The sequence below is a fragment of the Campylobacter sp. JMF_08 NE1 genome (genome assembly GCF_027737875.1).
In the GTDB taxonomy this organism is placed as follows: domain Bacteria; phylum Campylobacterota; class Campylobacteria; order Campylobacterales; family Campylobacteraceae; genus Campylobacter_B.
In genome coordinates, this window is the sequence record NZ_JAOVUC010000001.1 from 286,389 (window position 1) to 344,059 (window position 57,671).

Consider the following 57,671-nt stretch of genomic DNA (forward strand, 5'->3'; position numbering starts at 1 on the left):
AGTGTGCTGGGATTTTATCTGCTTGTGTTTTTATCGCCGTATTCGACGCTTGGCAGGTTTTTCGATGAAAATTTTGGTGTGCGATTTGTCTTTAATTTCAGCGGTTTGGTAATCGCAAGCTGTATTTACTCTCTACCATTTATGTTTTCGCCCATGCTTAGCGGTTTTCGTTCGCTTCCAGCCTCGCTTCGCCACGCTTCGTGGTCGCTAGGAAAGGGGTTTTTTGCTACGCTTTTTAGGGTGCTACTACCGGCGATGAAACCGTCCTTGATAAGCGCTGTGGTGATATGCTTCGCGCACACTATGGGAGAGTTTGGCGTGGTGCTGATGATAGGAGGCTCTGTGAGCGAGCAGACCAAGGTAGCTTCGATTGCGATTTATGAGGCGACTGAAATTTTAGATTTTACCAGCGCGCATTTATACTCGGCGATTATGCTGATTTTTAGCTTTTTGGTGCTTTTGGCTATGCATTTTTTGGGTGAAAGGTCAAATAAAATAAGACTTTAATCACTTTTTTGCTAAAATGGCGCGAAAAATTTAAATTTTTGGCATAAAAATGGAAGATAAAAGAGTAATAACCAAACGATTTTTTATAGCTTTGATTCTTGGAATTTTGGCTATTTTTGCGCTTGTTTTTTGCATTTTTGGCTTTGTGGGCTCAAATATCCAAGCCGAGCTTTCTACCAAATTAAGCGTAGCAAAAAACGCTGTAAAAGACCGCAACGCCGAGCTTTTTAGCGAACTTCAAATTTTATCTGAAAACCTCAAAACCTACCAGGGTTTAAAAACCGAAAACGAGTATGCAAGAAGAACCTTGTATTTCCGTCTTATCGAGCATACGGCCTCGCAAAAGCAAAATTTCGACGCGATTTTTTATGTCAGGGCCGTGGGCAATCAAGACGAGGTTATAGCTTCGTATTTCAACGATTCGGCTATGGCAAATTTGGGCGAGATTAGGCTTGATAATTTTATCTCAAAAATCAAAGACAACCGCTATATATCGCGCTTCATGCAGATTAATGGCGCAAATAGATATTTTTTGATCCAAAGGGTCGAGGCAAATACATTTTTGATAGCCTTTGCAAACACAACCTCGCTAAATGACAAATTTACCGGCCTTGGCGAAATTTTGATTTTTAATAAAGAGGGCGAAATTTTTAATATCACAAACGATATTTTCGTGCTTTATACAAATAGATTTGATTTTGAAGGCGAGAAAAAACTCAAAATTTTAAAAAGCCTTGGCGAGCGCAAATTTGTCTATTTTGAGAAATTTGACGATTCGAACAATTTCATAATGATAAGCAAAAATTTAAAAGAATATCTAAGCCTAAAAAACCTTTTGGTTTTGCTAGCGCTTGGCTTTTTGTTTTTGTATTTGCTAATCACTTTGACAAATTACAAATTTTTAAAACGCCGAATTTTCGAGCCTTTGCACCTGCTTCACAGCTCGGTTTCAGGTGGCGTTTATAAGGCCACGGCGACTAAGATCGAAACCATGGGCGCGCTAGATCAAATTTTAGAAATCGCGCAAAAACTCGATGAAAGCGTGCAGTATTCTGGCAGGGCTAGCAAGGTGGATTTTACATTTATCGACGCGCTGAAAAAAAGCTCGCTAATGATTTTTAGCGTCGAAAACACAAATGGTATGATAAACAACGCTAGCCTTAGAGCCAAGGAGCTTTACGGCGATGATATCGTGGGCAAAAATATCTTTACACTAGAAGCGACTTCGCTGTATGAAAACGCCCGCCAAAGCCAAATTTCACTTTACACCAAAGAAAATTATGTTATCCATACGCACGATACCCCAAACGGCAAAAAGGATATGTATATCAAAAAGACCTTTGTGCGCAATGGCGAGGATATTTTGGTGCTTTATGTCTTGCTAGATGCTTCAAAATACCGCAAATTTTACACCGATACCAAAGAAAAGTATAAATATCTAAATGACGCTCCAATCGTAACCGTAGTCATCAAAGGTGGCGAAATAATCGATGTCAGCGCTAGTTCGCGTGAAATTTGGGGATATGAAAATACTCAAATTTTAGAGGGCAAGACATATTTTTGGAGCCTATTTCAAAAAAGCGACGCCGATTCTTTGCAAAACGAGCTAAGAAACCTTATGAGCGATACTAGGCAAAATAATGAAGTTACTAAGCGGGTTTATCCGATTTTGCATAGAAATTCGATTAGGGCGTTTTATGAGATTACGATTTGTCTGTATAAAAAAGAGCGCAAAGTCGTTATGTATTTTACCAACATACACGATAAGCTCATGGAAATCAACAAACTCAAATCAGATATGAAAAGCAACGAAGAGCTTTTAAAAACCAGATCGTATAGCCCATGCACGATTGATTTGCTAGCCAAAAAAATCATGCTTAGCAAAGAGTATATGGAGATTTTAGGTAGTAAGGAAGCTAGCGTCGATACAGAGATGAGTATAGGCGATTTCGTAGCGAAAATTTACTATGTGGATTTGAAGAAATTTAACGACGAACTTAACAAATGCAAGCTAGGCATAAGCGATGAGATTTCATGCGAAATCAGAATCAAGCTAAACGACGAGCTAAGCGATAACGACGAGCTAAAATACGCGTGGATTAGCCTGCAAGGATATGCTAGCAAAAAAGAAAAAAGAAGTGGCGGTGCCGAAGAAATCGTCGCTACTATCGAGGATATCACCGCTAAAAAAGACATTGAAGCTGAGTTAAATTTAAATTCAAATGTATTTTTAAGGTCGTTAGAGGCGATTGTCATCACAGATGATATTGGTAGGATTATCCGCGCAAATAGGGCATTTTATACGATTATGCAATTTAGTGAAACAGATGTCGTGGGCGAGGTGCCAGAGTATTTCAGAGTAGATCACGACGGCGGTATAATGGGCGAAATCAAGGAAAAGCTTGATAAAGAGAGCCTAAGCTATACAGATGAAATTTACTGCGTCAAGAAAAACGGCGATGATTTCCCTGCGCTGTTTTCGGCTATCGCGATAAAAGATGAATTTGGCGTGGTAAGCAACTATATCTTAATGTTTAACGAAATTTCTGAGATTAAGAAAAAAGAGAGCGAGCTTGTCAAAATCGCTCATCATGACGCGCTCACAGGCTTGCCAAATAGAATCTACATTATAAACGCAGCGGGCGAGTATCTAAGCGCGGCAAAGGAACAAAACAGGCTTGCGGCTGTGCTATTTATAGATTTTGACGGATTTAAGGCGATTAATGATAATTTCGGTCATGATGTGGGGGATTTGTTTTTGCAAGAGGTCAGCAAGACTATGAATAACCTACTTCGCAAGGGCGATATTTTAGCTAGACTTGGCGGAGATGAGTTTGGCGCGATTATAGGGGATTTGAAAGACGAAAAAGCAGCACACGCGCTATTAGAGCGACTTTTAGGAATTGCGAATAAAAAATTTAATCTTGATGGCAACGAGGTAAGCGCGAGCGTGAGCGTGGGTGCGGCGTTTTACGACGGAAGCGAAGAAATCGATTTCAACGAGCTTTTAAGCAGGGCAGACCGCGCAATGTACCGCGCTAAAACGAGCGGAAAAAATAGATATTGTATCTTTGATAAAGAGAATTTCGACGATTTGCAAATCAGCGAGGAAAGGCTGAAAAAATCTATCGAAAACAACGAATTTTTCATGCTTTATCAGCCTATCATTGACGATAAAGACAAAATTTACGGCTACGAACTTTTGCTTCGTTGGCGACGCGAAAATTTGGGCGTTTTGTTGCCTAGCGACTTTTTATTTGATATCAGAGAGCCGAAACTTGAAATTTTAATCTCTAAATTTTCATTTACGCAAATGTTGAAATTTAACAAAGAGACAAATTCTCTCTGCTCGATAAATATCAGCCTAGAAGTGCTAAAAAGCGATGAATTTTACTATTTCGCTTCGCGCGCGATAGAAAAATACGCGCCAAAGACCGAGCTATTTATGTTTGAAATCACCGATTTTAACGACAGAACCGCAGCTGATTTTAAACTCATTAGACAAAGATACGCTGATTTTGGCATTAAATTTGCTCTAAATAATGCAAATCACCAAAATTCAAAATACCTAAAAGGTATGCCTTTTGATATCATTAAAATCGATATGAGGCTCTGCCTAGATGTCGCCAAAAAGCGTGAAGGTATAAAAAATTTGCTAGATTTGGTGAAATACTTGCGCGGCGAGCTGAAATTTGAAAAACTAGGCGCACAGGGTATCGAAAACGCGCTCTCACGCCGTTTGCTTAAAAATTTCAAATTTAATTTTATGCAAGGAAATTTCCTCGGAAAGGCCGTCGATAGGAAGGAAATCACCGCTATCATCGCCAAGCTAAAAGAGGCCAAGGGCGCTAAACCAATCACAAAAGATGAGTTTGAAAACTTTTTGATTGCTCTGGATTACAAAAATATCGCGCTTGAATTTTTAGAAAACGCAGAACACGGCGATATCACCGATCTTCGCTTTGAGGTTTTCCAAGAAGAAATCAAAGAGATCAAAACCAGAATCGAAAAATCCACAAGCCATAAATTTATGCTAAATACAGAAATTAATAAGCAAATTTTGGATATTCTTGCGCTTGAATTTGAAGATTTACAAAGCTTCATTACAAAATACAAAGCGCGAGTAGATAAGTTTATACTAAATTTGGAGGAATCATGATAAATAGCGTCAGTGCGGACTTTGATCACGAAATACCAAATGGTTCGCGCCTATATTTTGGCACAAGCGCAAAACTAAAAAGAGAACTCGAAAATAAAGCTAGCAAAATTTTAGAAAATCACGGATTTAGCGAAATTCTCACGCCGTATTTTTCGTATCATCAGCATTTAAGCGTGGCTGGGGCGAAGCTTTTGAAATTTTCCGATCCTAGCAACCACGAAATCGCACTCCGTGCCGATAGCACGGTCGATGTCGTGCGAATCGTGCGTCGAAGACTAAAAGATGAAAGTCTAAAAAGACTTTTTTATATCCAGCCTACATTTAAATACCCTAGCGAGGAATTTTACCAAATCGGCGCAGAGTTAATAGATGAGAGCAACCTAGCCTTGGCGATAAAAATCGCAATACAAATTTTTAGAGAATTTAGCTTAGAACCTGTTTTGCAACTAAGCAATATCGAAATTCCAAAGCGAATTTGCGAAATATTAAATTTACCAATTAGCGTTTTTGAAAAGGGCGAGATCGAGACGATTTTGGCTCAAAACTGCGACTGGCTAGGCAAAACAGCGCGCGCGACAAATTTGGGCGATGTGGAAAATTTACGAAAAATCGTGCCAGAGGAGATTAAGCCTTGTTTAGATGAAATTTTAAATTTAGGCGTAGAGTATAAAAATATCAGAGTTTCACTTTTGTATTATTCAAAAATGCGCTATTACAAGGCGCTATTTTTTAGATTTTTAGACGAAAATAGCGTGCTTTGCAATGGCGGAAATTATGAGATTGACGGATTGAAGTCGAGTGGTTTTGCACTTTTGGTTGATGCATTGATAGAAAAATTAATGATAAAGGATTAAACATGAGTAAGGTTGATGTAATCGTAGGCGCTCAATGGGGCGATGAGGGAAAAGGTAAAATCGTAGATATGATTAGTGCTAATTACGATTTCGTATGCAGGAGCTGCGGCGGGCACAACGCTGGTCATACAATCATCGTAAATGGCGAAAAATACGCACTTCACTTAGTCCCAAGCGGTGTTTTGCACAAAAATATCATAAATATCATCGGAAATGGCGTGGTCATTAACCCTGATGTTTTAATCACTGAAATGGCGCAATTTGGGGATTTGAAGGGTAGATTTTTTATCAGCGAAAAGGCGTTTTTAAATTTAGAGTATCACTCGCTAATCGACCAAGCTAAGGAAAAATTAAAAGGCGATAAGGCTATTGGCACCACAGGCAAGGGTATCGGACCTGCGTATGCGGATAAAATTTCGCGCACAGGACACCGCATAATCGAGCTTTTAGAGCCAGAGAAATTAACTGAGGCTTTGGTTAGGGATTTTGCGAGCAGAGCGCAACTTTTCGAGAGTTTAAATATCAAAATTCCTGATAAAATGGAAATTTACGAGGAAATCAAACGCTACAAATCTGTGCTAGAACCATATATCGCAAACACAACTAATATGATTTGGAAGGCACTTGATTATGATAAAAAAGTCCTTGTAGAGGGCGCACAAGGAAGCTTGCTAGATATCGATCACGGCACATATCCGTATGTAACTAGCTCTTCGACTATCGCAGCTGGGGCTTGCACAGGTCTTGGACTAGCGCCAAAAGATGTTGGCGAGGTCATCGGAATCGTTAAAGCCTATACTACGCGCGTAGGAAACGGCGCTTTCCCAACAGAGGCCAAAGATGAGTATGGCGACAGGCTTTGCGAAATTGGGCGTGAGTTTGGCACTACGACAGGTAGAAGACGCAGATGTGGGTGGTTTGACGGCGTAGCGGCGAAATACACATCTAGAATCAACGGAATTGATAAATTTGCCCTTATGAAACTCGATGTTTTAGACGGATTTGAGAGTATTAAAATTTGCAAAGCATACAAAATAAATGGCGAAGTGATTGATTATTTCCCAATCGAGCTTGGCGTGGTAGAGCCTGTATATGAGGAAATGCCGGGCTGGGATAGCGTAAAAGGAATTAAAAAATTCGAAGATTTGCCACAAAATGCGCAAAATTATATTAGAAAAATCGAGGAACTAACAGGCACAAAGGTAGGATTTATCTCTACTAGCCCTGAGCGAACAGATACAATTATATTATAAGAAAGGCGGATAATGCGAATACAACTAGCACATGTTCCATACATAGCGCAAAAAATTGCGATAGATATATTAAATTCTGGCATGGTTACACTTAGCTCTGGCGTCGAGCCCATAGCCAAGGTAGCCTCAGAAATCATCAAAACTGATTTGCAAAAAGAAAAAGCCATAGACGAGCGCGCAAATGAGCTAATGGACGAGAGAATCGATGAATTTGACGAAATGAATGTAAATAAAAAAGATATGTTTTGGCTCATCAAGCGCAAACTCGCCGCACAAGAGAATTTCGAGCTGATTTTCGAGGATAGATACTCAAATATCTCGCATGAAATTTTAGAGACAATTTGGAAGAAAAATTTAGTAGATTATCAAGTGAGCGAAAATCGCATTAAAACTATCATTTACAACTCAATCGAGGGGTATTTGAAAATTTACAAAAAAATCGAAGAAGATGTCTATGAACTCATGCAAGGACATGGCAAAAAGCTAATCCCAGGCACTGAGGAATACGAGCTTGTGTTTGCGCAAACTTACGAAAAAGAGCTTAAAAAAAGAGGTATGCTGTGAAAGCGTATGTTTATTTAGAAAACGGCGTGTTTTTGGAGGCAAAGGCGTTTGGCAAGGGCGGAAGTGCCTTTGGCGAGCTTGTATTTAACACCTCTATTACAGGGTATGAAGAAATCATCTCAGATCCTAGCTATGCTGGGCAGTTTATAGTATTCACTATGCCAGAAATCGGCATTGTAGGCACGAACAGCGACGATGAGGAGAGTGGCAAAATCCACGCTAGCGGAATTTTTATCCGCGAGTTTAACAACACTCCTTCAAATTTCAGATCCGAGCAAAATTTGGAAGAGTATTTTATCAAAAACGGCAAATTTGGCGTATATGATATAGATACGAGGTATCTTACAAAAATGCTTCGCGATGAGGGAAATTTGCGGGTTTTTGTCTCGACTGAAATCAGCGACAAGGAAACCTTGAAAAAAGCTCTTCAAGACTCAGCTAGGATTGAAGAGGTCAATTATGTCAGCATTGTAAGCACCAAAACTCCATATATCCACGAAAAAGGTCATTGGGACGCGAGCAAAGGCGCTTATAGCACGCCGAAAAAAAATGGCAAAAAAATCGCTGTAATGGATTATGGTGTGAAGCGAAATATCCTAAATGAGCTTTGCGATTTGGGCCTTAGCGTGGAGGTTTTCCCATATAATACTAAGGCAAAAACGCTGATTGATAAATTTAACTCTGGCGAAATTCACGGCGTATTTTTATCAAATGGCCCTGGCGAGCCAAAAATGCTAAAAGACGAAATCGCGCAAATCAAAGAGATAATCGAGGCTAGGATTCCGATTTTTGGCATTTGCCTTGGTCATCAGCTTCTCTCAAACGCTATGGGCTATGAGACATACAAACTCAAATTTGGCCAGCACGGCGCAAATCACCCTGTGCAAAATTTGTTTAACAAATCTATCGAAATCACAGCGCAAAACCACAACTACAATGTGCCAGAATCCATAGCTGAGATTTGCGATATCACGCACAGAAATCTATTTGACGGCACGATTGAGGGCGTGAGATACAAAAACTACCCTGTTTTTTCAGTCCAACACCACCCAGAAGCGAGTGCCGGACCAAACGAAAGCAAATACATTTTCAAAGAATTTTTAGAAATTTTATGATTAGTTTTTTTGCTATCATACCCGCCACGCTAATGCTGAGCTTGACGCACTGCATTGGCATGTGCGGGGGCTTTGTGATAGCTTATAATGCAAAACTAGCTAGCCTTAGCAGGGCTAGGGCGTTTTTTTTCTCGCTTGTTTATCAAATTTGTAGAATTTGCGCTTATATCATGCTTGGCGCGCTTGGTGGGGCATTTGGCTCGGTCATAGTTTTTGGCGATAAAACAGCTGGTTTTATGCAGTTTTGCGCGGGAATTTTGCTAATTATTTTTGGGATTGCCCTACTAAAACGGGGCGCACTTTTAAAATTTATCGAAAATCAAAAAATTTATAATCTTTTTTTAGCCAAACCTATGAAATTTGCCCTTGGCAGGGAGGATATTTTGGGGTTTTGTCTGCTTGGGTTTTTAAACGGACTTTTGCCGTGCGGGCTAGTATATACCTACCTAGCCATGGCGATAATGAGCCACGATGCCATGCAGGGCGCGCTTGTAATGGCGGTTTTTGGATTATCTACCTTGCCTGCACTATTAGCTTTTGGTGGCGTGGCGAATTTCATCAGCGCAAAATTTTCGCGCGCTATGCTTTTTATCTCTTCATTTATCATAATTATTTTTGGAATTTATTGGGCTTATTGTGGATTTATTCTCACAAGATAAATTTTTTAAGTCTTATATAAGTTAAATTTTGAAAAAATGGCAAATTACATTTTAAGGGGCGTTTTATGAGTGATATTTTAAAAAATTTAAGCATATTGTTGGTCGAAGATGAGAGTAAGATGAGAAACTCTCTAAGAAATACTTTTGAAGGAATTTTTAAAAATGTCTATGAGGCCAAAGACGGCGTAGAGGGACTTAAAAAATTTAAAAAATACAATCCAAATTTGGTCCTTACAGATATTTTGATGCCTATCGAAGACGGGCTTGAAATGACACGCCAAATCAAACAAATCTCCCCAGATACCCCAGTTGTCGTGCTTAGCGGATTTAGCGAGAAGGCTCAGCTTCTAGGCGCAATCGAGGCAGGTGTAGCCAAATATTTCATAAAACCGGTTGATATGGAAGAATTTAAAGAAGCGATAAAGAGCCTAATGAGCGCGAAACTTAGCGTTAGTAGCGTGGTAGAAATTTCAGGCGGATATAGCTTTGATCCGCTAAAAAGGGTCTTAACTCACGGTGAAGAGGAAATTTCACTTACGAAAAAAGAGCTAGCCTTTATTTCGCTTTTGGTCTCGCGAATCGATACTTTGGTTTTGCACGAAGAGATTAAACGATATGTCTGGGCGAACGACAACTCAGTCTCAGATGTGGCAATCAGAACTTTTATCAAACGAATTCGAGATAAAATCGGCGCAGATGTTATCAAAAATATCCCAAGTTTGGGCTATAAAATCGAATCTAAAAAAGAGTAAAATTTTAGTTGATAAAAATGTCACAAGTTTAAAACTTTTGCAAACAAAAAGTTAATAAAAAGTCAAATTTAAGCTTTTTAAAACTTATTAACTCTTATAATCCTCCATAAAGTTTCTCGACTTTTAACCAAATTTTAAAAGGAGGGTTTTATGAATCCTGAACAGGCATTACGCAGTGGCAAGATGCTAAGCTACGATTATACAGTGGCGAAATTGTTTTTGTATTCTACTCTTGCATTTGGTATCATCGGTATGCTTATAGGCACGCTTATAGCATTTCAGCTAGCATATCCAGATCTTAACTACTTGCTTGGAGAGTATGGTACATTTGGCAGACTTAGACCATTACACACAAATGGTGTCATTTATGGTTTTATGCTATCTGGAATTTGGGCTACATGGTATTATGTAGGACAGAGAGTTTTAAAAGCATCGATGAGCGAATCAAAATTTTTGATGTGCGTGGGTAAATTGCACTTTGTGATTTATATCCTAATCATCTTACTCGCTGTGGTTTCACTTTTGGCTGGTGTTACGACATCAAAAGAGTATTCTGAGTTAGAGTGGCCTATCGATATTTTGGTTGTTGTCGTGTGGGTTTTATGGGGAATTAGCATTTTTGGTCTAATCGGTATCAGACGCGAAAAAACGCTTTATATCTCTGTTTGGTATTATATCGCTACCTTCCTCGGCGTTGCTATGCTATATTTGTTTAACAACATGGAAATTCCAACTAGATTGCTTACTGGCATGGGTAGCTGGATACACTCTGTATCAATGTATGCTGGCACAAACGACGCTATGGTTCAATGGTGGTTCGGTCACAACGCCGTTGCGTTCGTATTTACCGTAGCGATTATCGCTGAAATTTATTATTTCTTACCAAAAGAGAGTGGTCAGCCGATTTTCTCATACAAACTATCTTTGTTCTCATTTTGGGGATTGATGTTTATTTACCTATGGGCTGGCGGTCACCACCTTATCCATGGACCAGTTCCTGATTGGGTTCAGACAATGGGTTCGGTTTTCTCTGTCGTTTTGATTTTGCCATCTTGGGGAACAGGTATTAATATGCTCCTTACAATGAGAGGCGAGTGGAATCAGCTAAGAGAGAGCCCGCTAATCAAATTTATGATTTTGGCTTCCACTTTCTATCTATTCTCTACTTTGGAAGGTCCAATCCTTTCTGTCAAATCAGTAAATGCCCTAGCGCACTTTACAGATTGGATTCCAGGACATGTCCATGACGGCACACTTGGCTGGGTTGGATTTATGACAATTGCGGCTATGTATCATATGGTTCCAAGAATGTTCAAAAAAGAGCTTTATTCAAAATCTTTAATGACAGCTCAGTTTTGGATCCAAACAACAGGCGTTGTGCTATTTTTCAGCTCAATGTGGATTGCTGGTATCACACAAGGTATGATGTGGAGAGCAACTGATGATTATGGTAACTTGCTATACTCATTTATAGATACAGTTAGCGCGCTAGTTCCTTATTACTGGATTAGAGCTATTGGTGGTTTATTATACTTCATAGGTTTGTGTATGTTTGTATATAATATCTTGATGTCTATTCGCGCAGGCAGAAGCTTAGACCAAGAGCCTAGAAGCGCTTCACCTATGGCTGCGTAAGGAGAGAAAGATGTTTAGTTGGTTAGAAAAAAATCCGTTCTTTTTTGCGGTTGGTGTTTTTGTAGTCATCGCTTATGCTGGTATCGTTACGATTTTGCCAGATTTTGCTAATAGCGCTCGTCCAATCGAGGGCAAACAACCATATACTGTTTTGCAACTCGCTGGTCGCCATGTCTATATCCAAGAGAGCTGTAATGCCTGCCACTCACAACTTATCCGTCCGTTTAAATCAGAAACTGACAGATATGGTGATTATTCAAAAAGTGGTGAATTTGCTTATGATAGACCATTTTTGTGGGGTTCTAAAAGAACTGGCCCGGATCTTGCTAGGGTCGGACGCAACAGAACCACAGGCTGGCACGAAACTCACATGAAAGATCCAAAAGTCCTAGTCGGCAAATCAATCATGCCTGCATACAAATCTATGTTTAAGAAAAACGCAGATATGCAAACAGCCTATGCTGAGGCTTTGACGATTAAAAAAGCCTTCAATGTCCCTTATGATACAGCTGGCGCACCAAAGCTCGAAGCTGATCCTAGTAAGGACGCTATGTCAAATTTCGAAAGTTATAAAGCTGAAATGATGGCAGAGGCTGAGGCAATCGTTAATGATATGCGCGACGAAGATGTCAAAGCGGCATTTAAAAACGGCGAAATACGCGAAATCGTTGCGTTAATAGCATATTTAAATAGCTTAAAATAGGGGGTTTGCGATGAGCATTGATTTCATAAGGCAGCTACAAGCTTACGGCTTTATCGCCTTTGTAGTGCTAGCTTGCATTGGAGTTTATGGATACTGGTTTCATTTGAAGCACTCTGAAAAAACAGGGCGCAGAAACTACGAAAAGTATGCAAATTTGGCGCTTGATGATGAGCTTGGCAGTGAAATCATAGAGTCTCGCACACCTACGAAAGAAGAAAAAGGAAAATGATATGAAATGGCTAAATTTAAGCGATAATGTTAATGTTGCGGCGCTGATAGCGTCGTTTATACTTGTCGCAGTTACGGCTTTTATCGTTAAAAAATATGCTGGTCAAAGTAAAAGCTTAAACGAAACCACTGAGACAACTGGCGAAGATTTTGACGGAATTGCCGAGCTAAAAAATGGCTTGCCAAAAGGCTGGGCTATATGTTTTGTTTTGATGTTTGTCTATGCGTTAGTGTATTTTTTCATCGCTTATCCGTTAAATTCTTACTCACAAATCGGCGAGTATAACGATGAGGTAAAAGAACACAACGCTAAATTTGAAAAAACTTATGCAAATGCTGATAGCACTACGCTAAAAGCTATGGGCGAATCGGTGTATTTGGTGCAATGCTCACAATGCCACGGACTTGACGGAGATGGAATCGATGGCGAGTCTGCTGACCTTACTAAATGGGGCAAAGAAGCTGGCATAATTGACGCTATCAACAAAGGCTCAAAAGGCCTAAACTATCCACTTGGCGAAATGCCAGCAGGTATGGTTAGCCCTGATGACGCAAAAGCAGTAGCTGCATTTATGGCAAAAGAAATTTCTAGCTTAAAAGCTACAAAAAATGAAAATTTGGTTGAAAAAGGTAGAGAGCTATGGCCTACTTGCGCTGCTTGCCATGGTGATGACGGCAAGGGTATGGACGGAAGTTCGCCAGATCTTAGCAAATATGGCTCGGCTGAATTTAGCGTCGATGTGCTAAATCGTGGCAAAAAAGGCTTTATTGGCACAATGCCAGCCTTTGATGACGGGCGTTTAAACGATGTGCAAAAACGCGCCGTTGGCGAGTATATCAACTCTATCAAATAAAGGGGCGATTATGGAAAATGTAAAAAGATCGGTTTTTGCGCTAAATGGCGTAACTGGAATGCTAATCGCAACTGCGCTTTTGCTATCAATTCTTGCATGCCTTACCTGCCTTGGCATTAAGACACAGCAAGCCGTCATGGATAAGCCTTATGAGCTAAAAGACATTAGCTCTGTAAGTGAAAAAAGCTCAGTCGATACGCAAAAAAAAGTATTTGTGATAAAGGATAAGTGATGAGTGATGCATTGATTGAAAAATTGATTTTACTTGGTTGTATCGCTTTGGCTGTGGCAACTGCTGCCTCTGTTTTGACTAGAAATATCCTATTTATCGGTTAATGAGAGCAATTTTTGCGATTTTTTGCCTGTGCATTTTAGCGCAGGCAAAATTTGTTTTAAACGAGGGCGAGATTATCACGCCTATGCTTGCAGAAAAAATCGAAATTTTAGGCGCTGAAACGCAGGATAAAACCGGCGTAGGCGTCTATGTGCTAGCCACGAAGAGCCTTGGAGGTGAGAGCTTAGAAAATTACGCCCTAAATTTCGCTTCGAATTTAAGCTCGCCTTATGCACTTTTAGTGTTTGCTGAGGCTGAGCACAAAGTCGAAATTTACGGCTCGCCTGAGGCGTTAGCGCTTTTTGATAGAGAGCAAATTTTAAGCGTGGGAAGTGGCGGGCGCATAATCCCAATCATCGCTTCGCAAAAAACAGATCTAAACCAAACTCAAAAAATCGGCGTTTATAACGCTGCGCTTTTAAATGGATATGCCGAGATTTGCGACCAAATCGCCGCTTCAAAGGGGGTTGGGTTGGAGAATTCTATTGGCAATACAAACAACAATTTCATAAATTTCTTGCGCTATATTTTTTACGCGACGCTGATTTTCGCGCTAGGCTCATATCTATACAAAAAAGGCAGAAAAAATGGCGCAAAATAAAAAAACTCTCTGGCCCTATGGTATCGCATTTAGCATAGTAGCAATCATCGCAGCGTGCGTAGCTACGATAATTTTCTCGCTAGATTACCCGGTGCATAGCGATAATTTTTACTTCGATAAATACCAAAAAGTCGATGAGAATTACAATGAGATCCAGCTAAAACAGCAAAATTTCGAAAAAAAATATGAGGTAAATTTTGAAATTTCAAATCCGCAAAATACAGAAAAATTTACCCTAAATTTGCCGATAAAAGCGAAAAATAATGCCAAATTTGATAAAATCTCAGCCGAAATTTTACTTACTAGACCAGATAGCACGACTTATGATAAAAGGCTTAATACGCAGTTTTTAGATGGTGCGTTACGAAGCGAAAATTTTAGTATCGAAAAGCTTGGCAGGTGGCAGGTAATGGCGAAAATTTCAGATTCCATAGACACAGGATTTTACAAATTTGAATTCAACGCAACCAAAACAACTTCGGGTATTTACGACTTACAGATCCTTGAAGGAGGCTGTAAATAGGGCAGAGGGCGGAATAGTTTTCGCCGAGAGTTTAAGCGAATTTTACAAAAAGGCGGTTTTTGTAAATGGCTTTGATGAGTGCGGGCAGATCGAGCGCACACTTTTTATGCAAGAGGCCGTCAAAAATACCAAAAATGCAAATGAAAAACTCCGTTTCCCAAGCGAATTTTTTGAATTTATGCAACACAAAGATTATCTGTTTAAATTTTTCAAAGAGCTTGCTAGCGAAAAGGTAAGCCTGCAAACTCTCGATTTTAGCGATACTTACGCGCAATACAGCGAACATTTTGAAATCTTAAAAGAGCTTTTGCAAAATTATCAAAATTTTTTGCAAAACGCTAAAAGCTACGATGAAATCACGCTTCCGCAAATTTATGAATTAAACGAAAATTATCTCAAAAGATTTGATAGCATTGAGATTGATATCGACGGAAATCCGAGTAAATTTGAGTTTGAAATTTTAAAGCGAGCTTCGCAGGTTACGCAAATTTATCTAAATTTTAAGGCAAGTAAATTTAATCAAAAAACGCTTCGTAGTATTAGCGAGCTTTGTGGGCTTAGTTTTGAGAGTGGATTTAGCTACAAGCTAAATTTAAGCGAGAATAAAATTTTAGAGCCTTACACCGCGCCAATCCCGCAAAATAGCGAAATTGTGCTAAAAGGATTTGAGCTTAGAGCTTTGCAGGCTTGCTATATTTTTGAGAAAATTTCAAAATTTATTAGTCTTGGAATTAATCCAGAAAAAATCGCAGTAATCTTGCCTGATGAGAAATTTGCTAAAACCATTAGAGCTTTGGACGAAAAAATTAACAAAAACGCTCCAATGCTGAATTTCGCTATGGGCGAAAGTGTCAGAGATAGCCTATTTGGTGTGAGTTTGGCTAAAATTTCAGAGTGCATTAAAGAAAACATAAGACCAAATTTTAACCCACAATATCTAAATTTAGGCAAAGACATTTCGCGGGATTTGCCAAATGAGTATGATTTGTTTTTTAAAGAGGCTGGGATTAGTGAAGAAATTTTTGATAAATTTAGAGAAAATTTCAACAAAAGCGTAGAATTTGAGGTTTTTGATGCTTGTATAAATGAGCTTTTGCGCGCAGTCAAAACTAAAAACGATGCCCTAGCAAACAAGCTAAAATCGCCAAAATTTTTAATCAAAATTCTAAACGAAAAATTTGGCGAAAACCTTACGCTATCAAATTTGATTGATCTTTTCCTTGGCGAGCTAAAAAATGTCAAACTCGATGATATTAACGGCGGAAAGGTTACCGTAATGGGGCTTTTGGAGAGTCGTGGTGCAAACTTTGAGGCTGTGATAATCCCTGATTTCAACGATGATTTTGTGCCAAAGCGAAGTGAGGGCGAGATGTTTTTAAACAGCACTCTTCGGGCCAAGGCTGGGCTAATTAGCCACAAAGACAGGGAGGATTTGCAGAGGTTTTATTACTCTTGTTTGATTTTTGGCGCGAAAAAAGTAGCGATTTGCTACCACGACACAGCGGAAAAATCGCCGTCTAGGTTTTTGAAAAATTTTAACACGCAAGAAGATATGGACGAGTTTAGCATGCAAGATTATTTGCGCATTTTTAATGGCAAAATCTATGAAAAGCCAGAATTTAGCGATTTTACGCCAAATATGAAGCACGATTTTTTTGCCCAGCCTGTTTCGCACGCTAGATTTGATACATTTAGCACATGCAAAAGAAAGTATTATTACTCATATATTTTAAATATCAAAGAGGGGCTGAAATTTGGCGAGGATAACGCTTCTATGGGAAATATTTTACATGAGGCGTTTGAGGAGTATTACGCTAAATACCCTAAATTTGACTACGCAAAATTTGAGGAAATTTACCTTAAAAAGGCTATGAAAAAAAATGCCGATTTTTATAGCATTTATTATGATTTATGCAGGGTTAAATTTTTGGCTAAAATCATAGCCGAACATGAACAAAAGTGGAATTTTGCGCAAAGTGAGGCGAATTTCGACGGCGTTAAATTTAACGAATTTGCCACAATTAGCGGAAAAATCGATCGCATAGACACAAACGAAAGTGGCGATAGATTTATTATTGATTACAAAAGAGGCGAGTACAACGCCAAATCAATGCAGCTAAAATTCTACAAAGCCCTTTTGGGCGATGATGAAATGGAGGCTGCGTATCTCTCGCTAAGGGATAAAAAATTCGCTTTCGATGAAAACGAAAAAGATGATGCCACAAAAAGCGCATTTGAAATTTTATCTGAAAAATTTGAAGAAATCAGAGCGCTTTGCGAAAGCAAAATCAGCTTTGAGCGCGCGAGCAAAAGCGGTGCATGCAAATATTGCGCGTATAAGATAATTTGTAAAGGCGAAATCAATGATTAAGATGAAGACAAATGAAGGCAAGGACGCAAGATATCTAGCGCTTGAAGCTAGTGCGGGTAGCGGAAAGACATTTTCTTTGGCGGTTAGGTTCGTAGGGCTCGTGCTTTTGGGCGAGAATATAAATGAAATTTTGGCCTTGACCTTTACTAAAAAAGCGGCCGCTGAGATGAAGGTGCGCATAATCGATACATTTTCACTGCTTCACACTCCACAAAAAGAGGCTGAGCTTGACGCACTTTGTGGGCTTTTGAGTAAGGAAAAAGAGGAAATTTTGCGCCTTAGAGATGAGCATTTGGCGAAATTTATGGATTGCGCTTTGAATATTTCGACCTTTGATGCGTTTTTTGGCAAAATACTGCGCGCGTTTGCCCTAAATGCGGGGATTAATCCAAATTTTCAAAACGACGATAATATACTAAAAGCCCAAAATGACGCCTTTATCAAAGAAGCTTTCAAAAACGATGAATTATCGGGCAAAATGTATGAATACATAAACGATACAAATTTAAACAAACAAGCGTTTTTTGAGGGCATTAGCGAGCTGTGGAAAAATGGAATAAGCGCAGACATTAGCGAAAGCAAGGCCCCGAATTTAGACGAAATCAATGAAATTTTAGCCCGTATGCACGGAATTTTAGTGCGCAATAAAGCGAGCGATAAACAACTAAACTTTATGTTGCAAACTAACAATATTAGCGAATTAAGTGGCAGGTCGTGGTTTGATAGACCAAGTTTAGATTACAGAACTTTTGCTAAGGCTTTTTCGCCTGATTTAGATGATGAATTTGCAAATTTAAAACGCGCAATGCTTGAATATGCGATAAAATTTGAAAATTACCAAATTTCATCTTTGGCAAAATTTCTAAATTTCTACTCACAAAACAAAAAAGAACTTAGCAAAAAAAGCGCTAAGATGACATTTTCTGATGTTAGCGTGGGCGTGCATGAGCTGTTTTGCAAAACTGGCGAGATTGGAGAGCACAATGATTTGCTCTATTTCAGGCTCGATTCGAAAATCAAACACCTTTTAATCGACGAGTTTCAAGACACCAGCGTTTTGCAGTATGAAATCATGCTTCCTTTGATCGATGAAATCGTCGCAGGGCTCGGTCAAAGTGGGCTAGGAAGCCTTTTTTATGTGGGCGATAAAAAGCAAAGTATCTATAAATTTCGCGGGGCAAAAAAGGAGCTTTTCGATTCGCTTAAAGATAGGCATAATCAAATAGTTTTGGAAAGCATGCCAAAAAATTATCGCAGTTTAAAGCTTTTGGTTCGATTCGTAAATGCGATTTTTGGGGATTTGGTGGCAAATGAAGAAACGGGCGAAAAATACGATTACAAACCGCAAGAAGCAAATAAATTTAATGAGAGCAAATTTAGTGCAGAGGTTTTGGATAAAATTTTAAAATTCCCAAAAGAAAATAAAAATTTATCGTTTTTCATGCCAGATGACGACGATTTTGGCTATATTTGCGCTAAGACATACGAAGATGTTTGCGAGGGCGCTGTAAGCGAGGCTATACGCTTGATTAAAGAGCATAGCGTAAGCCCTAGCGACATAGTGATTTTGTGCTGGACGAATAAAGATGTAGCAAAGATACAAGAGCTTTTGTCGCTAAAAAATATTCCATCTTCGACTGGCGCTACGAAAAAACTAATTGCTACGCCCCAAGTTAAGGCGATTAGCGAGTATGCGAAGTATCTAATTAGCAAAGATGAAATTCACGCTTTCAATATAAAATCGCTTTTAAATTTAAGCGACAAGCCAGATTTTAGCCCAGTTTCGCTAAGTGATGAGCCTGTGAGCGTAGCTAAGACAATCGCTGAAAATTTGGGGCTAAATTTTGGCGATGAAAATTTGCTCATATTTTTTGAAATTTTGCAAAAGTATGATAGCTTCGCGCAGTATCTTTTCGCAGATGATAACAGCGACGCCTATGCCAAGGAGCTTAGCGGGGTCAAGATTATGACCGTGCATAAGTCAAAGGGGTTAGAATTTGCGCATGTGATTTTGTGCGATTTACTTAGCAAAGGAGGCGGCGAGAGGGATAAATTTATGCTAGGTTACGATGGGCAGTGGCGCATAAAATACCGCATGACAAATAGAGAAATTTACGATGCAGAGTATGCAAAATTTAAAAAAGATAGCGAAAATTTAGAGCGAGCTGAGGTTTTTAACAAGCTATATGTGGGCTTTACAAGAGCCGAAAAATCGCTGATAATCGTAAAAAAAGGCGGTGATTTAAATGGAAACAATCCTAGCTATTTTACGCCTTATACTTCAAATAAAGTGGATAAGAAATTTTTAGAAATCGAGGATTTTGAGTATGGCTACATCATACCAAGTAGCGTTACGCCAGTGCTAGTGCAAAAACCAAAAAAGATAAATCTACAACCAGTCGTGAAACAAAATATCACAGAGTATGAAAGAGCCAGCGATAGGGCTGTCGTGGCGGAATTTAGCAAGGTTTATAAGGGCGAGGCGTTGCACTACACGCTTGAAATGCTCGATGATTTTGAGATTTCTAGCTTGGAGAGTGCGCTAAATTTGGCAAAAAATCGCTATGCAAAATATTTGGATTCGAGCGATTTTGATGAGATTAGGCAAAAGGTCGAAAGCTTGTGCGCTAATGATGAGTTTTTATCATACATATCAGGGTGCGAAATTTACAAAGAAATTTCGATAAAACGGGAAAATGGCGGAGTTTCTAGGGTGGATTTGATGTGCGTTAGAGATGATGAGGTTTTGCTTTTTGACTACAAAAGCTCCCCATATTTTTTAGAAAAAAACAAAAAACAGATTAAATCATACAAAAAAGATTTAATCCTATCAAGTAATAATCCAAATTTAAGTGTTCGCACATTTATCGTGGTTTTAGAAAATTCTGTAAAAATCGAAGAGGTAAAAGAATAAATTTAACTCCCAAAATGGGAGTTAAATTTTAGTATAGCACTACATGGACATTTCGTGGTCCATGCACGCCAAGAACTGTGATAAGCTCGATATCTGCGGTGCGAGATGGTCCCATGATAAAGTTGATATTTGTAGGCAACTCATCTTTTGTAACCTCTGCTAAGGCTTTATCTAAGCTTTCTACAAGGGCATTTTTTCTAAGCAAAATAATGCAGTTTGTCGGAAGCAAGCTAAGAAGTCTTGGTTGTGCTTTTGAGCTAACTACGCAGCATACGCCAAAGTTTGAAACGCCAAGTTTTGCTTGAATAATCGAAGTATCCGCATCAAAAAGCGCTTCTCTTATCTCATTTACTGGTTTGTCAAACGGCAATTTTTCTGCTTGCAATTTGTCTGTTTTGATTGGCAAATCTGAACCAAACATAACTGTTTTTGCGCCGACTGTTTTGACAATCTCTTCTACTAGCGCTTGAAGTCCTTTTTCGTCTGTCTCATGAACAACGGCTTTATTGTTTGTCAAATTTGTCTTAAAGTTTTCATATTTATCGCCTTCGTTTTCGACAAATTTAGTTATATCTAGTGGTTCGATTTCTGTTCTTTTAGCTACTCTGTTTGACCTAATTTTAGCTAAAATTGTCTCTTTGCTACTCATAGATTACTCCTTCGATTTTTTGGATATCTGCGTGTAGATTTCCTTTTAAGACAGGTGCTGAGCGATGTCTTGTCCATAGTTTTACCACAGGGATTGAATCTGCCTTTTTAACTACGAAATTTGAGAATTTAGAAGCTATGGAAATTCCAGTTCTCCACATAAATCCATTTGTAGCAACTGTTCTAAATCCAGCAAATCCCATTGCTTCGATTTTGCTGTGTTCTAGCAAATCAGAGCCTTTTGCTTTTTTCTTACCTTCACCGACTTTATTGCTTCTTAGCTTTCTGATTGTCTCTGCTAACGGAATTTTAACAGGGCAAACTTCGCTACATCTACCACAAAGTGAGCAGAAATTAAGAATATCTGCATTTTTTTCCATACCAAAAAGTTGTGGGCTGATTACTTCGCCGATTGGTCCTGGATATACTGCATGATATGTGTGACCGCCGATTTTATCATAAACAGGGCAGTAGTTCATACAAGCACCGCATCTAACGCATCTTAGAGCTTCGAAGTATTCTTCATTTGTTAGCATATCGGTTCTACCGTTATCTAGTAAGACAACATGGACTTCTTTTGGACCATCTAACTCGCCTTCTTTTCTAGGGCCTGTGATGATGTTGTTATAGCAAGTAATAGGCGCACCTACGGCTGATGGAGTAACAGGCGAGTGAGCGCTTACTACATCTTCAAATGTCTCTAAAACTTTTTCTATACCGCAGATTACGATATGCACATCAGGGGCTGTGGTACACATTCTACCGTTACCTTCGTTTTCTAGCAACCAAATGGCTCCTGCCTTGCTAATACCAAAATTTGCGCCTGAAATTCCGATTTTCATCGTTCTAAATTCGTTTCTTAGGTGGTTTCTAGCGATTGCATTTAGTTTTTCAGGTTCGCTCTCTAATGGCGCACCTAAGCGCTCTTGGAAAATTTTACCGACTTCATTGCGGTTTTTGTGAATCGCAGGGACGACGATATGAACAGGCGGATCTTGGATTAATTGGATAATCAACTCACCAAGGTCGGTTTCTTGGGCTTTGATGCCTCTTTCTTCTAAATAGTGGTTTAGGTGAATTTCTTCACTAGCCATTGTTTTTTGTTTTAGAACTTTATCTCCGTTGTGAGATTTTATAATTCGATAAATTATCTCGTTTGCTTCCTCGCCATTTACTGCCCAATGCACTTTCATGCCGTTTTTTGTAGCATTTGCTTCAAATTCGAGTAGTCTTTCATCAAGTGTCGCAAGAGAGTTATTTTTAACGGTTCTTGCTCTGCTTCTTAACTCATCAAAATTTTTAAATTTTGTAGTGCTAAGTCTGTTTCTGTTACCTTGAAGAGTGTGCATTGCAGAGTCAAGGTTTGCTCTTAGTTGTTTGTCAGCAAGCTTTTGATTTACTAAATTTTCATGATTCATCATAGCGCTGCTCCTTCAATTCTTTTGATTATGAAATCATATAGATGAATACCTTTTACTCTTGAACCATTTTTTTTCATAGTTCCTGCGATATTCATCAAACAGCCGCCATCACCTGAAACGATATAATCAGCTCCGCTTTCTTCTATGAATTTAATCTTTTGTTGAACCATAGCGTTAGAAATTTCAGGCTCTTTTACAGCGAAAGTTCCGCCAAATCCGCAACACTCCTCTTCTCTTTCAAGCTCGATCAATTCTACATTTTTGAATTGGGCTAGTAAATTTTTAGCGTTTTGGATTGATTTTTGGACGCGTAAAGCGTGGCAGTTCGAGTGCCAAGTGATTTTTACTTTTTCGCCTTTGTCTTCGTATTTGACATGCAAAACCTTGTCCAAATACTCGCACAAATCATAAACCCTAGAACTAAATTCTTTGACTTTTCCTTCGTATTCTGTGCCTTTGAAAAGCTCGACATAATCGTGCTTCATCATACCAGCACACGAACCAGATGGAACGATAACAGGATAATTTTCGCTAAAAAGATTGATATTGTGTAGGGCTATTTTTTTAGTGTCTTCGAAATAACCTGTATTGTAGCTTGGTTGGCCACAGCAAGTTTGATCTTTTTTGAAAATAACCTCTACACCCTCTCTTCTTAAAAGCTTAACTGCATTTAAAGCAGTATCGGTAAAAACCGCGTTGCCAAGACAGGTTGCAAAAAAATAAACTTTATTCACCTTTATTCTCCTTTCTCGAATAAATTTAAATTTAAACTAGTTATTTTATCACGCTTTTGGAATATTTTGTATTAAATTTGGATTAAAATAACATTAAATTATAATTAAAATGAAATGTAATTTTTTTATTACAACATTTTTTAAGTTTAAAAAAAGAAAAATTTGAAAATTCTAAAATTTAAGTGCAAAAATAAGATAAAAAAATAGTGAAATTCTATCCGCAAAGATAGAATTTCACTCATAAAATTTATAGCAATATCACACCGATTATAACGGCTATTATTGCATAAAATACTGCTGGGGCTATATTGTAAGTAAGACATCTAGCCTCACCCTTACCTAGCAAGCCCACGGTTGCGCAAACAGCAACGATATTGTTGATACAAACCATGTTACCGATAGCACCACCAACATTTTGGAGTGCAACAATAACTTCGGTTTTTAAGCCAACAAGCGTAGCTGTTTCGTATTGAAGACCTGAGAAGAGCATATTTGATACTGTGTTTGAACCAGAGAAAAATGCTCCAAGAATACCAACTAGTGGCGCAACAGCAACATAAGCTTGACCTGAAATATCAGCAAAGAATTTCGCCATAAGTTTAATCATAGAGTAGTTAGTTCCATCAACTGTTGTGCCGACATTTAACATGATTTGAACCAAAGCCAAACCAGCTGCTAGTGGAATTGCCGCTGCTGCAACTTGTTTGAAAGTTTTGCTCCAAGCCTCTTTTACATCATTGCCACTCATTCTGTGCAAGAATATAGTAAGGATAGCAACCAAAATAAATGGAATAATACCTGGTAAATAGCCGTAGTTGAAGCTATATGCAGTGCCAGGGACACCAAACATCAAGTTATCAGGAGCAGTAAATAGATTTATTTTCCAGCTTTGTAGAATTGGTTTTAATCCGATTGCAGGAATACGAGTAACAACTAGTATAAATGAAATAAGGATGTATGGTAACCAAGCCATAAACAATGGCATCTCTTTTTTGCTACTCTCTTCTTGTTTAGGTGCATTTTCAGAAGCCTGAGTTGAACCTATCCAAAATTCTTGCCATTGTGCGCGAGGAACGAAATCCCAGTTCTCTTTTGGAGTCATAAATCCAGCTTTTGCAGATGCGATAAGGATACCAAGAGATATAAGACCAGCAAGAAGTGATGGTAACTCAATACCCAAGAATTTTGCGCCTATCAAATAAGGAACGATGAAGCTAACTGAGGCAAGCATAGCAAACGGCAATGCAGGAAGAGCGTCTTTGAAGCTTCTGTTTTTACCGAATAGTTTTACCATTATCATAACAACGATAAAAGGAATAAAAATAGCGCCTACTGAGTGGATGATAGCAGTATTTGTGCTAACGGTAGTTATATACGGTTCTATATTTCCACCGCTTCCTTCTACAAGACTTTGAACGGTAGTTTTAACACCAAATGTTGGAGTTCCAACCGCACCGTAGCTAACAGGTGAGCTGTTTAGCACAAGACATGCAAGAGCTGCACTAAGAGCTGGGAAACCAAGACCAACAAGAAGTGGAGCAGCCAAAGCAGCAGGTGTTCCAAAACCAGCCGCACCCTCAATAAATGCACCAAACGCCCAACCGATAATCAATACTTGAACACGGCGGTCGGTTGAAATTTTGGTAAAGCCGTTGTTGATTGAGTTCATAGCGCCTGAGTATTTCATGGTGTTTAAGATCAAAATAGCACCAAAAATGATGACTAAGATATCAAACGCCTTCATAAAGCCCAAAAGCACATACGCCAAAACGCTGGTGCCATCGGCATTTACACTAAACGCAGACAGAGCTATACCAATCGCTAAAAACATGGCAACACTAAGCGAGAGCTTAGAACTAAGTTTAAACCCTATCATCATAACCAAAATGACGACAATAGGTAAAAAGGCCAGCAAGGTATGCATCGTTAGATCTCCTTTGCAAGATAAATTTAGATTATCTTTTGATAATTCTCAAATCGAAAGTCTATACAAAAATAAATAAATAATAAATAAAAAAGAATACTTTAATTATTTTTTAAAAAAATTTTAAAGAAAATGTATTTAAGGTATCAAAATTACGCCAAATTTTGCCCTAAAAAACTTAAATTCTTTAAATTTTACTTAAATTCAGTTTTTTATAAGGTTATTTCTGTAAAATCCCATTTTTCAAAATTTTTAAGAAGGCGGAAATCATGACAGAAATTACAAAGCCTAGCGAAGTCAAACGCGACTGGGTTGTTATTGATGCAACCAACAAAAGATTCGGTAGAATGCTAACCGAAGTCGCAGTTTTATTGCGCGGCAAACACAAACCATGCTACACACCAAATGTTGATTGTGGCGATTATGTCATTATCGTAAATGCTTCAAAAGCAGTTTTTACAGGTGCAAACAAAGGCGAGGATAAGCTATATCACAGCTATTCAGGGTATTTTGGAAGTCTAAAAAGCGTTAAATTTGAGGATATGTTGAAAAACAATCCTGCTAAATTATACAAACTTGCAGTTCGCGGTATGCTTCCTAAAACAAAACTAGGTAAAGCAATGATTAAAAAGCTTTTCGTTTATGAGGGTAGCGAGCACCCACATACAGCGCAAACAACAAGTAAAGGAAAATAATTATGGCAACAATTTACGCAACAGGCAAAAGAAAAACAGCCGTAGCTAAGGTATGGTTAAAACCAGGTAGCGGTAAAATGGTTGTAAATGGTATGGACCTAAATACTTGGCTTGGCGGTCACGAAGCTATTAAATTAAAGGTTATTCAACCGCTTTTAGTTACCAAACAAGAGACATCTATGGATATCACTGCTCAAACACTAGGCGGTGGCTATTCAGCTCAGGCAGAGGCATTGCGCCACGGTATTTCACGCGCACTAGCAGCTATGGATAAGGATTTCAGAGCAGCTCTAAAACCAAAAGGTCTTTTAACTCGCGATTCTCGCTCGGTAGAAAGAAAGAAATTTGGTCGCAGAAAAGCGCGCAGAAGCCCACAATTCTCAAAAAGATAATAGGGTTTTGGTTGTTATTTTTCAAGGTTTTTTTAAACTTAATTGGAAAATTTTAAAAAATTTTAAAAAAAGATTTACTATAATTAAAAGTTTTAAATTCATTTCGAAAGGATGTTTAATGAAAAAAGTTTTACTTGCACTAAGCTTGTGTGCATCAAGTGCACTACTTGCAACAGATGCGGATTATCACTGGGAGATTACTCCTACAATCGGTGGCATGACTCACGAAGGTAACATGGATTTGGATTCAAATTTCATGGCAGGTCTTCGCCTAGCTAAAAACCTTCAAGATTCATTTATCGATCAAATCGAGTTAGGTTTTGACTATTCTCGCGATATCGGTTTAGAGGACCTTGCTCACAGAAATGGTGGCAAAGAGCCAAACGCTAAATACTACCACATCAATTTGGTAAAAGATTTAGTAAATTTCACTGACAACTTCAAACTATATGGCTTAACTGGTGTTGGTTATATGGATTATAGCAAAGATGTATATAATGACGGCGACCAAGACAGCGGTTTCTGGCAATATGGTCTAGGTATGAAATACTACATCACAAGAAACTTCGCTACAAAACTTGAAGCAAGAGACGCTATCAGATTCGAAGACGGCAACCATGTTCTATTCTACACACTTGGCTTCGCTGTTGATTTCGGTAAAAGATTTGCAGACGCTGCAACTGGCTGCGTAGATTCAGACAATGACGGCGTATGCGATGATATGGACAGATGCCCAGGCACAGCTGCTGGTGTAGTTGTAGATGAATACGGCTGCGAAAAAGTAATCAGACTAAACCTAGGCGTAAATTTCGCTACTGATAGCTCAAAAATTTCAGATGAATACATGAGTGAAATCAAAAATGTAAGCGACTACCTAAATGAGCACTCAGATTACAGCGTAATCCTAGAAGGCCACACAGATAGCACTGGTTCAGATGCTTACAATCAAAAACTATCTGAGAGAAGAGCAGCTGCTGTTGCTGGCGCATTGCAAAACTTCGGCGTTGATGCTGCTAGAATTTCTAGCGTAGGCTATGGCGAGTCTCAACCAATCGCTACAAACGCTACAAAAGAAGGCCGCGCTCAAAACAGACGCGTTGATGCTAAATTTAGAAAATAATCTTTCTAAAAATTTTAAGCGGGGCTTAGGCTCCGCTTTTTTTATTACAAAAATGCAGAAATTTAACACTACAATTTTATTTGATTTAGACGGGACTTTGATAGATTCGACCTCTGCGATTTTGGAGGGTTTTGCTTATGCTTTTTCTAAAATGGGTGAGGCTTGCCCAGATGATGAAGCGATCAAAAAACTAATCGGCTATCCGCTAGATGAAATTTTCGCTGGACTTGGCGTAGTGGGCGATACGAGCGAATATGTAAGGCTCTATAAAGAAAAATATGTCAAAATTTATCTAGATCAAACCACACTTTTGCAGAGTGCTTACGAAGCTGTGGAATTTGGTGCTAAATTTGCAAATTTAGGCGTGGTTACCACAAAAACATCGAAATTCTCTAAACTCTTGCTAGACAAACTTGGCGTTGGCGAGTTTTTTAGCGTGATAATCGGCAGAGAAGATGTAGAGCATGTCAAACCGCATGCGGAACCTATCATAAATGCGATGAAGGGATTAGGCTTGCCTGTGGATAAAAGCGTTTTTATGGTGGGCGATACGAAGCTAGACGCACTAGCTGCAAGCAACGCCGGAGCGCGTAGTGTGGGTGTAATGTGTGGGTATGGCGATGAGGCGCAGCTTAGAAAGCACTGCGAGTTTGTCTGCGAAAACGCTTACGCGGCAGTGAGTTTAATCAAACAAAATTTATAATTCCCCTTGGGCTATCGTCTAATGGCAGGACAACGAACTCTGGATTCGTGAATATAGGTTCGACCCCTATTAGCCCATCCAAATTTTACTTCCACAAATTTTCTAAAATTTTTATGAAATTCCTTTCAAAGCCCCCATTTTAGCATACTTTAAGATTTTTTTAAGGGGGGGGGGGGGGTATAATGACGAAATTTATCTGAGTTTGAAATTTGGATAAAATTTTTTCGAAAGGATTTTTATGAAATCAAATTTGGCTAAAATTTTCTTAGCAACTTCTTTGGCTTGCGCTTGCAGCTTCGCAGACGAGGGCGCATTTATCGGTATTGGTGGCGGATACAACTTCGCTGGCGATGTAGATGTTTCTGGCGTAGGCTCACTAGATAGCGTCAAACAAGGCGTCATCAGCGTCAAGGGTGGTTATGATTTCGGCGATTTTAGAGCTTATTCACAATACAACTACAACACAAAATATTCAGAGGAAGTCTATATGGATAACACCCTTCTAGCCAAAGGCGAGCTTAGCGGACACGAGTTATTAGTAGGCGCGGACTATACACCAGCGCTTAGCTCAAACCTAAAACTAGCCGTTGGCCCATATATGGGTCTTTCGCTGCTAAAAGTCAGCCTAAGCGATGGCGAGTTTAGCGATAGCCAAACTCAAAAAGGCTTCATCATCGGCGGCCATGTGGGACTTATCATAGATAGCGAGATTGGTCAGTTCGAAGCAGGTATCAAGGCTGATAAATCATGGCACAACGGCACTAATGATTGGCCAGATTTCGACAAATCTACATTTGGTGGATACGCTGGATACAACTACAAATTTAACTAAAACTTCTTGTAACCTTGAAATTTGGCGAATTTGCGTTCGCCAAATTTTGCTAAATTTTATATTTTCGCAAACACTGCCTCGAATTTGTTTGATTTGTCATTGCGAGTGCGCACCGCGCGCGTGGCAATTTAAGAAATTTCTGCACCTTTAATTTGTCATTGCGAGCCAAAAAAAGCGTCAAGACGCTTTTTGCACGGCGTGGCAATCTACGACTTTGAAATTCCTTGCGCTAAATTTGCTGTCATTGCGAGAAAACGAAGTTTTCGAAGCAATCCAGTAAAATTCAGAGTAAAATTCAACCTAAATTTTGCATTGAACGATTTTTTGAATTTAACCTGCGCCGTGAAATTTCTTGTAAGGGGGAGGGCGCGCTTTTTGCGAGACGCTACCCTCCCCCTTACCAACCCCCACCCCTGTAAAACGCTAGAAGTGGCTAAATTTAAAAAGCGTTGCTTTTTAAATTTAGCTAGTTTTATTTTTACGGAAATGCTTCGCATTTCTTTGCAAAGATAGATTGAGTAAATTTTTGCCTTAAATTTCGCCAAATTTTATTTGATTTTTTCCTTGCCTTTGTATGTGGCGATGACCTTTGTGGTGCCGTCTTTTTTGATTGCGATGACATCGTAAATCTCAGGCTCGGCGCCCACTTCCATACCAGGGCTTTCTAATGGCATGGCAGGAACTGCGATACCGATAATATCGCTTGGTTTTTGATTTAGGATTATGCGGATTTCGCCTGCTGGGACATGGCCTTCGACGACATAGCCATCAATCAGCGCAGTGTGGCAGCTAGCAAGCTCCAATGGGACTTTTTCGTCGTATTTTTTTTGGATAAAAGCTTCATCGTCTAGGTAGATATGTTTGGTCTCAAAGCCATTTTCGCGCAGATAAGCCGACCATTTGTGGCAGCACTCGCAGGTTAGGCCCTGATAAATTTCGATGAAATTACTAGCGTGCAAATTCGCGCAAAATACGCCGAAAAGCGCTGTGGAGAGTAAAATTTTATTCATTATAAATCCTTTGATTACAAAAATTGTGGCGATTATATGACAAAAGATTAAATTTTAAAAATTCCTTGCCAAATTTGGCAAGGAAGGTGGATTATAAGCATTTTGAGATTGCTGATGAGATCGCAGATTTAGGGACATAACCCTCAGAATCGCTAGTCAAAGAGACATCGCAACCTGGTTTGTAGTTTTTCCAAGTGTAGATATTGCCGTTGTTTGCGGTAGTGCGGATAGAATCTGGCTGTTTATTCCACGCTGAAATTACTTGGTTGATATGAAAAGCATCGCTTTTATCGACTACGGCATCGACTGCGCCTGGATCTGGTAGGTTCTCTTCGACCATTTCTACGGTATCGTTTGAGACCTCTTGGACTTTGTCTGTTACGCCACTTATGCTCGGCTCATTTGCTGGGGCAGTGGTTTGAGAAGCGCTTTGAGTGCGTGCGCCGGTTGGTTGGTTGGCTATATTCCAGTTAGAACAGCCTGTGAAAATAGCGGATAAAAGGATTATCGCAGCTAATTTTTTCATCTAAATTCTCCTAAAATAAATTCAGGCTGATAGTATCACATTTATGTTTAGTTTAAAATTAAAACTGCAAATATCTTAAATTTTATTATGCGTTTCAGTAGGAATTTATGAAATTTAAGATAAAATCCCAAGTTTATTACCAAATCGGGCTATTAAATTTTGCAATGCAAATGCCCTTTTGGCTACCAAATTTTTAAGGAGCTTTGATGTATGCAATCATCAAACACGGCGGCAAGCAATATAGAGTAGAAGAGGGAAACTACCTAAATCTAGATCATTTTGCAGCAGAGCCAAAAAGTAAAGTCGAACTTAGCGAAGTTTTAGCGCTAAATGACGGCGAGTTAAAGGTAGGTGCGCCATTTGTTAAGGGTGCAAAGGTGGTTTTAGAGGTCGTTACAGAGGGTAAAGACAAAAAAGTCGTAATCTACAAAAAACGCAGAAGAAAAGACTCAAAATTAAAACGCGGTTTCAGACGCCAATACACTCGCGTCAAAGTTGTCGCAATCAACGCATAAAGGATAGCTAATGGCACACAAAAAAGGTCAAGGTTCAACCCAAAATAACCGTGATAGTATCGGACGCCGCTTAGGTGTGAAAAAATTCGGTGGCGAGTTTGTTAGAGCTGGCAATATCATCATCCGCCAAAGAGGCACTGCAACTCACCCAGGTAGCAATGTAGGTCTTGGCAACGATCACACAATCTTCGCTCTAATCGACGGCGTAGTAAAATTCGAGCGCAAAGACAAAAATCGCAAACAAGTATCAGTTTATCCTGTTGCGTAATTTTAGGGGCATTTCGCCCCTTTTCTTCTTAAAATTTCCACTTTAAAAAGTATTTTTAACCGATTTGGCTATAATTGCCGTTTTTAAATTTAAGGATTGTTATGTTTATAGATAGTGCAAAATTTAGTGTAACTTCCGGCAAGGGCGGAGCAGGGTGCGTAAGTTTCAGACGCGAAAAATTTGTCATTTTAGGCGGACCTGACGGCGGAGACGGCGGAGCAGGTGGCGATGTATTTTTTAAAGTAGATAAAAACTCTCACACTCTCTCATTTTACAAAGGCAAACGCGCTTTCAAAGCCCAAAATGGCGCGCCCGGCGAGGGTCGCAAAAAAACCGGCAAAAGTGGCGAGGATCTATATCTCATAGTGCCACCCGGAACGGCGGTGTATGACGATGATAGTGGCGAGCTTTTGCTTGATTTGACGATTGATGGGCAAACGGAGCTGTTTTTAAAGGGCGGCAAAGGGGGCCTTGGAAATGTGCATTTCAAAAACTCCGTAAATCAGCGCCCAGAATACGCTCAACCAGGGCTTCCTGGCGAGGCTAAAAATGTGCGATTAGAGCTAAAACTCATCGCAGATGTCGGACTCGTAGGCTTCCCAAATGTCGGTAAATCCACGCTAATCTCTGTCGTTTCAAACGCCAAACCAGAAATCGCAAACTACGAATTTACCACAATCACGCCAAAGCTTGGCATGGTTAGCGTAGATGAGTTTAGCAATTTCGTCATCGCTGATATCCCTGGTATCATCGAGGGGGCAAGCGACGGCAAGGGGCTTGGGCTAAAATTTTTGCGCCATATTGAGCGCACTAAAATTTTGCTTTTTATGCTTGATCTTGCAAATTATCGAAGCCTTAGCGAGCAATACCGCGCACTTCGCGCCGAGCTTGAAAAATTCTCGCCAGATCTTGCAAAGCGCGCCTTTGCGATTGCGCTTACGAAATTTGACGCATGCGAAAATTTTGATGAAAAATGCGATGAATTTTTGCGCGAATTTGGATATGAAAAAAGGCAAGATTACGAAATGTTTGGCAAACTCGATGAGAGCAAACCAGCCTTTGTTATGGGGATTTCGAGCGTTGCGGGCGCAGGTATAAACGAACTAAAATTTGAGCTATTTAAACTTGTGAAAAAAGAGGAAAAATGAAAATAGTTTTTATGGGCACGCCAGAGTATGCGACGACGATTTTAAGGGCATTGGCGGCTAAATTTGAGATTGTGGGGATATTTTGTCAGCCAGATCGCCCTGTGGGTAGAAAACAAATTTTAACCCCGCCAAGCGTGAAAATCTGGGCGCAGGAAAATTTAAAAAGCGTGCCGATTTTTCAGCCAAATAGATTGCGCGAGGGTGATAATGAGCACATTATCAGGGAGCTTGCGCCTGAATTTATCGTCGTGGCAGCTTATGGTCAAATTTTGCCAAAAGGGATTTTAGAGATTGCGCCGTGTATAAATTTGCACGCTTCTATTTTGCCAAAATTCCGTGGCGCTAGCCCTATCCAAAGCGCGATTTTAGCGGGTGAAGCGCAAACTGGCGTAACGGCAATGCTCATGGACGAGGGGCTAGACACTGGCGACATGCTGGATTTTGCTTATACTTCGTGTGAGAATAAAATGGCAAATGAGCTTTTTAGTGAGCTTGGCGAGCTAGCAGGTGAGCTCATTGTCAAAGTTTTGCAAAATTTCGCCCAAATTTCGCCGATTAAACAAAATTCCGCCCTTGCTTCGCATTGCAAAAAAATCCTTAAATCAGACGGCCTTGTGGATTTTAGTGAGAGTGCAAGCGAGATTTATAATAAATTTCGCGCTCTAACTCCGTGGCCTGGAATTTACACTGCCTCGGGGCTTAAAATTTTAAATTTAGAGTTAGCGCAGGATTTCAAAGACAAAGAATTTGATAAATTTGGGCAAATTTTAAGTATCCAAAAAGACGGTTTTTGCCTTTCTTGCAAAAGGGGAGCGATTAAAATCACAGCCTTGCAAGAACCAAGCAAAAAGCCTATAAGTGCGAGCGATTTTATAAATGGCAAACGACTGGGCGTAGGCGAGTTTTTATGCAGATAGAATTTGCTGGGATTTTGCCCTCGACGCAAAGCGAATTAATCGAAAGATTGAAAAACGGAAGCGTCCCTGCGCCCTTTTGTTTAGTGGCGCAGGCGCAAAGTAGCGGTGTAGGCTCGCGCGGAAATGGCTGGGAGAGTGCAAGCGGAAATTTGGCGTTTTCGTTTTGCGTGGAGATTGGCGATTTGCCCCAGGGTGTGCCGCTGCAATCGAGCAGTATTTATTTTGCGATGATAATGAGAGAATTTCTCGCTTCGCGCGGTTCTGAAATTTGGCTTAAATGGCCAAATGATTTTTACATAAATGATCGCAAAATCGGCGGAATTTTGACAAATAAAATAAAAAATATCCTAGTTTGTGGCATAGGTATAAACCTAGTTAGCGCGCCCGAATTTGCGGATATTTTAGACATAAAAATCACTCCAAAAGACGCTGTGGAGGGGTTTTTAAATTTATACAAAAATAAAATCTCGTGGAAGCAAATTTTTAGTAAATTTTCGTTACAATTTCGCCTGTCTCAAAATTTTTGCGCTCATATCGAGGGCGAAAAGGTCCCACTCTCGCAAGCGAGGCTTTGCGACGACGGGGCGATAATAATAAACAAAAAGAGGATTTATAGTTTAAGATGAGCGAGATAATAACGATTGCAAACCAAAAAGGCGGTGTAGGCAAGACAACCACAGCGATAAATTTAAGCGCGTCGCTTGCGATGAAAAAAAAGCGAGTGCTTCTAATCGATGTCGATCCTCAGGCAAACGCCACGACTGGGCTTGGGTTTAACAGAAGCGATTTTGAGTTTAATATCTACCATGTCTTAACTGGTCGCAAAAAACTCTCCGAGGTCATACAAAAAACACAAATGGAGTATATGGATCTAGCCCCTTCAAATATCGGTTTGGTGGGTATCGAGCGCGAAAGTGCTGACGAGGCTGATTTCAAACTAATCCTAAAAAACAAAATCGAAGAGATAAAAGATATATATGATTATATCATTATTGATTCACCGCCTACGCTTGGCAGTATCACGGTAAATGCCCTAGCAGCTAGCAATAGCGTGATAATCCCGATTCAGTGCGAATTTTACGCATTAGAGGGTGTCGCACTCGTGCTAAATACCATAAAAATCGTCAAACAAACCATAAATAAAAATTTGCAAATCAGAGGCTTTTTGCCGACAATGTATTCTGCGCAAAACAACCTTGCCAAGGAAACCGTGGCGAATTTGCAAGAGTATTTTGGCGAAAAGCTATTTTACATCGGCAAGGACAAAAACCTTGTCGTAATCCCACGCAATGTAAAACTCGCCGAAAGCCCAAGCTTTGGCAAACCGGTAATTTTATATGATAAAAAATCGGCTGGTTCGCTAGCGTATCAGGATTTAGCAAAAGCAGTAATGGAGAAAAGATGAGTAAGGTCAAAAAAAGTGTGCTAGGACGGGGTTTAGGCAGTATTTTAGAAGATGTCGAAAAAGCATACACAAAAGAGCTAGAAGATGGACAATCTGAAAATTTAGTCATCGAAATTGATGTGGATAAAATTTCGCCAAATCCATATCAACCAAGGCTAAATTTCAACGAAGAAGCACTTTGCGAACTAAGCGAGAGTATCCTTAGACACGGCCTTATCCAGCCAATCGTAGTCATCGAAAAAAATGGCGCCTATGTCCTAATCGCCGGCGAGAGAAGACTAAGAGCAACCAAGCTAGCAGGTCTTAGCAAAATCAAAGCCGTCGTAGCGGACCTTGGTTCGCAAAACATGCGCGAACTAGCCCTAATCGAAAATATCCAAAGGGAGAATTTAAACCCAATCGAGCTAGCCAAATCATACCGCGAACTAATCGAAGAGTATAAAATCACACAAGAAGAGTTAGCCGATATCATCAAAAAATCCCGCACGCAAATTACTAACACTATGCGTTTGCTAAATTTATCAGCCCCGCTCCAAGATGCTTTGCGCACGGAAAAAATCAGTCAAGGCCATGCTAAGGTCATCGTAGGTCTTAGCGAAGATGAGCAAATTTTGGTTTTAAATACAATCACTGGGCAAAAACTCAGCGTCAGAGAGACTGAGGATTTGATTAAAAAGCTAAAAAGCAAAGAAAATGTCAAAACTGCAAATAACCATAAAGAATTTCAAACCTTTAAGCCGGAACTTATGAAGCTGAAAGAAAAATTAAACAAATTTGGAAAAATCAGCGTGAAAGATAAGAAAATTCTCATAGAATTTAGTGAAATTTCACAAATTTCAGACTTTATGAAACAAATAGGTTAAAATTATATTAAATTTTAATCTTAATTATTGTAATATCCCAAGTTTATATAAAATTTAGCCAAGGAGGTGTAATGCTAGAAATTAGTGTATCTGCAATGCTGACGACAATCATTGTGTTTTTGGCTTTAATAGCATTTTTAAATACCAAGCTTTACAAACCGCTTCTTGCGCACATGGAAGCGCGCGAAAAAGCGATTAGAGAAGATGAGGAAAATGCTAGAAAAAACGCACAAGATGTCGATTCCAACAAAGCAGAGATAGCAAAGGTTCTTGACGCTGCGAGGGTCGAGGCAAGTAAAATTAAGCAAGAAGCGGTAGATAGCGCAAAAGAGGTTGCTAGCAAAGAAATTGCTGAGCAAAAAGCTAAATTAGAGGCCGATTTTGCGAAATTTAGCGAAAGCTTAAACGAGCAAAAAGCAAGCTTAAAAAGTGATTTGAGTGCGAAAATCCCTGATTTCAAAGACGAAATCAAATCTGCACTTTCAAAAATTTAAGGAGTCGGCGTGAAAAAATATCTAATTTTCCTTATTTTGCCACTTATCTCGCTAGCTAGCGGACATGACGGCCCCAAAGACTACGATATAGTATGGAGAACGATAAATTTCGTATTGTTTTTCGGCATTTTATATTACCTTCTAAAAGGCCCTGCAAAAGATGCTTTCAAAGCCAGAATCGATAGTATCGCTAAACGCCTTGAAACAAATCAAAGAATTTTAAAAGAATCAAATGAGAAAAAAGAACAAGCAAAAAAAGATTTAGAAGAGGCAAAAGCCCAAGGTGCATCTTTGATCGAAACTGCTAAAAAAGAGGCTGTGTTTGCAGCTGATAAAGTAAAAGCGATGAGCGAGCAAGAGATTAAAAATTTAAACAAATCTTTCGCTGAGCAAAAAGATTTCGAAACACGCCGTATCGAAAAAGAGGTCGTAAATGAAATCTTAGATGAGGTTTTTGCAAAAGATACTATGGAATTCAAGCAAGACAAGCTTCTTGATATCATTGAGAAAAAGGCTGTGTGATGATAGATAATACGGCGAAAAAATATGTAAGCGCACTGATTAAAACTTATAAAAAAGACGAATTAGGCGCTGTTTTAGGCACATTGGAGACTATCTCATCTGCGTTTAAGGTTTCAAAATTTGGCGATATTATAAAATCTCCAACAATCAAAGACGCTGATAAAGTGAATTTAATACTTTCTTTTATCAAAGATCCAAGCGATAAAATCGTAAATTTCATCAAATTTCTTGCCAAAAACAGAAGAATTGGTTTGATTCCTCAAATCACAGATGATTTGCGTAAAAATATCTCTGCTATGGATAACAAATTCCACGGCAAAATTTACTCAAATCAAGATATTAGCGAGGATAAAATCAAAGATTTGCAAGGCAAAATTTCAAAGAAATTTAACGCCGAGATTTTACTCGAATTAGTCAAATGCGACTACGAGGGTATCAAAATCGAGGTCGAGGATTTGGGATTTGAGATTAGTTTTTCAATCGATAGATTGAAACAAAAAATGAGTGAATATATTCTAAAAGCAATTTAATAAGGAGTAAAGTGTGGGTGCGAAAATTAAAGCAGACGAAATTAGTAGCATAATTAAAGAGCGAATTGAAAGCTTTGATCTTAGCGTTGATGTCGAAGAGACAGGTAAAGTCGTATCTGTCGCAGATGGCGTTGCTAATGTTTATGGCCTAAAAAATGTTATGGCTAATGAAATGGTTGAGTTCGAAAACGGCTCTCGCGGTATTGCGCTGAATTTGGAAGAAAGCAGTGTCGGTGTCGTTATTTTGGGCGATACAAGCGGTATCAATGAAGGAAGTAGCGCAAAAAGACTTGGCAAACTTTTGCGTGTTCCAGTAGGCGACGCGCTAATCGGACGCGTTGTAAATGCCCTTGGTGAGCCAATCGACGGCAAAGGTCCAATCGATACGAATACAACAAGATTCGTTGAAGAAAAAGCAAAAGGTATTATGGCTAGAAAATCAGTTCATGAGCCACTTCAAACAGGTCTTAAAGCGATCGACGCCCTTGTTCCAATCGGTAGAGGTCAAAGAGAGCTAATCATCGGCGATAGACAAACAGGTAAAACAACCGTTGCAGTTGATACTATCATCAACCAAAAAGGTCAAGATGTCGTTTGTATCTATGTCGCTATCGGTCAAAAACAATCAACCGTAGCGCAAGTTGTTAAAAAACTAGAAGAATACGGCGCTATGGAATACACTATCGTAGTTTCAGCTGGTGCTAGCGAGGCCGCTGCGCTTCAATACCTAGCCCCATATTCAGGCTGCACAATGGGCGAGTATTTCAGAGATAACTCACGCCATGCTTTGATTATTTATGATGATTTAAGCAAACACGCTGTTGCTTACCGTGAAATGTCATTGATTTTAAGAAGACCACCAGGTCGCGAGGCTTATCCGGGCGATGTTTTCTATCTACACTCTCGCTTACTTGAAAGAGCTAGTAAGCTAAGTGACGCGCTAGGTGCTGGTAGCTTAACAGCGCTTCCTATTATCGAAACACAAGCGGGCGATGTTTCAGCATATATCCCCACAAATGTTATTTCGATTACTGACGGACAAATTTTCCTTGAATCAGGTCTATTTAACTCAGGTATCCGCCCTGCGATCAATGTCGGTCTCTCAGTTAGCCGTGTTGGTGGTTCAGCGCAAATCAAAGCGATTAAAAAAGTTTCAGGCACACTTCGCCTAGATCTTGCTCAATACCGCGAACTTCAAGCATTTGCACAATTTGCAAGTGATTTGGACGAAAGCAGTAGAAAACAACTAGACCGCGGTCAAAGAATGGTGGAAATCTTAAAACAACCACCTTATAGCCCACTTCCAGTTGAAAATCAAATCGTCATTATTTTTGCAGGTAGCAAGGGATATTTAGATGATGTCGCACCAAGCGCAATCGGCAAATTTGAAGCTGAGCTTTATCCATTTATCGAGGCTAAATACCCTGAAATTTTCGAGCAAATCAGAACCAAAAAGACTTTGGAAAAAGATTTAGAAGAGAATTTAGCAAAAGCATTAAATGACTTTAAAGCGACATTTTCGGCATAATAAGGCTAAAAAATGGCAAATTTAAAAGATATTAAGTTAAAGATAAAAAGCGTAAAAAATACAGAAAAAACAACAAAAGCTATGAAGCTTGTTTCTAATGTAAAGCTTAAAAATACCAAAGAAGCTGCTATGCGCTCTCGTGCTTATGCTGTGAAGATCAACGATGTTCTTGGCGAAATTTCAGCACGAATCAAAGACTATGTAGCCGCTAGCGTGGGCGATGATGATAAGCTAAAAATTTTTAACACAAGCAGAGAAGTCAAAGTTGTTGATTTGCTTTTTATCACAGCAGATAAGGGACTTTGCGGTGGTTTTAATATCAATACCATTAAACAAGTAAAAGCCCTAATCGAAGAGTATAAAGCGAAAAATGTAAAAGTTCGCCTAAGAGCTGTGGGCAAAAAAGGCATTGAGTATTTTAACTTCCAAGGTGTCGAGCTTTTAGAAAGATATGTTGGCGTAAGCTCATCGCCAAATCCTGAGAAGGCTAATGATATCGTAAATGCTGCGGTTGCTGATTTTAGAGAGGGCAAAACTGATAAAATCGTTCTTATCCACAATGGATATTTGAATATGATTTCGCAAGAAATGAGAGTTTCTACCCTTGTGCCTATCGGACAGCCAGAAATCGATGAGAGTGCTTTTAAAACTGGTTCTGTAATGGAAGTAGAAGTTCAGTATCCAGAAGATGAAGAAATTTTGATGATGAATTTGGTGCAAAGCTATTTGAGTTATAGTATGTATTATGCTCTGATAGATTCACTTGCAGCAGAACATTGTTCTAGAATGAATGCTATGGAAAACGCGACAAATAACGCAAAAGAGCGTGTCGCTCAGCTAAATTTGGCATATAATAAAGCTAGACAAAGTTCTATTACTACTGAGCTGATAGAGATTATCAGTGGCGTAGAATCAATGAAATAATAAATGAAAGGAGAATTAATGAAGGGAATAATTTCTCAGGTAATGGGTCCTGTCGTTGATGTTGATTTCAATGACTACTTACCTAAAATTAACGAAGCTATCGAAGTCAAATACGATGTCGAAGGCGAATCAAAAAGATTAATTTTAGAAGTTGCAGCTCACTTAGGTGATAACCGCGTAAGAACAATCGCTATGGATATGAGTGATGGTTTGCGCCGTGGTTTGGAGGCCGTGGCACTTGGTGCGCCTATTAGTGTTCCGGTTGGCGAAAAAGTTTTAGGTAGAATTTTTAATGTTACAGGCGATTTGATTGATGAGGGCGAAGAAGAAAATTTCGAAACTCGCTGGTCAATCCACAGAGATCCACCAAGTTTTGAAAATCAAAGCACAAAAAGTGAAATTTTCGAAACCGGTATTAAAGTCGTAGATTTACTAGCCCCTTATGCAAAAGGTGGAAAAGTTGGTCTATTTGGTGGTGCCGGTGTTGGTAAAACCGTTATTATTATGGAGCTAATCCACAATGTTGCTTTCAAACACAGCGGTTACTCTGTATTTGCGGGCGTTGGCGAACGAACAAGAGAGGGAAACGACCTTTATAACGAAATGAAGGAATCGGGCGTTTTGGATAAAGTTGCCTTGACCTATGGTCAAATGAACGAACCACCGGGAGCAAGAAACCGTATTGCTTTGACTGGTCTTACAATGGCTGAGTATTTCCGTGATGAGCTAGGACTAGATGTTTTGATGTTTATCGATAACATTTTTAGATTTTCTCAATCAGGTTCAGAGATGTCAGCGCTTCTAGGACGAATTCCAAGTGCCGTTGGTTACCAACCGACTTTGGCAAGCGAAATGGGAAAACTTCAAGAGCGTATTACATCGACTAAAAAAGGTTCAATTACATCAGTTCAAGCTGTTTATGTTCCAGCTGATGACTTAACTGACCCTGCTCCTGCAACGGTTTTTGCTCACCTTGATGCAACAACCGTTCTAAACAGAGCGATTGCAGAAAAAGGAATTTACCCTGCGGTTGATCCACTTGATTCAACTTCAAGAATGCTTGATCCTCAAATCATCGGCGAAGAGCATTACAAGGTAGCTCGTGGCGTGCAACAGGTGCTTCAAAAATACAAAGATTTGCAAGATATTATCGCGATTTTAGGTATGGACGAGCTTAGCGAAGAGGATAAACTTGTGGTCGATAGAGCTAGAAAGGTCGAGCGTTATCTTTCACAACCTTTCTTTGTCGCCGAAGTTTTCACAGGAAGCCCTGGTAAATATATCAGCCTTGAAGAGACTATCGCTGGATTTAAGGGAATTTTAGAGGGTAAATATGATGATTTGCCTGAAAATGCTTTCTATATGGTAGGAAATATTGACGAGGTAGTGGCAAAAGCCGAAAAAATGAAGGCATAGGAATCTGCTATGAATAAATTTTTACTATTAGAAATCGTTACGCCAGAGGGTTTGGTATTCTCTGGCGAAGTTGCGTCTGTCCAACTTCCAGGTCAAACTGGCGAACTTGGCGTTTTGCCTGGACACTCTACCTTGCTGACTGGTCTGAAAAACGGCAACGAGGGTGGTATCGTTGAGATTGTAGATAAAGAGGGCAAAAAACAATTAGTCATAGTAAATGGTGGATTTTTAAAAGTCGATGAGGAAAAAACCACTATTTTGGCAACTCAGGCTGTGGCGATAGGTGGCGATAGCGAAAATGCTGTCGCAAAATCGTTGCAAAAAGCCAAAGAATTGCTAAATTCTATCAGCACAGATACTATGGCTACCTCTGCTATCATGGCCAGAGTTGATGAATTTGCAAGGCAAAAATAAGTATGTTGGATCTTATTTTAAGTTATTTTACAAGAAGCACATTTATTACGATATTTGTGCTTTCTTGGCTTTCGATATATTTTATAGTTACATTTACCATTTTAATTTCGCGCTACGCAGGGCTTAGTGCATGGCAAGTCAAAGAAACAAAGGCGCTAGAATCGCTTTTAATGGGTGGCAAGATTGCGCTTTCTGGATCGATTTTTCAAAAAATTACTCCCGAGCGAACGACCAAAGAGGCCCTAAATGTCTATAAAAGCAAGGCTGAGCGCGACGCTACTAGTGGGCTGACTTGGCTTTCTATCATCGCTTCGACATCGCCATTTATAGGGCTTTTTGGAACGGTTGTTAGTATTTTGGATACATTTTCAAAGCTAGGGGGCGGAAATTCGGGAATAGATACCATCGCACCAGCCATTAGCGAGGCTTTGGTTGCGACAGGTTGTGGAATTTTCGTCGCTATTCCTGCATATACTTTTGCTTTACTTATTAAGCGTAAAGCTTATGAGGTTACAAGCATTATAAACCGCACATCTGATATCTTGCTTCATAAAGCAGGCGCAAAGTAGAGTTGTATGTATAATTTCGATGAAAATCCTGAATTAAATATAACTCCGCTTGTCGATATTATGCTTGTGTTGCTTGCCATTTTAATGGTGGCGCAAACTGCGATTATTTATGATGAGAGAATCGAGCTTCCAAGCGGTTCGAAATCGGCTTCATCGCAAAATACAGCCGAATTTATGCTCGTGCGCGTGGATGCAGATAGCAAAATTTATATTGATACCAGCACTATGAGTTTGGCTGAATTTCCAGATAATTTGCAACTCATTAAAAGCAGTGGCAAATACGCTGTGGATAAGCCAGTTTATATCCAAGCCGATAAAAAAATCATTTATGATAATGTAATGTTTGTTTTAAAGACGCTAAAACAAGCTGGTTTTAATAAGGTTGTGCTTCAAACAAATGGCTAGATATTCAAATTTCACCGGGGTTAGATATGATAATTTCAGATCGTTTCTAATCGCTTTGGCTCTATATTTTAGCTTGCTTGCTATTTTTCTTTATCAAATTTCAGAATACAAAAACAAAGCGAAAAAATACACCGATGATTTGGGCGCGATTATGGATATCGCAATCCCAATAGATTTTGATGATTCGCCGATACCAACAGCCCCAAATATCGCCGAAGAAGACAAAGAGGGCGACCAATATGAGCAAGAAGAAAAGCCAGTCGAAGAAGAAACTCTAAAAACTACGACTGAGGTTACTACCCCACCTCCACCACCTGCGCCAAAACCAGAGCCAGCAAAAGAGGAAGTAAAAAAAGAAGAGCCAAAACTAGAGCCTGAGCCAGAACCAATCCCGGAGAAAAAGCCAGAAGAACCAAAGCCAAAAGAGGAGGCTAAAAAAGAGCCTGAGCCAAATTTGAACGATCTGTTTTCTGATACTACGAAAGATAACAAAAAGCTAAGCGAGAGTGTTTCTAAAAACGACGCCGTGCAAAGTAGCAAAAAATCAGACAAACAAACCCAAACCAAGGCGAAAAATCAGGCGACTTCGCGTAACGCGCTAGTAAAATCAAATGTCGTTACTGGCAAAACTCAGCTTACTGGCGAATATGACGCATATCGTGGCAAGATAAACAAAATCCTCCAACGCCTTTGGAGCAAATACGCAACCACCGTCAATGACGATTCTACCGTCGTTGTCACCTTTGGCGGGGACGGCAGGATTAGCGATTATCAGATCAAAAGACTTGGAGCAAATACCGAATTTAACCAAAAACTAAGAGATTTCCTAGGAAATTTGGAAATGCAAAATTTCCCAAAATCGCCTGACGGAAAGCCTTTTATTTATGAGATAAATTTAAACGATGTAGTTAGAAATAAATTTTAATTTACAAATTTTTACTACAATTGCATTTTTTTAAAATTTTGCAAGGAGAGATAATGAAAAATTTAATGTTGATTTTTGCATTTTGTATGGCTGTTTTTGCCGCAGATGCGACGACTACGATTACGAACGAGGGCGTAAATTTACCAAGAATTGTCGTTCAAAATGCATCAAATCTTTCAAACGCTGAGTTTAACAACAAATTTTTTAAACTCATGGTAGGGGATTTAAAGGTTGGCGCTACTTTCGATGTTAGCGACGAGTATTTGGTAAGCGATTATAACGGGGACGCTAATTCAAATTTAGGCGAGCTAGGGGCTGCGCTTATCGTAAGATACGCAGTTAGCGACAAAACATCGCCTATGAATTTAAAGGCCAAAGTCATCGAGGCTGGGACTGGCAGAGTAATGTATGAGAAAAGCTTTTCTCTCTCAAACGCCGAGAAATACCCATTTTTGGCTCACATGGCAGTTTCTGAAATCGTAAAAGAGCTAGGATATTCTGATGTGGATTGGATGAAAGAGATGATTTTACTCTCTCGATATACTTCGACAAAAGAGAGCGAGATTATGGTGGCTGATTATACGCTGACATACCAAAAGGTAGTTTTGCGTGGTGGATTAAACATCTTCCCTAAATGGGCAAGTGCGGCACAAAATGAGTTTTATTATACTTACTATGTGAATCAAAATACCCCTGCGATTTATAAATACAACCTTTCAAACGGCTCAAAAAGTAAAATTTTCACAGGCAAAGGTATGACAATCGTAGGCGATGTAAGCTCTGATGGTCGCAAACTTCTAATCACAAACGCACCAAAAGACCAACCAGATATTTATCTATATGACATAGGCTCAGGTTCAGCTAGACAGATTACAGATTATCCAGGAATCGATGTAAATGGAAATTTCATCGACGGCGATTCAAGGGTGGCTTTCGTAAGCGATAGACTTGGATATCCAAATATTTTTGCCACTAGCATAAATGGCGGAAATGTGACACAAATGGTATATCACGGCAAAAATAATAACTCAATTAGCACAAATGGAAACTACATAGTTTATTCTAGTCGCGACGGATCTGGTAGCTTTAATATCTATATGATCTCAACTCAAACAGATATGATTCGCCAGCTAACATCTGGTGGCAAAAATATGTTCCCTAGATTTTCTAGCGACGGCGGCAGTGTTATGTATATCAAACAAGCAGGCGGTGGAAGTTCAGTAGGAATTATCCGTGTAAATGAGAATAAAAGTTTTCAATTTCCATTAAAAATCGGTCAAATTCAATCGGTTGATTGGTAATTTTAAATATTTTTATGCTATAATCTTATAATTTTTTTTGAAAGGATAAGTATGAAACATTTAGTTTTAACTTCAGTTGCAGTTGCTGCTCTACTTTTGAGCGGTTGTTCTAAAAAGAATCCAGAGGTAGATTCAAATTTAAGCGATGCTGACAGATTGGCTGCATTAGCTGCTCAAATTCAAAGCGAAGTTGGCAATGTATATTTTGATTTCGATAGATTTAATATCCGCGCTGATCAACAAGGTACAATCAACAACAACGCAGCTTTATTCAACCAAGCTGGCGCAGAGGCTTTAACTGTTAAAGTTGAAGGTAACTGCGATGAGTGGGGCACAGATGAATACAACTACGCTCTTGGTCTAAAAAGAGCAAAAGCTGCAAAAGATGCATTGGTTGCACAAGGCGTAAATGGCGACAGACTATCAGTTGTTAGCTACGGCGAGAGCAACACAGTATGCAAAAATGGCACAAAAGAGTGCGACGCTCAAAACAGACGCGACGAATTCAAAGTAGGTTTCTAATTTGAGTTTCAAATCAAATTTAGCTGTGGCGCTTCTTGGCGTTACAGCTTTTTTACATGCAGAAGTTTCGGCATTTGACGCTGGCAATATCGGTTCAGACAGCTCTTATGGTCTGACAGAAAACGAGCAATTCCTACGCGATAATCGTAAAAAAGTAAATGATATGCAAAACAACCTAAATAGTGTTAATGAAAACATGGAGGGTTTGCGCACTGTCGTAGAAGGAGCTAATGAGAAAGTTTCAAATTTAGAAAGCAGAGTGGCTGATTTAGAGATTCGCACGACTGGTCGCAGTAACGGCAGCAGCGAGCTAGATCAGATGAAAAAAGATATCGCATGGCTAAAATCTCAAATTTCTGAAATTAATGCAAAACTTGGAAATTCAAGCGTAAAAAAAAACGCTGAAATAAGCAAAAATACTGGCGCTCAAAGTGCCAAGGGCGCTAGTGCAACTACCACAAATAAATCAAATTTTAGCGCCAAAGACAATGCTTCAATCGCAAAAGAGGCAGAGGAATTATTTAAGAAAAAAGACTATGCAGGCGCCAAAGAGCGCTACGCTTACCTTGCTAGCAAAAATTATCAACCAGCAAGATCAAATTATATGTTAGGCGAAGTGGCGTATTTTTCGGGCTCTTACGGAGACGCGATTAATTACTACAAAAAGAGCATTTCGCACAATCAAAAACAAGACTACACACCAAGACTTTTATATCACACAGCAATTAGCTTCGATAAAATCGGGGATAGCGCAAGCGGAACGAAATTTTACAACGCTCTAAAATCATCTTACCCTGATTCAAAAGAAGCCAAAGCTGCACCAACACGCTAAAATCAAAATTTGATAAATTTTAATTTAAGGAGAATTTTATGGCGCAAAACAGAGTTATAAAAATGTATTATGAGCTAAAAGACGCAAATTCAGGCGAAATTTTAGAGTCAAATTTCAACGCAAATCCGATTGCCTTCATCACTGGCAAAGAGCAAATTATCCAAAAACTTGAAGATGAAGTTCTAAGCCTAGGCGAGGGCGAGAGCAAAATCGTTAGAATTTCCCCAAGTGACGGCGTTGGCGAATACAACGAAAACGCTATCCAAATTTTGCCAAAAGAGGAATTTGCGGGTATTGACTTGGTCGTAGGCATGGAACTTTTCGGTCAGGCAGAAGACGGCGCGACAACCCGCGTAATCGTCAAAGCAATCGGCGAAGAAGATGTTACGATCGACTTTAACCACCCATTTGCAGGCAAAGAGCTAGAATTTAATGTCAAAGTCGTCGAAAATCGTGAGCCGAGCGAAGACGAGCTAATGACAGGCGTGCCAGAGGGCGAGCATACTTGCGGTTGTGGCGGACATGGACATCATCATGGCGAAGACCATGAGTGCTGCGGCGGACACGGACACCACCACCACGGAGATCACGAGTGTTGTGGCGGACATGGACACCACCATGGCGATCATGAGTGCTGCGGCGGACACGGTCATCACCACGAGGACTAAGATATGAAATACGCATTTATTTTCCCGGGTCAAGGCTCACAAAGCGTGGGTATGGGCAGAGAAATTTACGAAAATTTTGCCAGCGCAAAAGAGCTTTTGGACACTGCTAGCGCGCATACTAAAATCGATTTTGCAAATTTGCTTTTTGAGGCAAATGACAAGCTTGATATTTCTGAATTTACTCAGCCCTCTATTGCGCTAAATTCGATGATGTGTGTTTTGGCACTAAATGAGCAGATTAAAATTTCGCCTGAGTTTTTGCTGGGCCACTCGCTTGGCGAGTTTAGCGCACTTGGCGCTGCTGGCGCGATTGAGGCAAAGGAAATTTTAAGGCTTGTAAATATCCGCGGGAAATTAATGCAAAATGCTTGCGAGGGCAAAAATGCCGGTATGATGGTGGTTTTGGCCCTTAGCGATGAGGTAGTTTGCGCTATTTGCGACGAAGCTAGGGCGCAGGGCAAGCAGGTTTGGGCTGCGAATTTCAACTGCGACGGACAAATCGTCGTGGCTGGCAACCGCGATGATTTGGCGAGTTTGGAAGTTAAATTTAAAGAAGCTGGCGCAAAGCGCGCAATGCTTTTAAATATGAGCGTAGCTAGCCACTGCCCAATGCTTCAAAGCGCAAGCGACGAGCTTGTGAGCCATTTAGAGCCTGCGTTAAATGAGAGTTTCGCCCCAGTCGTAGCCAATGCAACAGCTAAAATTTACAGCACAAAAAGTGAAGCCCTAGGGCTTTTAAAAGCGCAATTAATCAGCCCAGTGCTATACAAACACAGCGTGAAAAACTACGAAAATAGCGTGGATTGCTTCGTCGAATTTGGCGCAAGCGTGCTAAAAGGGATAAACAAAAAAATCACCGACAAACCGACTTTTAGCATTTCAAATTTAAGCTCGCTAGAAGAATTTGTAAAATTCGCAAAGGAAAACGCTTGAAAATCGCAATTTTAGGCGCAATGCCAGAGGAAATAGAGCCACTTTTGGCGAATTTAGACGCCAAAAAGATTGATTATGCAAACAACGAATTCTACCTTGCGAAATTCGGCGCGCACGAGCTTATCATCGCTTACTCAAAAATCGGCAAGGTAAATTCTACCCTTACTGCCACGCTGATGATAGAAAAATTTGGCGCAGAGAAGCTTATTTTCACGGGCGTTGCAGGCGCGCTTAAAGAGGGTTTGAAAATCGGCGAAATTTTATACGCTACCCGCCTAGTCCAGCATGATTTGGATATCACTGCCTTTGGTCATCCGCACGGATTTGTGCCAGGAAGCCCGATTTTTGTGGATACTGACGCGAATCTTAACGAAATCGCACAGCGTGCGGCAAGGGAATTGGGGCTAAATTTAAAATCAGGCATTATCGCAAGTGGCGATCAATTCGTATGCGACGAGGCGCGCAAAGCTTGGATTGGGGCCGAATTCGACGCGAGCGCGGTAGAAATGGAGGGCGCAAGTGTAGCGCAGGTTTGCCATGCGCTAGGTGTTGGCTTTTGTGTGTTAAGAGCCATTAGCGACGAGGCTGGAAACAAAGCCGAGTTTGATTTCGACGAATTCGTCGTAAAAAGCGCGAAAATCAGCGCGAATTTAGCCCTAAAAATGGTCGAACTTCTTTGATAAATATCTCCAAAAAACTTTTGCGCGTGGTCGGTCAAACCAACGCAAAATACAAAATGTTCGAAGAGGGCGATAAAATTTTGCTTGGGTTAAGTGGTGGCAAAGATAGCATGTCTTTGGCACACATTTTGAAGCATTTTCAAAGTGTAAGCCCGCTAAAATGGGAGTTTGAGGCTGTAACGATAAGCTATGGCATAGGCGAAAATTTGGGCGAAATTTCAGCGCATTTTAAGAAACACGAAATCCCATATCGTATCATTGAAACCAAAATTTTCGAATTTGGCAAGGAAAAAATCCGCGCAAACACCACATTTTGCAGTTTTTGCTCGCGCATGCGCAGAGGCTATCTCTACACATACGCACTCGAAAACGGCTTTAACAAAATCGCCATAGCACACCATTTAGACGACGCTGCGGAGAGTTTTTTTATGAATTTCACCCATAACGGCGCACTTCGCACCCTAGCTCCTAAATACACCGCCCAAAACGGCCTAGTAATAATCCGCCCACTAATCCTAGCCAGAGAGCGCCAGCTAAGCGCCTGCGCAGCGCAAAATGAGCTTCCAGTGATGAACGAAGAAGATAGTTGCCCAGCCAAACAATACGGAGGCAAGGAACCAATCGCCAGAGCCCAAACCAAGGAGCTTTTAGCCCAGTATGAAAAGGCTCACCCGAAATTTTTTATCAGCTTAGAAAGTGCGTTTAACAACATCCACGACGACACATTTTTCACACCGAAATTTTAAAATTTTGAAATTTGGTAGTTAAATTTTAGTTTCATATTAATAAAATTTTAATAATAAATAATTTTTCAACCTAAATTTAGACGAATTTTGATAAATTTACATGTCAATTATCAGATTTCTTTGAAAAGGCTGTCGTGTGAGTAAAATTCATCAAATTGTAATCACAAATCCGGAGCTTTGCATAGGTTGTAAGGCGTGCGAGAAGGCTTGTGTTAAAGAATCTATAAAACGCGGCAAACTAGGAATTACACGCATTAGAGTATTCAAAGTAGAAAAAACCTCTTCTACAAACCAATGTCGCCAATGCGACGATGCTCCATGTGCCGTAGTTTGCCCAAGCGGTGCTTTGCAAAATTTAACAGATTTTGTCCATCTCAATGAGCATTTATGCGTCGGCTGTGGGCTTTGCACCGTAGCCTGTCCGTATGGCGCCGTCTCATTAGATAGCACTGGTGTTTTTGGAGTCGAAAAAGACGCGAACTATCTTAGCCAACCGGGATTTCCAAGTCTCGCTGTCAAATGCGATATTTGTGATGGTAGAGAAGAAGGTTCGGCCTGTGTCGAAGCCTGTCCAAAAGGTGCGATTATAATGCTAGATTCAAATTCAGAGCATAAAATCGGAAAAAAACTCAAAAATACGGAAAATATGCAAAATTTCATCAAGGCTATCAGCGATAGAGATGTTGATCTAAGCGAGTTCGTGGCCCCACCTGCGCCAAAACCTGCGCCAGAAGCGAGCGTGGTCGAAAAACCAGCTGAAAAAGTGGCTTTTGACACGGCTTCTGCGCCACAGAGTGCGCCAGATCAAAAACCAGCTGAAAAACTAGCCCCACAAACAGCTCCTGCCCTAACTCCTGCGCCAGCTGAGAAAGTAGCTCAAAAACCGGCTCCTCAAAAGGTCGAAGCAAAAACCGAGCCAAAAGCGGAAGTCAAAACCGAGCCAAAAGCTGAGCCAAAAGTAGAAGCTAAGCCTAGTGATGAGATAAAGCCGCAAAAAGTAGCCTCTAAACCGAAAAAAGAGAGCAAAGGGGCAAAAAATCCGAATTTGAAATCTAACGATAATAAGGATGACAATGCTTGAATTTATTTTTATTTCATACTTATTAATAGGCGTTATCAGCTTAGCTCTTTATAATTCGCAAAAGACTGCTTTGTATTTTGGATTTATTTCAAATGCCGCTATTTCGGTAGTGGGCGCGCTGTATTTCCTATCGCAACTGCATGGAAGTAGCGAATTTGTGCTTAGGGGATTTTTGTTTGAACCAAGCTTTTTGCTAACGCCTTTGGGTGCGTTTTTTAGTTTTATAGTATGTTTTATAGGCGCGATGAGTGCGATTTATTCGCTTGGATATTTGCAAAATTTCAAGCTGAATTTCGCTGTAAAATCTGCGCTTTTTAGCTTTTTTATGCTAAGCATGCTAATGGTTATTAGTAGTAACGATGTCTTTGGATTCGTGGTTTTATGGGAGTTAATGACGCTAGTTTCTGCGCTAATGCTCAAATTCAACGACACTCCAAGTTCGAATTTCACAGTTATGCTATATCTTGGCGTGGCGCAAGTGGGCGCGTTTTGTATCGTTATAGCGTTTTTGATTATGGCACATAGTGCTGGAAGTTTGCATTTTAGCGACTGGAATTTCAATACCTCATCTTTATTTATTTGCATTTTGCTTTTTATCGGATTTGGCACGAAGGCTGGTCTTGCGCCGTTTCATGTGTGGAGCCCGCTAGCATATCCTCTTGCAAATTCAAATGTCTCAGCATTATTTAGTTCCGCGATGAGTAAGGTCGCGATTTTTGGTTTGATTAAATTTATGTTAATTGCCAAAATTCCTGCCTCTTTTGCCTTAGCTATGATGATTTTGGGCGCATTTGGTGCTGTTTGGGGTATCATTTTTGCTGCGCTTCAAAACGAGTATAAAAAACTAATCGCATATAGTTCTGTCGAAAATATGGGAATTATCCTGCTAGCACTTGGTGCTGGACTTTATGGGCTTGCTACTGCAAATAATATTTTAGCAGCCTTTGGTTTGGCTGGTGCGATTTTACATAGCTTAAATCACAGCGTGTTCAAGGCTGTTTTGTTCTTTGCTGCTGGAAATATCTACAATGCAAGCAAAAAGCTAAAAATCAACTATTTGGGCGGTTTGGCCAAATTTATGCCAATCACTGCGTTCTGTTCGCTAATAGCCGTGTTGAGCATAGTCGCAATTCCGCTATTTAACGGCTTTGCGAGCGAGTGGTTGATATATAAAGCACTTTTGTCAAAAACAGATCCTGGAATTTCAAGATTAGTTTTTGCGCTTTCGACTATCGGTTTGACGCTAGCTGGCGTGCTTTGTGCGTTTGCCTTCGTTAAATTTTACGGATTAATATTTAGTGGCAAAGCCAAAGGCGAGTATAGGGAGGCTTCGATTTTCTCGCTCGTGCCTATGGTGATTTTGGCGCTTTTCTGCGTGATTTTGGCTCTTTCATCGCCTATGTTTGTAAGCAAAATTTGGTCATTTATGCCAGTATCAGATAGTGGAGCGACACTATCGTTTTCATTGCTTTGGCTATGTTTGATTGCTATGCTTATTTTGCCGTTTGCGATTTTACTAGCTTTTAAATCGCCATTTGAGAAACCAAAATTAAGCGATCCGTGGGCAAATGGATTTAAATTCCAGAGTGAATTTTTACCAAATTCAAACACAGCCGTAGGCGATTTAAGGCGAGTTTTGGCTAAATTTATGTGCATAAAAATGCGTAAAAAAGGCTCGTCTTACAGCATTATCGTAAAAGATGTTTTTATGGAATATATCTACAAGCCTATAATTGATATTAATATGAAAATAGCCGATAAAATCGCCATTATGCAAAATGGCAAGAGTGCGACTTACGCATTTTATATGGTGCTTTATCTTGGTATTTTAGGCGTGGGAATATTTTACTTTTTTGGAGGCAAACTATGATATTACAACTACTTTTAGCTCTTGCCTTGATGCCACTATTTGACGGTATTTGTCGAAGTTTGCGTGCAAAAATCCAGTCCCGTCAAGGACCTCCGATTTGGCAAACTTATTATGATTTGTTAAAACTTTTGCGCAGAAAGCGAACGGCTCCAAATTCAGCCCATTTTGTATTTAAATGGACGCCATATCTACTTGTGGCAATCGGAGCATTTTTGGTAATGCTAACGGCTGCTAGGTGCGAGAGCATTTCAGATTTAATTGTTATTGTTTATCTGCTTGTCGCATTTAGATTTATCCTAAATTTAGCGGCTTTTGATAGTCTTAACCCATTTGCGGCAATCGGCGCAAACAGAGAAAATATGTTGGCTTTGTATGCTGAGCCTATTATGATTTGTGGTTTGATTGTGGTTTGTGTTATGTTTGGAACTACAAATTTAACCACTATTCATAATGCAGTCATTAACGGCGAAGTTGGATTTAAAATTTCATTTATAATAGCAGGAATTGTATTGTTATGGTCTGTTTATATCGAAATGTCAAGAAAGCCTTTTGATATAGCAGAAGCAGAACAAGAGGTCCAAGAAGGCGTCGTGGCTGAATTTAGCGGTAGAGATTTAGCACTCATCGACATTGGCGCTATGCTAAAACAATTTGCCGTAATTTGCCTATTTGTTAAAATTTTTATCCCATTTGGGTTTAATAATTTACTGCTAGATTGCATTTTTACGATAATCTTGGTCGAATTAGCCACAACGCTTGCTGTGCTAATTGATAACTTCGGTCCTAGGTATGCAATGCTTTCGACTTTGAAATTAAACGCTTCGTGGATGCTAGGACTTGGCATTTTAAGCGTGATTTTGTTTGCTGCGGGGGTTTGATATGGAAGTGTTTGCAATACTTTTAATGATGATTTCTTTGGCGGTATTTTCGTTTAGGGATTATAAAATTTCAATTTCTCTTTATGCGTTAAATACTGTTTGTTTGGTAACTCTATTTTTTATTATGGCAGCTAAATTTGATGCTCACGAGCTTCGTTCTTGGGCGGTAATTGCGATTATTACAAAGGTTATTTTGGTTCCTGCGATTTTGTTTTATGCTCTTAGTAAAATCGATATGCGATACGAAAATGATCCATATACAGGATTTTTCTTATCGCCTGTGATAGCTTTTGCATTTTCGCTTGGATTGGCGCTTCTTTTGACGCCAATCTTTATGAAATTTGCAATTATCCAAAATGAATTTGTCATTTGTGCTGCGATTTTTACATTTTGGATTGGGGTTTGCGGATTTATTTTAAGAAGGTCGTTTTTAAAACAAATTTTGGCTTATTGTTTGATAGAAAACGCGGTTCATCTAAATTTAGCCACAAACGCTTGTAATGCTAGTTCGCTAGTCGAGCTTGGAATTTTAAGCGACGCTGTGTTTGGAATCGCGATTATGGCTATTTTGGCAGTTAGATACAAAGAGGTCTTTGGTAGCCAAAATACGAATTTAGCCAGCGAGTTAAAGGGTTGAGTATGATAATATGTTTATTGCTTATTTTGCCGTTAATATTTGCGGCGTTGATTTATTTCGTGCCTGATAACAAGATAAAAGTCGTGAATTTGGTCTTTGCGCTAATTATTTGTGCGGTTATTTTTAAAGCTATTTCGCTTATAGGATATTCGCCGCTTTTCGCACTAAATAAAATGCTGTTTTTAGATAGCTTGGGTGGAATTTATCTGACAATCATCGGCATTACAGGGACTTTGGTAACGCTATATTTTCCTACCTATCTTGGTTGGAGAGATGAAAGTCCTAAAAAAATCAAAAAAATGCTAGTTTTAGCCTATATTACGACATTTGCTATGATACTATCTGCTGTGGCAAATGACATCGCTATCATGTGGGCGGCTGTCGAAGCGACAACGCTAAGTAGCGTTTTTATGGTTGTTTATAACAAGAAAAAACAAATCGTAGAAGCCGGTTATAAATATGTAATGGTCTGTTCTCTTGGTCTAGCGTTTGCTATGCTGGCTACTATTTTGCTTTATTCAAGTGGCGGGATTTTATTTACGGATTTGATTGATAAAAAAATCGATCCGCTTACGATGAAAGTTATTTTTATCCTAGCTCTTGTGGGATTTGGCACAAAAGCAGGTCTTGTTCCAACTCATACTTGGCTTCCTGATGCTCACGCGCAAGGTCCATCTCCGACTTCTGCTGTGCTTAGCGGTATAGTGCTAAAAGTCGCAATGTTGGCTTTGATTAGATATTATTTTATCGCTGCAAATTCAGTCGGCATGGAATTTGTAATGGATACTATGCTTGTAAGTGGCGTGATTACACTTTATGTGGCTGGGTATTTCTTGGTAACGCAACACGATGTAAAACGCATGCTTGCTTATCACAGCGTAGTTCATATGGGCGTTATCGCATTTGCTTTGGGAGTTGGCGGAAAAATCGGCGTAGCAGCAGCACTTTTCCACTGCCTAGCTCACAGCCTTACAAAAGCCCTAGCTTTCCTTACCACGGGAAATACTTGGAGAATTTACCAAACAAACAATATGCACAAAATGGGTGGTCTAGCCTACACTGCACCGCTTACTTGCGTATTCTTTGGAATTTCGATTTGCTCACTTGTTGGAGTTCCAGCTTTTGCGATTTTCGTAAGCGAATTTATGACTTTTACACAAGCAATTTTGACAGAGCGATATGTCGTAGCGATTATTTTTGCGATTGCATTAGCAGTTATTTTCATAGCAGACTTTTCACACTTTTTCTTAGCTTCATTTGGCAAAAACCAAAGCGAGTTAAAATACGATAAAGAGATGAGTTTGTTTGAAAATTTACCGCTTATATTTTTGGGCTTTTTTGTTATCGCTTTTGGACTTTGGAAATTTGAGTTTTTCTGGAATTTGCTTGATTTGAGCGTGAATTTAATAAAGGATTTAAGATGATAGGTGATTTATACATTAGTCAAATCGAAAGCGAATTTAACATACTTGAAACCACTAGACAAACCGATAAACAAATAACGATTTTGGTCGATAGAAACGACCTGCCTGCTGTGGTAAATAAGCTATATTATGGTATCGGCGGTTGGTTAGTGACGATGGTAGCAAACGATGAAAGGTCTATCAATAAACATTTTGCGCTTTATTATGTGCTTTCTATGGAGGGTTCTAAATTTAGCCAAGATGATGAATTAGAAGAGAAATGCTTTATAACCGTTAAAGCTTTAATTCCGGCTGATGATCCTGTTTATCCCTCAGTTACGCCACTCGTTAAGGCTGCTGTTTGGTATGAAAGAGAAGCTTTTGATCTCTTTGGGCTTAGAGCGGAAGGATTAATCGATCCAAGAAGACTTGCTATGAGTGATGATTGGCCATTAGATTTATATCCGCTTAGAAAAGATGAGATGAATTATAAATTTCGTCCAGATCCATTAAGCGTAGAGCCTGATTATGAATTTAAAAAGCCAAAGGGAGTAAATACCCAAGCCATTCCGCTTGGACCGCTTCATATCACGGCTGATGAACCGGGGCATTTTAGGCTTTATTGTGACGGCGATACGATTGTAGATGCGGATTATAGGCTGTATTATCAGCACAGAGGCATGGAAAAACTAGCCGAAAATCGTATGAACTACACTCAAATGGCATTTTTAGCCGAGAGAGTTTGTGGAATTTGCGGTTTTGCGCACTCTATCGCTATGGCAAGAGCCACAGAAAACGCTATGGGGCTAGAAATCCCTGAACGCGCGCAGGCACTCCGTATAATGAGCGCAGAGGTCGAAAGACTTCACTCAAATTTGCTAAATATCGGTTTAGCGTGCGAGGTTACAGGAAACTATACTGCATTTATGCATGTATTTAGAGTGCGTGAATACACACTTGATTTAGCCCAAATTTTAACAGGTGGCAGGAAAACTTACGGCACGGTAACCGTAGGCGGTATGAGACGAGATATCAGAGCCAAAGAGATAAAAGAGATTTTAAATTTGCTCTCTAAAATCGAGCAAGAATTCGAAGATGTCTGGGAAGTCATCATAAATGATGAAAGGCAAATGTCTCGCTGGAAGGGAATTGGCGTTTTAGATCCGCAAGTTGGCAGGGATTATGGCTCAGTAGGACCTACAATCAGGGCTAGTGGATTTAAGCGAGATGTTCGCTACGATTACCCTGATGAATTTACGAAAAAACTCAAATTTAACATAAATACCGAAACTAGTTGCGATGTCTATGGCAGGGTCAAGGTGCGCTACCACGACACAAAAGACGCGATTAGTGTGATTAGGCAGTGTATTGATATAATGCCTGGTGGCGATATCATCGTAAATAGCGATTATAGGGTTAAACCAAACAGCTACGCAATCGGTTATATCGAAGCTCCACGCGGTGAGGATATACACTGGATAATGCAAAGTGGCAGCCAAAAAGTATATAGATGGCGCGTCAAGGCTCCTACATTTAGCAACTGGCCAGCCCTAGCTCATCAGCTTCGTGGCTACACCGTCGCTGACGCTGCTTTAATCGTATGTAGCCTAGATCCGTGCTATTCATGCACCGAAAGGCTAACCGTAGTCGATATAAAAAGCGGAAAAAGCAAAATTTTAGCCGGAAAAGAGCTTAAAGCGATTTGCCAAAAAGGAAATTAGATGAAAATTTTTGATTTAGTGAAAAAAAAGGGAGTTGTTACAAAGCCTTATCCGTTAGCGCCGTATGAAATGAGCGAAAATTTCAGAGGCCGCCCAGAATACACCTATGCTTTGTGCATTGGTTGCGCGTCTTGTGGCGTGGCTTGCCCGCCAAACGCAATCAGCGTCAAAATCGAAGATGAAAAGTCAGTAGTGTGGCGATACGATACTGGCAGGTGCATTTTTTGTGGTCGTTGCGAGGAGGTCTGCCCTACAAAAGCTATCAAACTTAGCTCTAAATTTGAACTAGGCGTAAATTTCAATCGAGCTGATTTGCATGTGTGTGGCACTATGGAGGCGCATAACTGCTCGCAGTGTGGCAAGGCATTTACTTCGAAGCGTTTTGTCCAAACCGCGCTTAGTAGAATCACGGCTTCAAATATGAGCGATGATCGCAAAAAGCTAGCCAGAGAATATACGCAAATTTGTCCTGCTTGCAAACGCGAAAACACAGCAGCGAAAATGCGAGAAAATGATTATCAAAGGATTGTGTGATGAGCGGCGATGATAAATTAAAATTTTTAAAACAAATTAGGCGAAGTTTTAGCGTTTTTCGTGTCGATTGCGGTAGCTGTAATGGTTGCGAAATCGAGATTTTCGCCACTCTTGCTCCACAATGGGATCCAGAGAGATTTGGCTTCAAGCTCGTCGCAAACCCGCGCCACGCCGATATTTTGCTCGTAACTGGGCCAGTTACTAGGCAGATGTATTATCCGCTTTTGCGCGCGTATGAGGCGATCCCTGAGCCAAAAATCGTCGTAGCCTTGGGCGCGTGCGGTTCAAGTGGCGGAATCTTCCACGATAGTTACGCCGTGTGGGGCGGTGCGCAAAGCGTAATTCCAGTCGATGTCTTTATCCCTGGCTGTCCTCCGCACCCAGCTGGCATTTTGTATGGGCTAGCTAGTGCGCTTGGGCTAGTAGATCAAAAGATAAAAGAGCAGAAATTTGAAAAAAGTGAGAATTTTATTTTCACAGATAAACCTTCGTTAGTCGGCGATATGGCTTTCGAAAAATCAGCTTACCAAAAGGCAAAATTTTTGATGAGCTATGTCCATGCTGACGAGCTTTATGACAAATTTATGGACGCGCTTCGCACAAGCGGTGAGCCTAAAAACCCTGCTAGCGTCAAAACAGCTGTTTTAAACGCGATTAGCGCAGAAGAGGATCCGAGATTTAAAGAGTGCTTGGGAATTATCTACAACGATGTGTATGGCAAGTATTTTGGCGCAGAAAAAATTGATCCAAAATCCCTTGCTTGGGCGTAAATTTTAAATTTACGCCCCTTTTTGAAATTCTACAAATTTTATCCAAATTTATCAAAAATATCCTAATCTGATAATTTATACAAAAATACTAAATTTTTATTCAAATTCTACCAAAATTTAAGCAAAATTAAGGGGGGGGGGTATAATGGAGAGTATTTTTAAAAGGGGAAATCATGAAAAAACTTCTTTGTTCATTGGCGGGCGTAGTTTGCTTGGGTGCT

60 protein-coding genes, 1 tRNA gene and 2 pseudogenes (2 of these 63 cut by a window edge) are annotated in these 57,671 nt (G+C 39.8%); 57 read left to right on the forward strand and 6 right to left on the reverse strand.

Translation table 11 applies throughout. The annotated features are described in order from the left end of the window. From modB to OFN91_RS01505, 18 genes and pseudogenes are all read left to right on the forward strand, one after another. On the forward strand, positions 1–507 hold the 3' portion of the coding sequence (gene modB / locus OFN91_RS01425) for a molybdate ABC transporter permease subunit (protein ID WP_270872995.1). The gene continues 183 nt to the left of window position 1, outside the view; the window shows 507 of its 690 coding nt (coding positions 184–690); its start codon lies off the left edge, out of view; its stop codon occupies positions 505–507. Between the two features lie 49 nt (positions 508–556). Continuing rightward, positions 557–4,666, forward strand: coding sequence for a sensor domain-containing diguanylate cyclase (locus OFN91_RS01430; RefSeq protein ID WP_270872996.1), 4,110 nt, complete (start codon positions 557–559; stop codon positions 4,664–4,666). Continuing rightward, a complete protein-coding gene (locus tag OFN91_RS01435; RefSeq protein ID WP_270862199.1) occupies positions 4,663–5,520 on the forward strand; it encodes an ATP phosphoribosyltransferase regulatory subunit in 858 nt (285 codons plus the stop codon). Before OFN91_RS01430 ends, OFN91_RS01435 begins: the two co-directional genes overlap by 4 nt. Before the next feature lie 2 nt (positions 5,521–5,522). Further along, on the forward strand, positions 5,523–6,773 hold the full coding sequence (locus OFN91_RS01440) for an adenylosuccinate synthase (RefSeq protein ID WP_270870870.1): 1,251 nt from the start codon (positions 5,523–5,525) through the stop codon (positions 6,771–6,773). A 12-nt stretch (positions 6,774–6,785) separates the two neighbouring features. Further along, a complete protein-coding gene (locus OFN91_RS01445; RefSeq protein ID WP_270858407.1) occupies positions 6,786–7,337 on the forward strand; it encodes a DUF507 family protein in 552 nt (183 codons plus the stop codon). Further along, positions 7,334–8,452, forward strand: coding sequence for a glutamine-hydrolyzing carbamoyl-phosphate synthase small subunit (gene carA, locus OFN91_RS01450; protein ID WP_270872997.1), 1,119 nt, complete (start codon positions 7,334–7,336; stop codon positions 8,450–8,452). The genes OFN91_RS01445 and carA overlap by 4 nt, the downstream gene beginning before the upstream one ends. Continuing rightward, the gene (locus OFN91_RS01455) at positions 8,449–9,111 is read left to right on the forward strand and encodes a sulfite exporter TauE/SafE family protein (protein WP_270872998.1); all 663 of its coding nucleotides are present in this window, start codon (positions 8,449–8,451) and stop codon (positions 9,109–9,111) included. The genes carA and OFN91_RS01455 overlap by 4 nt, the downstream gene beginning before the upstream one ends. Before the next feature lie 65 nt (positions 9,112–9,176). Further along, positions 9,177–9,524: pseudogene (locus tag OFN91_RS08290) on the forward strand (response regulator transcription factor); the annotation flags it as partial. Positions 9,525–9,614: 90 nt separating this feature from the next. Continuing rightward, positions 9,615–9,863, forward strand: a pseudogene (locus OFN91_RS08295) (helix-turn-helix domain-containing protein); the annotation flags it as partial. A gap of 183 nt (positions 9,864–10,046) precedes the next feature. After that, positions 10,047–11,498 carry a cytochrome-c oxidase, cbb3-type subunit I gene (gene ccoN / locus OFN91_RS01465; protein WP_442868045.1) on the forward strand — a complete coding sequence of 484 codons (1,452 nt, stop codon included), beginning with the start codon at positions 10,047–10,049 and terminating at the stop codon, positions 11,496–11,498. A 10-nt stretch (positions 11,499–11,508) separates the two neighbouring features. Then, positions 11,509–12,201, forward strand: a complete 693-nt coding sequence (gene ccoO, locus OFN91_RS01470) for a cytochrome-c oxidase, cbb3-type subunit II (RefSeq protein ID WP_270858402.1) — start codon at positions 11,509–11,511, stop codon at positions 12,199–12,201. A 10-nt stretch (positions 12,202–12,211) separates the two neighbouring features. Then, a complete protein-coding gene (locus OFN91_RS01475; protein WP_270868539.1) occupies positions 12,212–12,430 on the forward strand; it encodes a cytochrome c oxidase, cbb3-type, CcoQ subunit in 219 nt (72 codons plus the stop codon). Between the two features lies 1 nt (position 12,431). Then, a complete protein-coding gene (locus OFN91_RS01480) occupies positions 12,432–13,283 on the forward strand; it encodes a c-type cytochrome (RefSeq protein WP_270873001.1) in 852 nt (283 codons plus the stop codon). A gap of 10 nt (positions 13,284–13,293) precedes the next feature. Then, on the forward strand, positions 13,294–13,515 hold the full coding sequence (locus OFN91_RS01485) for a DUF4006 family protein (RefSeq protein ID WP_270862192.1): 222 nt from the start codon (positions 13,294–13,296) through the stop codon (positions 13,513–13,515). A 103-nt stretch (positions 13,516–13,618) separates the two neighbouring features. Then, positions 13,619–14,218 (forward strand): TPM domain-containing protein, encoded by a 600-nt coding sequence (locus OFN91_RS01490; protein WP_270873002.1) that lies wholly within the window; start codon positions 13,619–13,621, stop codon positions 14,216–14,218. After that, complete coding sequence (locus tag OFN91_RS01495; RefSeq protein WP_270873003.1) at positions 14,205–14,741, forward strand: 4-hydroxy-3-methylbut-2-en-1-yl diphosphate synthase; 537 nt, start codon at positions 14,205–14,207, stop codon at positions 14,739–14,741. Before OFN91_RS01490 ends, OFN91_RS01495 begins: the two co-directional genes overlap by 14 nt. After that, positions 14,671–17,112, forward strand: coding sequence for a PD-(D/E)XK nuclease family protein (locus OFN91_RS01500; protein ID WP_270873004.1), 2,442 nt, complete (start codon positions 14,671–14,673; stop codon positions 17,110–17,112). The genes OFN91_RS01495 and OFN91_RS01500 overlap by 71 nt, the downstream gene beginning before the upstream one ends. Beyond that, positions 17,105–20,026 carry a RecB-like helicase gene (locus tag OFN91_RS01505; RefSeq protein ID WP_270873005.1) on the forward strand — a complete coding sequence of 974 codons (2,922 nt, stop codon included), beginning with the start codon at positions 17,105–17,107 and terminating at the stop codon, positions 20,024–20,026. Before OFN91_RS01500 ends, OFN91_RS01505 begins: the two co-directional genes overlap by 8 nt. Positions 20,027–20,054: 28 nt before the next feature. Here the strand turns inward: OFN91_RS01505 and OFN91_RS01510 are convergent, their stop codons facing one another. The 4 genes from OFN91_RS01510 to OFN91_RS01525 form a co-directional block, all read right to left on the reverse strand. Beyond that, positions 20,055–20,675: a LutC/YkgG family protein gene (locus OFN91_RS01510; protein ID WP_270858394.1), complete on the reverse strand. Its 621-nt coding sequence runs from the start codon at positions 20,673–20,675 to the stop codon at positions 20,055–20,057. Then, complete coding sequence (locus OFN91_RS01515) at positions 20,668–22,095, reverse strand: LutB/LldF family L-lactate oxidation iron-sulfur protein (RefSeq protein WP_270865878.1); 1,428 nt, start codon at positions 22,093–22,095, stop codon at positions 20,668–20,670. The genes OFN91_RS01510 and OFN91_RS01515 overlap by 8 nt, the downstream gene beginning before the upstream one ends. Further along, positions 22,092–22,829 carry a (Fe-S)-binding protein gene (locus OFN91_RS01520; RefSeq protein WP_270858392.1) on the reverse strand — a complete coding sequence of 246 codons (738 nt, stop codon included), beginning with the start codon at positions 22,827–22,829 and terminating at the stop codon, positions 22,092–22,094. Before OFN91_RS01520 ends, OFN91_RS01515 begins: the two co-directional genes overlap by 4 nt. A gap of 247 nt (positions 22,830–23,076) precedes the next feature. Next, positions 23,077–24,753, reverse strand: a complete 1,677-nt coding sequence (locus OFN91_RS01525; RefSeq protein ID WP_270874248.1) for an L-lactate permease — start codon at positions 24,751–24,753, stop codon at positions 23,077–23,079. A gap of 269 nt (positions 24,754–25,022) precedes the next feature. On the opposite strand from OFN91_RS01525, the gene rplM reads away from it, so the two are divergent. From rplM to OFN91_RS01555, 6 genes are all read left to right on the forward strand, one after another. Then, positions 25,023–25,448, forward strand: coding sequence for a 50S ribosomal protein L13 (rplM, locus tag OFN91_RS01530; RefSeq protein WP_270868454.1), 426 nt, complete (start codon positions 25,023–25,025; stop codon positions 25,446–25,448). Positions 25,449–25,450: 2 nt separating this feature from the next. Next, a complete protein-coding gene (rpsI, locus tag OFN91_RS01535; RefSeq protein WP_270858389.1) occupies positions 25,451–25,840 on the forward strand; it encodes a 30S ribosomal protein S9 in 390 nt (129 codons plus the stop codon). Between the two features lie 118 nt (positions 25,841–25,958). Further along, entirely contained in the window at positions 25,959–26,960 is a 1,002-nt protein-coding gene (locus OFN91_RS01540) for an OmpA family protein (RefSeq protein ID WP_270858388.1), read from the forward strand. Between the two features lie 52 nt (positions 26,961–27,012). After that, the gene (locus tag OFN91_RS01545; protein ID WP_270858387.1) at positions 27,013–27,663 is read left to right on the forward strand and encodes an HAD family hydrolase; all 651 of its coding nucleotides are present in this window, start codon (positions 27,013–27,015) and stop codon (positions 27,661–27,663) included. Between the two features lie 7 nt (positions 27,664–27,670). After that, positions 27,671–27,744: transfer RNA gene (locus OFN91_RS01550), tRNA-Gln, on the forward strand. Between the two features lie 157 nt (positions 27,745–27,901). Beyond that, positions 27,902–28,495 (forward strand): hypothetical protein, encoded by a 594-nt coding sequence (locus tag OFN91_RS01555; protein ID WP_270873006.1) that lies wholly within the window; start codon positions 27,902–27,904, stop codon positions 28,493–28,495. A gap of 548 nt (positions 28,496–29,043) precedes the next feature. Here OFN91_RS01555 and OFN91_RS01560 read toward each other — a convergent pair. Both OFN91_RS01560 and OFN91_RS01565 read right to left on the reverse strand, forming a co-directional pair. Beyond that, positions 29,044–29,505, reverse strand: coding sequence for a DUF411 domain-containing protein (locus OFN91_RS01560; RefSeq protein WP_270873007.1), 462 nt, complete (start codon positions 29,503–29,505; stop codon positions 29,044–29,046). A gap of 91 nt (positions 29,506–29,596) precedes the next feature. Then, a complete protein-coding gene (locus OFN91_RS01565) occupies positions 29,597–30,031 on the reverse strand; it encodes a hypothetical protein (RefSeq protein WP_270873008.1) in 435 nt (144 codons plus the stop codon). Positions 30,032–30,237: 206 nt separating this feature from the next. On the opposite strand from OFN91_RS01565, the gene rplU reads away from it, so the two are divergent. The 33 genes from rplU to OFN91_RS01730 all read left to right on the forward strand — a co-directional run. Next, positions 30,238–30,546 (forward strand): 50S ribosomal protein L21, encoded by a 309-nt coding sequence (gene rplU / locus OFN91_RS01570; protein ID WP_270858383.1) that lies wholly within the window; start codon positions 30,238–30,240, stop codon positions 30,544–30,546. A 10-nt stretch (positions 30,547–30,556) separates the two neighbouring features. Further along, entirely contained in the window at positions 30,557–30,814 is a 258-nt protein-coding gene (gene rpmA / locus OFN91_RS01575) for a 50S ribosomal protein L27 (RefSeq protein WP_270858382.1), read from the forward strand. Between the two features lie 101 nt (positions 30,815–30,915). After that, on the forward strand, positions 30,916–31,962 hold the full coding sequence (obgE, locus tag OFN91_RS01580) for a GTPase ObgE (RefSeq protein ID WP_270873009.1): 1,047 nt from the start codon (positions 30,916–30,918) through the stop codon (positions 31,960–31,962). Continuing rightward, positions 31,959–32,879 carry a methionyl-tRNA formyltransferase gene (gene fmt / locus OFN91_RS01585; protein WP_270873010.1) on the forward strand — a complete coding sequence of 307 codons (921 nt, stop codon included), beginning with the start codon at positions 31,959–31,961 and terminating at the stop codon, positions 32,877–32,879. Before obgE ends, fmt begins: the two co-directional genes overlap by 4 nt. After that, positions 32,870–33,505, forward strand: a complete 636-nt coding sequence (locus tag OFN91_RS01590) for a biotin--[acetyl-CoA-carboxylase] ligase (protein ID WP_270873011.1) — start codon at positions 32,870–32,872, stop codon at positions 33,503–33,505. Before fmt ends, OFN91_RS01590 begins: the two co-directional genes overlap by 10 nt. After that, on the forward strand, positions 33,502–34,284 hold the full coding sequence (locus OFN91_RS01595) for a ParA family protein (protein ID WP_270858378.1): 783 nt from the start codon (positions 33,502–33,504) through the stop codon (positions 34,282–34,284). The genes OFN91_RS01590 and OFN91_RS01595 overlap by 4 nt, the downstream gene beginning before the upstream one ends. Beyond that, positions 34,281–35,147, forward strand: a complete 867-nt coding sequence (locus OFN91_RS01600) for a ParB/RepB/Spo0J family partition protein (RefSeq protein WP_270873012.1) — start codon at positions 34,281–34,283, stop codon at positions 35,145–35,147. Before OFN91_RS01595 ends, OFN91_RS01600 begins: the two co-directional genes overlap by 4 nt. A gap of 71 nt (positions 35,148–35,218) precedes the next feature. Beyond that, entirely contained in the window at positions 35,219–35,641 is a 423-nt protein-coding gene (locus tag OFN91_RS01605) for a F0F1 ATP synthase subunit B family protein (RefSeq protein ID WP_270858376.1), read from the forward strand. Between the two features lie 9 nt (positions 35,642–35,650). After that, a complete protein-coding gene (locus OFN91_RS01610) occupies positions 35,651–36,163 on the forward strand; it encodes a F0F1 ATP synthase subunit B (RefSeq protein ID WP_270858375.1) in 513 nt (170 codons plus the stop codon). Next, positions 36,163–36,693, forward strand: coding sequence for a F0F1 ATP synthase subunit delta (locus OFN91_RS01615; protein ID WP_270858374.1), 531 nt, complete (start codon positions 36,163–36,165; stop codon positions 36,691–36,693). The genes OFN91_RS01610 and OFN91_RS01615 overlap by 1 nt, the downstream gene beginning before the upstream one ends. Before the next feature lie 13 nt (positions 36,694–36,706). Continuing rightward, complete coding sequence (gene atpA / locus OFN91_RS01620) at positions 36,707–38,221, forward strand: F0F1 ATP synthase subunit alpha (protein ID WP_270858373.1); 1,515 nt, start codon at positions 36,707–36,709, stop codon at positions 38,219–38,221. 12 nt (positions 38,222–38,233) lie between these two features. After that, positions 38,234–39,145 carry an ATP synthase F1 subunit gamma gene (gene atpG / locus OFN91_RS01625; protein ID WP_270858372.1) on the forward strand — a complete coding sequence of 304 codons (912 nt, stop codon included), beginning with the start codon at positions 38,234–38,236 and terminating at the stop codon, positions 39,143–39,145. Between the two features lie 18 nt (positions 39,146–39,163). After that, positions 39,164–40,561 (forward strand): F0F1 ATP synthase subunit beta, encoded by a 1,398-nt coding sequence (atpD, locus tag OFN91_RS01630; RefSeq protein ID WP_270873013.1) that lies wholly within the window; start codon positions 39,164–39,166, stop codon positions 40,559–40,561. 9 nt (positions 40,562–40,570) lie between these two features. Then, positions 40,571–40,975 carry an ATP synthase F1 subunit epsilon gene (gene atpC, locus OFN91_RS01635; protein ID WP_270858370.1) on the forward strand — a complete coding sequence of 135 codons (405 nt, stop codon included), beginning with the start codon at positions 40,571–40,573 and terminating at the stop codon, positions 40,973–40,975. Positions 40,976–40,977: 2 nt separating this feature from the next. Then, positions 40,978–41,544 carry a MotA/TolQ/ExbB proton channel family protein gene (locus OFN91_RS01640; RefSeq protein ID WP_270862173.1) on the forward strand — a complete coding sequence of 189 codons (567 nt, stop codon included), beginning with the start codon at positions 40,978–40,980 and terminating at the stop codon, positions 41,542–41,544. 6 nt (positions 41,545–41,550) lie between these two features. After that, positions 41,551–41,949 (forward strand): ExbD/TolR family protein, encoded by a 399-nt coding sequence (locus OFN91_RS01645; RefSeq protein ID WP_270858368.1) that lies wholly within the window; start codon positions 41,551–41,553, stop codon positions 41,947–41,949. Beyond that, positions 41,942–42,874: a TonB C-terminal domain-containing protein gene (locus OFN91_RS01650; RefSeq protein WP_270873014.1), complete on the forward strand. Its 933-nt coding sequence runs from the start codon at positions 41,942–41,944 to the stop codon at positions 42,872–42,874. Before OFN91_RS01645 ends, OFN91_RS01650 begins: the two co-directional genes overlap by 8 nt. A 53-nt stretch (positions 42,875–42,927) precedes the next feature. After that, positions 42,928–44,175, forward strand: a complete 1,248-nt coding sequence (gene tolB, locus OFN91_RS01655; protein ID WP_270873015.1) for a Tol-Pal system protein TolB — start codon at positions 42,928–42,930, stop codon at positions 44,173–44,175. 51 nt (positions 44,176–44,226) lie between these two features. Beyond that, positions 44,227–44,697, forward strand: a complete 471-nt coding sequence (locus tag OFN91_RS01660; protein WP_270858365.1) for an OmpA family protein — start codon at positions 44,227–44,229, stop codon at positions 44,695–44,697. Between the two features lies 1 nt (position 44,698). Beyond that, a complete protein-coding gene (locus OFN91_RS01665) occupies positions 44,699–45,529 on the forward strand; it encodes a hypothetical protein (protein WP_270858364.1) in 831 nt (276 codons plus the stop codon). Positions 45,530–45,567: 38 nt separating this feature from the next. After that, positions 45,568–46,197 (forward strand): FKBP-type peptidyl-prolyl cis-trans isomerase, encoded by a 630-nt coding sequence (locus OFN91_RS01670; protein WP_270873016.1) that lies wholly within the window; start codon positions 45,568–45,570, stop codon positions 46,195–46,197. 3 nt (positions 46,198–46,200) lie between these two features. After that, a complete protein-coding gene (fabD, locus tag OFN91_RS01675) occupies positions 46,201–47,130 on the forward strand; it encodes an ACP S-malonyltransferase (protein WP_270873017.1) in 930 nt (309 codons plus the stop codon). Further along, the gene (locus tag OFN91_RS01680; RefSeq protein ID WP_270864849.1) at positions 47,127–47,810 is read left to right on the forward strand and encodes a 5'-methylthioadenosine/adenosylhomocysteine nucleosidase; all 684 of its coding nucleotides are present in this window, start codon (positions 47,127–47,129) and stop codon (positions 47,808–47,810) included. Before fabD ends, OFN91_RS01680 begins: the two co-directional genes overlap by 4 nt. Further along, positions 47,807–48,556, forward strand: coding sequence for an ATP-binding protein (locus OFN91_RS01685; RefSeq protein ID WP_270873018.1), 750 nt, complete (start codon positions 47,807–47,809; stop codon positions 48,554–48,556). Before OFN91_RS01680 ends, OFN91_RS01685 begins: the two co-directional genes overlap by 4 nt. Before the next feature lie 136 nt (positions 48,557–48,692). Continuing rightward, positions 48,693–49,637: a 4Fe-4S dicluster domain-containing protein gene (locus OFN91_RS01690; RefSeq protein ID WP_270873019.1), complete on the forward strand. Its 945-nt coding sequence runs from the start codon at positions 48,693–48,695 to the stop codon at positions 49,635–49,637. Continuing rightward, complete coding sequence (locus OFN91_RS01695) at positions 49,630–51,507, forward strand: proton-conducting transporter transmembrane domain-containing protein (protein ID WP_270873020.1); 1,878 nt, start codon at positions 49,630–49,632, stop codon at positions 51,505–51,507. The genes OFN91_RS01690 and OFN91_RS01695 overlap by 8 nt, the downstream gene beginning before the upstream one ends. Next, positions 51,504–52,385 carry a respiratory chain complex I subunit 1 family protein gene (locus tag OFN91_RS01700; protein WP_270873021.1) on the forward strand — a complete coding sequence of 294 codons (882 nt, stop codon included), beginning with the start codon at positions 51,504–51,506 and terminating at the stop codon, positions 52,383–52,385. Before OFN91_RS01695 ends, OFN91_RS01700 begins: the two co-directional genes overlap by 4 nt. A 1-nt stretch (position 52,386) precedes the next feature. Next, entirely contained in the window at positions 52,387–53,022 is a 636-nt protein-coding gene (gene hyfE, locus OFN91_RS01705; RefSeq protein WP_270873022.1) for a hydrogenase 4 membrane subunit, read from the forward strand. 2 nt (positions 53,023–53,024) lie between these two features. Further along, the gene (locus OFN91_RS01710) at positions 53,025–54,446 is read left to right on the forward strand and encodes a proton-conducting transporter transmembrane domain-containing protein (protein ID WP_270873023.1); all 1,422 of its coding nucleotides are present in this window, start codon (positions 53,025–53,027) and stop codon (positions 54,444–54,446) included. Then, a complete protein-coding gene (locus OFN91_RS01715; RefSeq protein WP_270873024.1) occupies positions 54,443–56,146 on the forward strand; it encodes an NADH-quinone oxidoreductase subunit C in 1,704 nt (567 codons plus the stop codon). Before OFN91_RS01710 ends, OFN91_RS01715 begins: the two co-directional genes overlap by 4 nt. Next, positions 56,147–56,680, forward strand: a complete 534-nt coding sequence (locus OFN91_RS01720; RefSeq protein WP_270873025.1) for a 4Fe-4S dicluster domain-containing protein — start codon at positions 56,147–56,149, stop codon at positions 56,678–56,680. Continuing rightward, on the forward strand, positions 56,680–57,450 hold the full coding sequence (locus OFN91_RS01725) for an NADH-quinone oxidoreductase subunit B family protein (RefSeq protein ID WP_270873026.1): 771 nt from the start codon (positions 56,680–56,682) through the stop codon (positions 57,448–57,450). Before OFN91_RS01720 ends, OFN91_RS01725 begins: the two co-directional genes overlap by 1 nt. A gap of 173 nt (positions 57,451–57,623) precedes the next feature. Then, positions 57,624–57,671: the 5' end (the start) of a transporter substrate-binding domain-containing protein gene (locus OFN91_RS01730; protein WP_270873027.1), read on the forward strand. Its footprint extends 780 nt past the window's final position; only the first 48 of its 828 coding nucleotides appear in the window; the start codon lies at positions 57,624–57,626; its stop codon lies beyond the right edge, outside the window.

What these genes read in the sequence shown, in the direction of transcription:
- OFN91_RS01595 (WP_270858378.1), top strand. Translation starts at nt 33,502, where the DNA reads ATGAGCGAGATAATAACGATTGCAAACCAAAAAGGCGGTGTAGGCAAG.
- OFN91_RS01660 (WP_270858365.1), top strand. Translation starts at nt 44,227, where the DNA reads ATGAAACATTTAGTTTTAACTTCAGTTGCAGTTGCTGCTCTACTTTTG.
- obgE (WP_270873009.1), top strand. Translation starts at nt 30,916, where the DNA reads ATGTTTATAGATAGTGCAAAATTTAGTGTAACTTCCGGCAAGGGCGGA.
- OFN91_RS01555 (WP_270873006.1), top strand. Translation starts at nt 27,902, where the DNA reads ATGAAATCAAATTTGGCTAAAATTTTCTTAGCAACTTCTTTGGCTTGC.
- OFN91_RS01510 (WP_270858394.1), bottom strand. Translation starts at nt 20,675, where the DNA reads ATGAGTAGCAAAGAGACAATTTTAGCTAAAATTAGGTCAAACAGAGTA.
- OFN91_RS01495 (WP_270873003.1), top strand. Translation starts at nt 14,205, where the DNA reads ATGGCGCAAAATAAAAAAACTCTCTGGCCCTATGGTATCGCATTTAGC.
- tolB (WP_270873015.1), top strand. Translation starts at nt 42,928, where the DNA reads ATGAAAAATTTAATGTTGATTTTTGCATTTTGTATGGCTGTTTTTGCC.
- fmt (WP_270873010.1), top strand. Translation starts at nt 31,959, where the DNA reads ATGAAAATAGTTTTTATGGGCACGCCAGAGTATGCGACGACGATTTTA.
- OFN91_RS01540 (WP_270858388.1), top strand. Translation starts at nt 25,959, where the DNA reads ATGAAAAAAGTTTTACTTGCACTAAGCTTGTGTGCATCAAGTGCACTA.
- OFN91_RS01505 (WP_270873005.1), top strand. Translation starts at nt 17,105, where the DNA reads ATGATTAAGATGAAGACAAATGAAGGCAAGGACGCAAGATATCTAGCG.
- OFN91_RS01440 (WP_270870870.1), top strand. Translation starts at nt 5,523, where the DNA reads ATGAGTAAGGTTGATGTAATCGTAGGCGCTCAATGGGGCGATGAGGGA.
- OFN91_RS01515 (WP_270865878.1), bottom strand. Translation starts at nt 22,095, where the DNA reads ATGATGAATCATGAAAATTTAGTAAATCAAAAGCTTGCTGACAAACAA.
- OFN91_RS01600 (WP_270873012.1), top strand. Translation starts at nt 34,281, where the DNA reads ATGAGTAAGGTCAAAAAAAGTGTGCTAGGACGGGGTTTAGGCAGTATT.
- rplM (WP_270868454.1), top strand. Translation starts at nt 25,023, where the DNA reads ATGACAGAAATTACAAAGCCTAGCGAAGTCAAACGCGACTGGGTTGTT.
- OFN91_RS01445 (WP_270858407.1), top strand. Translation starts at nt 6,786, where the DNA reads ATGCGAATACAACTAGCACATGTTCCATACATAGCGCAAAAAATTGCG.
- rplU (WP_270858383.1), top strand. Translation starts at nt 30,238, where the DNA reads ATGTATGCAATCATCAAACACGGCGGCAAGCAATATAGAGTAGAAGAG.
- rpsI (WP_270858389.1), top strand. Translation starts at nt 25,451, where the DNA reads ATGGCAACAATTTACGCAACAGGCAAAAGAAAAACAGCCGTAGCTAAG.
- OFN91_RS01720 (WP_270873025.1), top strand. Translation starts at nt 56,147, where the DNA reads ATGAAAATTTTTGATTTAGTGAAAAAAAAGGGAGTTGTTACAAAGCCT.
- OFN91_RS01560 (WP_270873007.1), bottom strand. Translation starts at nt 29,505, where the DNA reads ATGAATAAAATTTTACTCTCCACAGCGCTTTTCGGCGTATTTTGCGCG.
- OFN91_RS01640 (WP_270862173.1), top strand. Translation starts at nt 40,978, where the DNA reads ATGTTGGATCTTATTTTAAGTTATTTTACAAGAAGCACATTTATTACG.
- fabD (WP_270873017.1), top strand. Translation starts at nt 46,201, where the DNA reads ATGAAATACGCATTTATTTTCCCGGGTCAAGGCTCACAAAGCGTGGGT.
- OFN91_RS01435 (WP_270862199.1), top strand. Translation starts at nt 4,663, where the DNA reads ATGATAAATAGCGTCAGTGCGGACTTTGATCACGAAATACCAAATGGT.
- OFN91_RS01710 (WP_270873023.1), top strand. Translation starts at nt 53,025, where the DNA reads ATGATAATATGTTTATTGCTTATTTTGCCGTTAATATTTGCGGCGTTG.
- atpG (WP_270858372.1), top strand. Translation starts at nt 38,234, where the DNA reads ATGGCAAATTTAAAAGATATTAAGTTAAAGATAAAAAGCGTAAAAAAT.
- hyfE (WP_270873022.1), top strand. Translation starts at nt 52,387, where the DNA reads ATGGAAGTGTTTGCAATACTTTTAATGATGATTTCTTTGGCGGTATTT.
- OFN91_RS01715 (WP_270873024.1), top strand. Translation starts at nt 54,443, where the DNA reads ATGATAGGTGATTTATACATTAGTCAAATCGAAAGCGAATTTAACATA.
- OFN91_RS01605 (WP_270858376.1), top strand. Translation starts at nt 35,219, where the DNA reads ATGCTAGAAATTAGTGTATCTGCAATGCTGACGACAATCATTGTGTTT.
- ccoN (WP_442868045.1), top strand. Translation starts at nt 10,047, where the DNA reads ATGCTAAGCTACGATTATACAGTGGCGAAATTGTTTTTGTATTCTACT.
- OFN91_RS01480 (WP_270873001.1), top strand. Translation starts at nt 12,432, where the DNA reads ATGAAATGGCTAAATTTAAGCGATAATGTTAATGTTGCGGCGCTGATA.
- OFN91_RS01430 (WP_270872996.1), top strand. Translation starts at nt 557, where the DNA reads ATGGAAGATAAAAGAGTAATAACCAAACGATTTTTTATAGCTTTGATT.
- ccoO (WP_270858402.1), top strand. Translation starts at nt 11,509, where the DNA reads ATGTTTAGTTGGTTAGAAAAAAATCCGTTCTTTTTTGCGGTTGGTGTT.
- OFN91_RS01485 (WP_270862192.1), top strand. Translation starts at nt 13,294, where the DNA reads ATGGAAAATGTAAAAAGATCGGTTTTTGCGCTAAATGGCGTAACTGGA.
- OFN91_RS01525 (WP_270874248.1), bottom strand. Translation starts at nt 24,753, where the DNA reads ATGCATACCTTGCTGGCCTTTTTACCTATTGTCGTCATTTTGGTTATG.
- OFN91_RS01670 (WP_270873016.1), top strand. Translation starts at nt 45,568, where the DNA reads ATGGCGCAAAACAGAGTTATAAAAATGTATTATGAGCTAAAAGACGCA.
- OFN91_RS01490 (WP_270873002.1), top strand. Translation starts at nt 13,619, where the DNA reads ATGAGAGCAATTTTTGCGATTTTTTGCCTGTGCATTTTAGCGCAGGCA.
- OFN91_RS01650 (WP_270873014.1), top strand. Translation starts at nt 41,942, where the DNA reads ATGGCTAGATATTCAAATTTCACCGGGGTTAGATATGATAATTTCAGA.
- OFN91_RS01565 (WP_270873008.1), bottom strand. Translation starts at nt 30,031, where the DNA reads ATGAAAAAATTAGCTGCGATAATCCTTTTATCCGCTATTTTCACAGGC.
- OFN91_RS01590 (WP_270873011.1), top strand. Translation starts at nt 32,870, where the DNA reads ATGCAGATAGAATTTGCTGGGATTTTGCCCTCGACGCAAAGCGAATTA.
- OFN91_RS01645 (WP_270858368.1), top strand. Translation starts at nt 41,551, where the DNA reads ATGTATAATTTCGATGAAAATCCTGAATTAAATATAACTCCGCTTGTC.
- OFN91_RS01545 (WP_270858387.1), top strand. Translation starts at nt 27,013, where the DNA reads ATGCAGAAATTTAACACTACAATTTTATTTGATTTAGACGGGACTTTG.
- atpC (WP_270858370.1), top strand. Translation starts at nt 40,571, where the DNA reads ATGAATAAATTTTTACTATTAGAAATCGTTACGCCAGAGGGTTTGGTA.
- OFN91_RS01725 (WP_270873026.1), top strand. Translation starts at nt 56,680, where the DNA reads ATGAGCGGCGATGATAAATTAAAATTTTTAAAACAAATTAGGCGAAGT.
- OFN91_RS01455 (WP_270872998.1), top strand. Translation starts at nt 8,449, where the DNA reads ATGATTAGTTTTTTTGCTATCATACCCGCCACGCTAATGCTGAGCTTG.
- atpD (WP_270873013.1), top strand. Translation starts at nt 39,164, where the DNA reads ATGAAGGGAATAATTTCTCAGGTAATGGGTCCTGTCGTTGATGTTGAT.
- OFN91_RS01695 (WP_270873020.1), top strand. Translation starts at nt 49,630, where the DNA reads ATGCTTGAATTTATTTTTATTTCATACTTATTAATAGGCGTTATCAGC.
- OFN91_RS01475 (WP_270868539.1), top strand. Translation starts at nt 12,212, where the DNA reads ATGAGCATTGATTTCATAAGGCAGCTACAAGCTTACGGCTTTATCGCC.
- rpmA (WP_270858382.1), top strand. Translation starts at nt 30,557, where the DNA reads ATGGCACACAAAAAAGGTCAAGGTTCAACCCAAAATAACCGTGATAGT.
- OFN91_RS01700 (WP_270873021.1), top strand. Translation starts at nt 51,504, where the DNA reads ATGATATTACAACTACTTTTAGCTCTTGCCTTGATGCCACTATTTGAC.
- OFN91_RS01615 (WP_270858374.1), top strand. Translation starts at nt 36,163, where the DNA reads ATGATAGATAATACGGCGAAAAAATATGTAAGCGCACTGATTAAAACT.